Below are 57671 nucleotides of genomic sequence, written 5' to 3' on the forward strand. Positions count from 1 at the left end.
TTTTAATAACATGGTTTTACCAGTTTTAGGTTGTGCTACAATCATACCACGTTGCCCTTTACCGATAGGAGAAAATAAATCGATAATTCTTGTAGATAAAGAACTGCCCTTTTCTGCTAAATTGAATTTTTCTTGCGGAAATAATGGTGTTAAATGCTCAAAAGAAACTCTATCTCTAACAATATTAGGGTTTAATCCGTTAATTTTAGAAACTCTAATTAAAGGAAAATATTTTTCACCTTCTTTAGGTGGACGAACATTACCTCTAACTGTATCTCCGGTTTTTAAACCAAATAATTTAATTTGAGATTGAGATACATAAATATCATCTGGAGATGATAAATAATTGTAATCAGATGAACGTAAGAAACCATAACCATCTGGCATCATTTCTAATACTCCTTCACTTTCAATAATTCCATCAAATTCAAAATCAGGATCTCTATATCTATTGTTAGATTTATTACCCCTACTTACTTGAGGCTTTTTCTCTCGAGTTTGATTTTGGTTTTTGTTTTTATTTTGATTCTGTTGATTTTTATGCTGTGGTTTGTTTTGTTGAGGCTTATTCTGTTGAGGTTTAGTTTGATTTACCACAGGTTTCTGTTGGTTATTCTCTATAACTTTAGTTTCAGCATCTTTATTTTCTACAACAGGGTCTTCTATTTTTGTTTTTTTAGGGGCCGGTTTTTTTACAGCAGGCTTTTGTGTAACCTTATTTTCTTGTGTTTGCTTTTCTACAGGTGTTTTTGTAGAATTAGTTTCATTTGCTTTTGCAGTTGTAGAAGCCTTGGTAACACGTTTTCTTTTAGGTTTTTCCGTTTTTGGTTTTGTTTCTTTTTCTGAAGAAGCAGATATTTTAGCAGGGTTTGCTGCTTGTGTATCTAAGATTTGGTAAACTAAATCTAATTTTTTAAGTTGACTTGTCTTAGTAAGACCAATTTTTTTTGCAATAACTTGTAAATCAGCAAGTGTTTTTGCTTTTAGTTCTGAGATTTCGAACATTCGTTATGTATTAAGTTAAAATGTAAATCTTAATTTTGTAAGATTAATTATAATTTTTTTAGATTTTATATATTGTATATAGTACTATACAATTTTTATTGTGCGGTTATTATGTTACAAATATATACAATTTTTTTAAGTTTTTGGTTTTCTTTTTAAAAAAGAAAGTTCTACTTTTGTAAACCTATTTTTTAAGATGATTCAAAGAATACAAAGTATATATTTATTAGTTGCAACAGCCATATCTGGTGGCTTAATATTTGTATTCAATTTATGGGAAAATCTTAAAGAAGAAATTTTTGCATTGGATTTATTTTCTAGAGATTCTGTTTTTTTAAAAGTAATTCCTTTGTTATATTTGCTTTCAGCTGTTGTTTCTTTTTTAGATATTTTTTTATTTAAAAATAGAAAACTACAATTTGTAGTTGGACGCTTAGTAATTTTGATCAATCTTTTTTTATTAGGATTGTTGATTTATGTATCTCTAACTTTACCTGGAGAAATTTTAATTTCGAAGAAAGGTATTGGGATGTTCTTACCAATTTTAGTTATTTTGCTTATTGTTTTGGCAAATAAAGCTATTAAAAAGGATGAAGATCTTGTGAAATCTGTAGATAGATTGCGATAAACCTATCATATTAGTATATTTTAGTGCGACCTAAACCGAGAATTTATTTCTCGGTTTTTTATTGTTATGTACTAAAGAAATAAAAACAATTCCAATTTTTATTTTGTATTTTTAAAATGATTTTATTTTAAAAAAATAAAAATATATAAGTAGTTGTAAATTAATTACTTGTATTTTGTGTCTCACGGTTTTCCGTGAACTATCTCACGGAAAACCGTGAGAAGAAAATTTCACTGAAAATGGGGATTGTACATTCTAAAAAGGTACTCTAAATTTGTAAAGTAAAAATGAAAGAAAAGATATACGTTCACGTAGCTGATGATCATAAGATATTAATAGAAGGGATCATAGCTGTATTAAATACTGATAAAGAGATAGAAATAAAAGGATATTCTTTAACAGGTCAAGAAGTAATTGATTGGTTTAGCAAAAAAGAAAATTCTGCAGATGTTTTAGTATTAGACATAACAATGCCGGTTTTAGATGGTTTTCAGGTCTTAAAATATTTTAAGAAAAAAAGAATAGACCAAAAAGTTATAATATTATCTAGTTATGATGATGTTAAAATTGTTCAAGAAACCTTAAATCTTGGCTGTAAAGGTTATATCTCTAAAAACAATGCAGGAGAACACATAGTTAATGCTATAAAAACTGTTGCAAAAGGAGAACAATATTTTAGTAGTGATATTCAAAGTATATTACTAAAATCGATATCTGGACAAATGGTACCTCAAGGAGAAATGCCAGATAAGTTCTTATTAGATAGTTTAACTGAAAGAGAAAAAGATGTTCTAAAATTAATTACCAAAGAATACAGTACCATAGAAATGGCAGACTTAATGAATCTTAGTGTTAATACAATTGAAACTTATAGAAAAAGTTTATTAAAAAAATTAAATGTAAAAAATGCAGTAGGTTTAGCAATGTATGCAGTAAAAAACAAAATAGTATAGTTCCTATCCCCAAAAAGAACTACTTAAAAGCTTAGGTTTTTTAAAATCGTCCCCTAAAAGCTTTATAGTTAATACCCATAAATACTAATTGTTGCATACATTACTAAACAATATTGAAAAATAAATAATTAAATAAATAACCCCGCCCCTAAACAACCCAAACAAAGTATTTAACATTTCCCATTATGAAAAATTACAACTTATTTGCATTAGTAGCGTCGTTAACTTTAGTGTTTACTTCTTGTTCAACCAATGAAACTCTTTTAACAGAAGAACAATCGATAGATTTATTAAAAACATATACCATTAATAGAGATGCTACAGGAGCCTATTCTATTGATTATGATTTAAATAGTAATGCTACTTCAGAAAATGTAGTAGATGATAGTACAAATACTAAAAATATTTATTTATATTCATCAGATAATCAATCAAACAAAAAAGTAACACAAGATTTAGTAATTAACGGAACACAACTTAAAGTTGGTTTTGTAGATACAAATACAGATAAATCTCATAATATTACTATAACTGATGATAACCTTACTGTTGCAAGAAAAACAGATAATAAAAAATTAAAAGATTATAGTATATCTAGTAATTTAGACGGTACATATACTTTAGATTTTACAGTTAATAATAAAATAAGTGTAGATTTTGTTTATAATGATGAATTAAAAATTTATGAAATTCATTTAGAAGAAGGAAAAACAAGTGAAACAAGTTACTCTAGAGTTTTGGAAAAAGAAGTTGGACAACCTTTAAAGTTTGATTTTGTAAATCATATTAAAAATAATACAGCTGCAAAAAGTACTGATATTATTGAAGCAACTATAAGAAGACCGGAAGTAATTATAAACTAAAGAATATTGAAAACATTAAGTAAAATAATTTTAATATTATTTTTAGCTATTTTTTTTGAAACGTTATCCAATAAAAAAGAAGTTGTATTTAATACAACTTCTTTTCATATAAAATTAAATGACAGTACTTTAATTAAGAAGCTTGAAAGTATTGATAGTATATATGTAGAGAAAAAATTTGATTTAGCATTAAAAAATGCGTTTAATCTACTTGATATTTCTAAAAATAAGAATAAAGAAGTATTTTTTAAAACTAACTATATAATAGGTAATATTTTCTATGAAACATCTAGTTTTAAAGATGGTATAAAATATTTCAGAAATAATGTTAATAATATATTAGAAAATTCAATATTTTTAGATAAGAAAGGTATTAATTATGATAATAATTTTTTATTAATACAAAATTACCTTAGGTTAGGAAGTTCATACCATAGACTTAAAGAGAGAGATACTTTAAAATTTTATAGAGATAGCACTTTGTATTATTACAATAAAGTTATAGATTTTAATTCTCTAGATGATAATATTTTAGACACTAAAGCAGTGGCTTATAGTAATTTATCAGCTTTGTATATAAATGACTCTTTGTATGATTATGCAAAGAATTTTGCAAATAAGTCAATAGAAATTCATAAGTCAAGAAATGATAAAATTAATCATGCTGCTGCTTTGGGTAATTTAGCAAGTATATATTTAATTGAAGAAGATTATAATTTAGCAAAAAAAATATATTTAGAGGGACTAGAATTAATAGAGAATAATAAAAGCCCAAAGGCTGTAAGATTTAAAGCTAGTTTATATGGTAATTTATCTTGGGCAATGTATAAGTTAAAAGATTATAAAGCTTATGAATTTCAAGAAGATTCTTATGTTATAAAAGATGAATTAAGAGATAATGAATTTAGAGGAATAGTAAAAACGATTAACGCTAAATATGATGTTAACAATGCAAAAAAGTTAGTTTTAAAGCAAGAAGAAAACAAGCGCCTTAAAGACCAAAGAACTTTTTGGATTTATGGTATAGGTAGTTTAATTATAATTCTTTCATTATTATTTTGGTTAAACTATTATAAATTAAAGCAAAAAAATTTAGGACTTCAACTTTCTCAATCAGAATTAATTCAACACCAAAATATAGAAAAAATAAGATCTGAGTCTCAAGTTAGAATTTTAAATGCAACAATAGATGGTAAAGAGTCTGAAAGAAAACAAATTGCAGAAACTTTACACGATAGTGTAAGTGCTTTATTATCTTCTGCAAATCTTCACTTACAAGCTACAAGAAGTCAATTTAATGGTAATACACCTATTGAAATTGATAAAACACAAGAAATTATTACTGAAGCTTCTCAAAAAATTAGAGACTTATCTCATACTCTTGTTTCTTCTGTTTTATTAAAATTTGGAATGGAATATGCATTAAAAGATATGGCAGATAAATATTCTAATTCTAAAATTAAAATTGATACAAATATTGGTGATACAAGAAGATATCATCAAAATTTTGAAATTAAAGTGTATAACATTATTCAAGAGTTTATAAATAACATTTTAAAACATAGTAAAGCTCAGAATGCAATGATTGAGATGCATGAAATTGAAGGAAAATTGTCTTTTAAAATAGTTGATGACGGTGTTGGATTTGATAAAACATTAATAACCAATAAAGATGGTTTAGGTTTAAATCAAATTGAAGCAAGAATTCAAATGATGCAAGGAGATTTTTTTATAGATTCTGTTAAAAATAATGGGACAGTAATTAATGTTTTACTACCAATTTTAGAAAAAGAAGAAATTAACCTCGTTTAGAAAGTTCTATAATTTCCATATTTTTTATTTCACCTTTATCTAACTCAAAACGCAACATTGTTCTAACTTTATGAAATCCATGATTACCTGCTGCACCCGGATTTAAATGTAACAAATTCAATTTTTTATCATATTGTACTTTTAAAATATGAGAATGTCCAGAAATAAATATTTTTGGAGGGTTTAATTTAATTTCATCTCTTATTCTTGTATAATATTTATTAGGATAACCACCAATATGGGTTATCCAAACAGAAACTTTTTCTACTTCAAATTTAGCATCTAAAGGGAATTCTGCTCTTGCATCTGCTCCATCTATATTTCCAAAAACGGCTCGTAAAGGCTTTAGTTTTTTTATAGAATCTGTAACTTCTAAATTTCCAATATCTCCTGCATGCCAAACTTCATCAGCTTGTTTTACAAACTTTAAAATTTGATTATCAATAAAACTATGAGTGTCAGATAATAACAATATTTTCTTCATGTAAAGAAATAGTAAGAAAAGTTTAACGTCTCTATTAACATCAAATGTAATCATAACAAAATAAATTCCGTAATTTTGAGGGCTACTAAAAACATATTTTCTTGAGATATTTTATAGAACTTTCTTATAACGGAAAAAATTATCATGGTTGGCAAATTCAACCAGATGTTATTTCTGTACAAGAAAAATTAAACAAAGCCATTAGTACAATTTTTCAAGAAAAAATTGAAGTTGTTGGTGCTGGTAGAACAGATACTGGCGTTCATGCATCACAAATGTTTGCTCATTTCGATTTAGAAAAAGAATTGAAAGGAGATATACCTCATAAGTTAAACTCTCTTTTACCTTCAGATATTGTAGTTTATAAAGTTTTTCTTGTAGAAGCAGAACATCATGCACGTTTTAATGCAATAAGTAGAAGTTATGAATATAAAATTTGGATGGGGAGAAACCCTTTTTTATTAGATTTTTCTTGGCAAATTTATTCTCAGAGATTAAATATAAATTTAATGAATGAAGCAGCCAGTTTGTTATTAGAATATACAGATTTTCAAACATTTTCTAAAGTTAAAACAGACGTCTACACATATAATTGTAATGTAACAGAAGCAGTTTGGAAACAAAAAGGAGATGAATTAACTTTTTATATTACAGCAAATCGTTTTTTAAGAAACATGGTAAGAGCCATTGTTGGTACTTTAGTAGATGTTGGCTTAGAAAAAATATCAATAAAAGAATTTAGAAAAATTATTGAGAGTAAGAATAGAGGAAATGCAGGATTGTCAGTTCCTGCAAAAGGATTATTTTTAACAGACATAAAATATTAAATTTTGGCAGATAAAACAGGAAAAGCTTTTGATTTACAGATTTTTATTAGACTAATGTCTTTTGCAAAACGCTATAAATTAAACTTTTTTATAGCAACTGCCTCAACAATTTTATTGGCTTTAGTTTCTCTTTTAAATCCTTATTTAATAAAAGAAACTGTAGATAAATATATTACAGAAAAAGATACAGAAGGTCTTATAACTAATGTAATGATTATGTTTGGTGTGGTGCTTTTAGAAGTATTACTTCGTTTTTCATTTATCTACTTTGCAAACTGGGTAGGTCAACACATTATTAGAGATATAAGAGCCAAAATTTTTAGACATATTTTACAATTTAAAATGTCTTATTTTGATACCAATTCTGTAGGTAAATTAGTAACAAGAGTTGTTTCTGATATAGAAACCATTGCAGCTTTTTTTAGTAGTGGTGTTTTTACAATTGTAAGTGATATTTTACAAATGTTTGCAGTAGCTGCATTAATGTTTTATTTTAATTGGAAATTAGCCTTAATCGCTTTAGCAGTTTTACCAATTTTAATTTACGCAACAAGAATTTTTCAAAAAGCTATAAAAGCAACTTTTCAAGAAGTTAGAAACCAAGTAGCAAATCTAAATGGTTTTGTACAAGAAAGAGTTACCGGAATGAAAATTGTACAACTTTTTAATCGAGAAAACATTGAATATAAGAACTTTAAAGAGATTAATAATAAGCATAAAGAAGCTTATGTTAAAACAATTTGGTATTTCTCAATTTTCTTTCCAATTGCAGAAATTTTATCTTCTATTGGTATTGGTTTAATAGTTTGGTTTGGAAGCAAACAAATTATTAATGGCACAGTACCAGGTCCAGGAACTGTAATGGCTTTTGTACAAATGGCACAAATGTTATTTAGACCTTTACGTCAGATTGCAGATAAATTTAACCAATTACAAATGGGTATTGTTTCTGGAGAAAGAGTATTTAATGTAATAGATACAGAAAGTAGTATTGTTAAAAACGGAACAGTTAAAGCAGAAAAACTTGCAGGAAATATTTCTTTTAAGAATGTTAGGTTCAGTTATATAAAAGATGAAGAGGTTTTAAAAGGAATTTCTTTAGATGTAAAAAGCGGACAAACAATAGCAATTGTAGGTGCAACTGGAGCAGGAAAATCTACAATTATCAATTTAATAAATCGTTTTTACGAGATTGATAGCGGTACTATTTGTGTAGATAATGTTTCTTTAAATGAATATAATTTAGAAAGTTTACGAAACCAAGTTGCAGTTGTTTTACAAGATGTATTCTTATTTTCAGATTCAATTTTAAATAATATAACCTTAAAAAATGATAAAATTTCTTTGGATGAAGTTCAACAAGCTGCAAAACAAATAGGTATTCATGATTTTATTATGACGCTTCCAAATAATTATAATTATAATGTAAAAGAACGTGGAGCGATGTTGTCTTCTGGACAAAGACAATTAATTGCTTTTTTAAGAGCTTATGTAAGCAAACCAAGTATTCTAATTTTAGATGAAGCAACTTCTTCTGTAGATTCTCATGCAGAAAAAATGATTCAATATGCAACAGAAACAATTACTAAAGGAAGAACATCTATTGTAATTGCTCATAGACTTGCTACAATTAAAAAAGCAGACAAGATTATTGTTATGGATAAAGGTTTAATTGTAGAAAAAGGAACTCATACAGAACTTTTAGAAAAACAGAATGGATATTATAAAAATCTATATGAAAAACAATTTGGTTTAGAAAAGGCCTCTTAGTTTGTCTACTATATTTGTTAGTCTACCTATTTTTCATGTTAATTCGTCTATTATTTGATGATCTTCCTAAAAATTTGGTAATTTTACAGCTCAAAATTAAAACAAACCAAAAAGATGAAAAAAATAGTATTATCAATCTTAGCAGTAGGAGCATTAGTATTTACTTCATGTAAATCAGAAACTAAAGACGCTACAAAATCTCTAGAAAAAGTAGTTGTTGAAACTAAAAAAGAAGCAGTAAAGAAAGTAGATGAAGTAAAAAAAGAAGTTGTAGAAGGTGTTAAAGAAGAAGTAAAAGAAGCTAAAAAAGGATTAACTTCTGCTATAGAAGGTATTACAATTCCTAGTTTTTCTAATGAAGCAGTATCTAAAAACTTATTAGAATATTCACAATATGCTAAGAATTATGTAGATGCTAAAGGAAATCTTGTAAAAATTACAGGTATGGCTTCTAAAGGAGCAGCTATATTAAAAGAAGGGAAAGCTTTAGCTTCTAAATTAGATGCAAGCGAATTAACAAAGTATAAGAGTGTTTTATCTCAAATTCAATCTAAAATGGCTCCTTCTAACTAAGTTAGCAATTTTATTAAAAAAAGGTTCTCTATTTATTTAGAGAACCTTTTTTTTTTAATTTTAAATTAAGTCTTTTTTCATTTTGTCGTTCAAATCTTCATAATCAGAAAAGAGAACAAAACTACCATCTTTAATATAAGATATTTCTCCTGTTTCTTCTGATACTAATATACAAACGGCATCTGTTTTTTCTGATACTCCAATTGCAGCTCTATGTCTTAAACCAAATCTTGCAGGAATTTTTGTGCTATCAGAAATTGGTAAAACGACTCTTGTAGCTACAATATAATTATCTCTAATAATTAAAGCACCATCATGTAATGGACTATTTTTATAAAATATACTTTCTATAATAGCTTCATTTATAAGAGCATTCATGTTATCTCCTGTATTTATTAGAAAATCTAACGCATTTGTACGTTCTATAACTATTAATGCACCTGTTTTTGTTTTTGATAATTTTTTACAAGCATTTAAAATTATTTCAGAGTCTATTTCTGAACTTATTTCTGTTTGTAAAAATTTTAATTGTTTTAAAAAACTACGTTTATTGGTAAAGTTGGTTGTACCAATCATTAATAAGAATTTTCTTATTTCTTGCTGAAAAACTATAATTAATGCAACAACTCCACCGCCTAAAAGCGTACCTAGAATTCCACTAAGCATTTCCATTTTTAGTGCTTCTGTAATTTTCCAAATAACAAAAACTATGGCAATACCAATTACAATATTTATAGCAACTGTACCTTTAAGTAATTTGTAAATGTAATAGAGTAGGGTTGCCACTAATAAAATATCTAAAACATCTAACAAAGAAAATTCAATAAAATCGAACATGAAAATTGACTGATTTTAGGCTAAAGTACTAATAAATTCGCTGATTACAATATCAGTTATTAATTTCTGCATCAGATATTAAAAGCGGATATTTTTCTCTAATCAGTTTTATTTTTTCTTGAATTTTTTTATCCTTGTTGTTAGATTTCTTATACTCTTCAAGTAAACGCTCATAATTCTTGTTGAATAATTTTACAGAAAGTTTATTTCTTAGATGTGTGTAAGAAGTGTTAAGAATATCTAACGTAGCAATGTAAGTTTCATAAGTTGTTAATCTGTCTGTTTTTATTGATATAATTGCTTTTGTAGGATGATCTGAAGATGTTTTTAATTGTAAACCATTACACCAATTACATTTATTTTTATTAATGTCTAAACCACCTCCATTATCTATAAAATCTATTGCAATTTGTTTTAATTCTTTTAATGCTATTGTTTTACCATCTACAAACAATGCATTGTTTTTATTGATGTTGACTTCTAAAATATTTCGTTCATTAATATCAATTATTGGAGGTATTTCTTGTTTTTGAGGAATTTTACTTGCAATTCCTGAGTCTACATTCATGGTTGTGGTTACTAAGAAAAAGATTAATAATAAAAACGCAATGTCTGCCATGGAACCTGCATTAATTTCGGGAGATTCTTTTCTACTCATAATTTCTAGTGTTTAAAAGTTAATAAATTGGGTTTCTTTCGAAAAAAATCTTTCGAAAGTTTATTAAAGTTTAACTAGTTGATTTTTTGGAGTTAACATAACTTTAACAAAAAGAGTGCCAAGAAAAATTAAGTACGTCATTATGAGTAAGAATGACGAAGTAATCTGTATGTTTAGAATTCTCAATTAAGAGATTGCTTCATTCTTTGCAATGACAGAAAGTTAACAAATAAGTTTAGCCCTGATTGAACGGTTTGTTTGAGCTCTTTTGAGGAACGAAAAAAGCGAGTAGTGAAAGCAGGAAATAGCTTCTAAAAAGAAATCTGATTTACAATTTTTACAGCTTCAACAGCTTCTTTTACATCATGTACACGTAATATATTTGCACCATTTAACAATGCAATTGTATTTGCAGAAGTGGTTGCATTTAACGCTTCTTGGGCAGAAATATCTAACGTTTTATACAACATAGATTTTCGTGAAATTCCTGCTAAAATTGGAGCTTCTAAAGATTTGAAAAGCGATAAATTTTTTAAAATTTCGAAATTATGAGCTGTTGTTTTTCCAAAACCAAAGCCAACATCAATAATAATATCATTGAGTTTTAGTTGGTGTAATTTGTTAATTTGAGCTGCAAAAAAAGAAATTATTTCTTGAGTTACATCTTTATAAACAGGATTTTTCTGCATATTTTGTGGTGTGCCCAACATGTGCATTAAAATATAAGGAACTTGTAATTTAGCAACAGTTGTAAACATATTTTTATCCATGTTTCCACCAGAAATATCGTTAATAATTGCTGCTCCATAATTAATAGTTTCTTGTGCAATTTCACTTCTAAAGGTGTCTACAGAAATTATGATTTCTGGAAAATTTTTAACCAATAAATTAACAACAGGTATAATTCTTTGTAACTCTTCTTCTTCAGAAATATGAGTTGCTCCAGGTCTAGAAGAATACGCACCAACATCTATAAAAGTAGCGCCATCTAAAAGCATTTTTTCTGTTTGATTTAGAATGTCTGATTCGTTCTTATATTTACCTCCATCAAAAAAAGAATCTGGGGTAATATTTAAAATTCCCATCACTTTTGGTGATGCTAAATCTACTAAAGTACCTTTGCAGTTTATTGTCATTTAACGTATAACTTTATTAATTACGTGATCTATTTTTGGAGCTTTGTAATTATTCATTTTTTGCATTAAATCTTCTACAGAAGTTCCAACTAAAAGCATTTTTCTATTGGTTGGTTTTAAATAACCTTCTTCTACCATTTTATCTAATTGCAATAAAACTGCATCAAAAAAACCATTTACATTTAAAAGTCCAACAGGTTTTTGTTCTATATGTAATTGATTTAAAGTTAAAGCTTCAAAAAGTTCATCTAAAGTGCCAAAACCTCCAGGAAGTGTTATGTAACCATCAATTAATTTACTCATGATTACTTTTCGTTCGCTCATTTTTTTACAAACAATCATTTCTTCTACACCTGCATGTACAACTTCTTCTTTTTCTAATAATTTAGGAATTACCCCAATTACTTCTCCTTTTTGTTCTAGAACTGTATCTGCAAGAATTCCCATCATTCCAACTTTTCCACCTCCATATACCAAACCAATGTTATTTTTAGCAAAATAATTGGCCAATTCTATAGCAGCTTCTTTGTAGATAGGATTAAACCCTAAACTAGATCCGCAAAAAACAACAACTTTTTTCAATTGAATAGATTTAAAATTCTTTTTGTAAAAATAAATGAAAAGCATATAGTATTTAGTATTTTTGAACAAATACTTTTTAACAAGAGAAAATGCAAGATACCTCAAAACAATACGATGCTGTAATAGATGAATGCAGAAGTTTATTTATAAAAAAAATGAGTGACTATAGTTCTGCTTGGAGAATTTTACGTTTGCCATCATTAACAGATCAAATTTTTATAAAAGCACAAAGAATTCGTCAGTTACAAGAAAATGAGGTGAGAAAAGTAGATGAAGGAGAAAAATCTGAGTTTATTGGTATCATCAATTATTCTATAATGGCGTTAATTCAGTTGGAATTAGGTGTTGTGGAAAACCCTGATTTAAATACAGAAGAAGCTACAATATTGTATGATAAGCATTCTAAAATTACCAAAGATTTAATGATGAATAAAAATCATGATTATGGTGAAGCTTGGAGAGATATGCGTGTTTCTAGTTTAACAGATTTAATTTTACAGAAATTATTACGTGTTAAACAAATTGAAGACAACAAAGGAAAAACTATTGTTTCTGAAGGGATTGATGCAAATTATCAAGACATGATTAATTATGCTGTTTTTGCAATGATTCATCTTGATAGTTAGAAAGTTTTTAAAGTTTAAAAAGTAGTTGAATCTATCACTTCGAATGAATTTAAGAAGAATGAATAAATTTGTATTTAGAAATTAAAAATTATATTTTATGAAAATACTAGTCCAAATTTCAAGAGTTATTGTAGGAGCCTTATTTATTTTTTCCGGCTTTGTAAAATTAGTAGATCCAATAGGTTCTCAATATAAATTTGAAGAATATTTTGCAGAAGATGTATTAAATATGGGGTTTTTAATTCCTTATGCATTGTTGTTTTCTATTGTTTTAATAGTTGCAGAAATATTATTGGGAGTTATGATTTTAATCGGTTATAAACCAAAAATAACAGTATGGAGTTTGTTTCTATTAACACTTGTTTTCTTGTTTTTAACTTGGTATTCTGCTTATTATAATAAAGTTACAGATTGTGGTTGTTTTGGAGACGCAGTAAAATTATCTACTTGGGGTACATTTTATAAAAATATTTATTTAATTGCCTTTATCATTATTTTAATGATAGGATTGAAACATATTAAACCAATTTTTAGTGGAAAAATCCCGAAATTAATTACATTCATTTCTTTAGGAATTTTCATGTTTATTATTCAACATGTATTAACACATCTGCCAATTATAGATTTTAGAGCGTATGCAATTGGTAAGAATTTAGAGCAAGGAATGATTTTCCCAGAAGATGGAAGTATACCTCCAGTACATGATTTTATGTTAGAAGATGAGCAATCAGATTTAGCACCAGAATTACTTAAAAAAGAAAAAGTAATGTTGGTTATTGTTTATAATTTAGATAAAATTGATGAAAATGGATATCCTGCAATTAAAGAAGTTGCAACAAAAGCAAAAGAAAAAGGATATCTAGTTTATGGTGTTTCTGCTTCTTTTACAGACGATTTAATTCTTGCTAAAGAAAAGCATCAATTACCATTCGATTTTTTATTTTGTGATGAAACTACTTTAAAAACCATGATTAGAGCAAATCCTGGAGTAATGATTTTAGACAAAGGAACAGTTACTCAAAAGAAAAACTGGATAGATGTTGATGAGTTAGAATTATAAAGATTTCTTCTTTCTTTTATTTTCGATTTCAGTTAGTTGTAACCCTTTTTCGTCATTAAAAAATAGATGTTTTGGGCTTCCAATAAATTGCGAAGAATAAATACCTGAATGTCCAGAAAATAAATAAGCAGTAGTACAAGCCAAGGCAATAAAAACGCCAGATTCTATTCCAAACAATTCAATTCCCATAATTGTGCAAGCAATTGGTGTGTTTGTTGCACCAGCAAAAACAGCAACAAACCCCATACCTGCTAATAATGGCATTGGCATAGGTATAAACCATACAAGAGCGTTACCTAAAGTTGCACCAATAAAGAATAAAGGAGTTACTTCTCCACCTTTAAAACCTGCACCTAAAGTGAAAGAAGTGAATAATAATTTTAGAAAAAAATCATAAGAATTTAAATCGATACTAAAAGCATCTACAATTGTTGGTACGCCTAAACCTATGTATTTTGTAGTTCCTATTAAATACCAAGTTAGCGCTAAAACAATTCCGCCAATTACAGGCCTAAGTGGTGGATAAGAAATGTATTTCTTAAATAAATTTCCCCAAAAATGAGTTGATTTAGAAAACAACATACTTACTAAACCAAAAATAATTCCTGCCAATAAAGACCACAAAACTGCAGCAGGAGTTAAATCTGTAATAGTCGAAATTGTATAATGTGTATGATGAGAAATATGCCAAACATCACAAAAATAATTTGCAAAAACAGCAGCTAAAAAACTAGGAAAAATGGCATCAAATTTTACTCTACCTATAACCATAACTTCTAAAGCAAAAATTGCACCCGCCAAAGGTGTTCCAAATACAGAAGCAAAACCAGCACTAATACCTGCAACCAAAACAATTTTTCTATCTAAGTTAGTAAGTTTAAAAAGTTTAGAAAATTGATCTGCAATTGCGCCACCAATTTGTACTGCTGTTCCCTCTCTACCTGCAGAACCACCAAATAAATGTGTAAGAATTGTTCCTATAAAAACTAATGGAGCCATTTTAAAAGGAATTATATTTTTTGGTTCATGATATTCATCCAAAATTAAATTATTACCTTTTACAACACTTTTTCCAAAATAATGATAAGACAAACCTATTACTAAACCAGCTACTGGTAATAATGCAATAATCCACATATTTGCTTCTCTATAATTTGTAGCCCATTCTAAAGTCCATAAAAAAACAGCAGAAGTACTTCCTGTAAAACTACCAATAAGCAAACAGATAAAAGTCCATTTTAAAAGAAAAAGCAAAGAAAAACTTTGCTCAACAGAAAGAAATAGGCCTTTAATTTTATCCATAATTTATCTTGATTGGCAAAAATAAACAATTAAAAGCAAAGAGATTATGTATGATATAAAATCATTTAGAATCAATTGTAGTTCTGTTTAAGAATAATGTAATATAAAAATTTAAAATATGAATCAATTTGTTACGTATCAATCAGAAGAAAATTACCTATAACACATAGCAATTAAAGTTTCTAGTATGTTTACAAAACTAAATAAAAAGCCAAATGCTGCTACCAAATTTTTAGTTTGGTAGCAGCATTTGCAAGATTTACAAAAAGTGATCACTTTAAGATTTAAAAAGTAATATTTCTATCAATTCTTAATCTAACTGAATTAAATCTATAGCGCTTTCTTTCACTTTTTTGTTTAGCTCTTTTATTCTTATAGAAAAGATTGCATTTAGTTTTCCTAATTCTACATCAATAACTTTAGTTATTTCATTCCTAAAATCGATTGCTTGTTGTGTTGGTGCGTAAGTACCTATTCTAGTTAATGAGTTTAAATGAGCTAATTTATTATTTAATCGAATAGGAAAGTTTAAAGGATCTTGACCGCTTTTAGATTTTGTTTGATATAAATTTTCTTCAATTTTGGTCATATCTTTTACCAAAGCATCAGCAAAATCTAACAACGCTTTGTGTTTCTTTTTATCTTTTATAGCTTTTTTTAACAGATCAACTTGAGTTCTAATTTTCTTTACATTATTTAGAGATTTGTGAATTTCTGTCATCTTTTTATTAATGTCATTAATAAAACTAAATTGAGCTTTCATGTCTGCTTCAGTAGTTTCTGAAACAGGATTTTTTATAATATTAAAATTCTGACTCAATTTCTTGTCATTAACAGCCAATTCTACTTTATAGGTTCCAGGTAAAGCCATTGGGCCGTTTAAAGAAGCCCACCAAAGAATCATTCCTTTTACCTTTTTAGCTCCAGGATACATCATGTTCCAATAGAAAATATTGTTACCATCTTCCATTTTTAAGGCTTCTTCTTTTTGCTCTTTATTTGGTTTTGTTGAATATTTTTTGATGAGATTATTATTTATGTCAAAAAACGATAAAGACACAATATCTTTTTCTTCTTTCTTTTTTATAAAATAATTGATAGCAACTCCCCCAGGGTGATTTGTGCCTTGTGTTCTAGATGTTCTACCATTTCCACCACTCATATTGTAAGCATCTTTAGGTTTGTATAAAACCATTTCTTCTTTTAAAATTGAAGAATTCAATTGATGAAGTGGTGTTAAATCATCAATAATCCAAAGAGCTCTACCTTGTGTTGCAGCAATTAAATTATCATTTTTAATTGTTAAATCTGTAATTGGAACTATAGGTAAGTTTTGTTTAAAAGTTTGCCAGTTTTTACCATCATCAAAAGAAATATACATGCCTCTTTCTGTACCAGCATACAATAAACCTTTGCGTTTTGGATCTGCTCTTAATGCTCTTGTAAAATCTTCATTAGCAATTCCTTTTGTAATTTGTTTCCAAGATTTACCATAATTTTCTGTTTTGTAGATGTATGGTTTGTAATCTCCAGATTTATATTTTGTACCTACTACATAAGCCCCACCTTTGTTAAATGGATCAACTTCAATACAATTTATCATCATCCATTCTGGCATTTTTTTAGGAGTAACATTTATCCAATTTGTGCCATTATCTTTAGACACATGAACCAAACCATCGTCTGAACCTGTCCAAATTAATCCAGGTTCTAAAGCAGATTCTGTTGCTGCGAAAATAGTTCCATAATATTCTACACCAGTATTATCTTGGGTAATTGGCCCTCCAGAAGATTTTAAGGTTTTAGGATCATTTCTTGTTAAATCTGGACTAATTACTTTCCAGCTTTGACCTTCATTTTCTGTTATATGTAAATGATTAGAAGCTGCATATAATTTCTTTTTATTGTTTAGTGAAAAGAAGATAGGAAAATTCCATTGAAAACGATACTTAAAATCTTCAGCTCCATGTCCCATTGGGTCATCTGGCCACACATTAATTGCACGAGTTTCGTTTGTTTTATGATTTTTTCTAGTTAACAAACCACCATAACTTCCTCCATAAACAATATCATCATTTAAAGGATCTACAGCAATATGAGCACTTTCTCCACCAGCAGTAGATTCCCAATCAGATTCTCCAATAAATCTACCAGAAGTTCTATGAGCAATTCTAATGGTAGAATTATCTTGTTGTGCAGCTAAAATTCTATAAGGAAAATGATTATCGGTTGTAACTCTATAAAATTGAGATGTTGGTTGATTGTACATTGTACTCCAATTTTCTCCTGCATCAAAAGAAATTTGAGCTCCACCATCATCTCCAATAATCATTCTTTGGTTATCTTTTGGAGCTATCCATAAATCATGATGATCTCCATGAGGAGCATTGTACGTTTTGTATGTTTTTCCTCCATCTGTAGATTTATGATAGCGAACATTTAACACGTATAAAATATCTTGATCTTGCGTATCTGCATATAAACGCGAATAATACCAAGCTCTTTGTCGCAATTTTCTTTCAGAATTGATCAATTTCCAAGTTTTACCTGCGTCCATAGATTTATAAATGCCTCCTTTTTTGTTTTCTATTAAAGCCCAAACAATATCAGAATTTACAGGTGAAACAGTAACGCCACTAATACCCCAAATACCTTTAGGTAAACCTTTATTGGTAGAAATGTTTGTCCAACTTTCTCCACCATTTGTACTTTTAAACATAGCAGAACCTTTTCCTCCAGAAGATAAACTATAAGGAGTTCTTCTAACATCCCAAGTTGTAGCGTATAAAATTCTTGGGTTATTTGGATCGATTATTAAATCGATTGCTCCAGAATTTTCATCAGAAAAAAGAACACGTTTCCATGTTTCTCCTCCATCAGAAGATTTATAAACACCTCTTTCTTGTGTTGGTTTATATAAATCTCCCATTACTGCAGCAAAAACTATGTCTGAGTTTTTAGGATGAATTCTCATTCTAGAAATGTGGCGTGAGTTTTTTAAACCAATATGTTTCCATGTTTTTCCTGCATTTTCAGATTTCCAAATTCCATCACCAGAAGAAACATTTCCACGAACGGTTTTTTCTCCCATACCAACATAAATTACATTGTTATCAGATTCTGCAACAGCAACAGCCCCTACAGATCCACCAAAGAAACCATCAGAAATATTCTGCCAAGTATTACCAGCATCATTGGTTTTCCAGACACCACCACCTGTAGAACCCATATAAAAAAGATTGGGTTTTTCAGAAACTCCAGTAACTGCGGCACTTCTTCCGCCTCTAAACGGACCAATATTTCTCCATTTAATTGCGCTAAAATATTCCTCAGAAACTTTGTTAACATTTTTTTGTGCGTTAACTTTGGCGTTTGTTATAAAAAATAGACAAATTGCAAGAAAGATATATTTTTTCATTTGTAGTTGGTTTGAATTTTAAAACATTAAAAATAATGATTTTAAGTTAGTTTATAGATTTTAGGAAATGGATATATTGTTAAATGTTGTTAAGAATAAAAAGATTAAAGAGAAAATTACAATCTCTGGTTCTAAAAGTGAGTCAAATAGATTGTTAATACTTCAAAATTTGTTTCCAAAACTTTCTATAGAAAATTTATCAGATTCTGACGATTCTGTACACATGCAACATGCACTTTCTACTAATGATGAAGTTGTAAATATTGGTCATGCAGGTACTGCAATGCGGTTTTTAACCTCATATTTTGCTGTAAAAGAAGGTAGAGAAGTGGTTTTAACAGGTTCTGATAGAATGCAAAACAGACCTATTGAAATTTTGGTTGATGCTTTAAAAGATTTAGGAACTGATATTACATATGAAGATAAAGTTGGTTATCCACCAATTAGAATAAAAGGAACAAAAATTATAAAAAACAAAGTGCAAATTAATGGTAATGTAAGTAGCCAATACATATCTTCTTTATTATTAATAGCTTCAAAATTAGAAAACGGTTTAGAAATAGAGTTAATTGGTAAAATTACTTCTGTTCCTTATATAAACATGACTTTAAGTTTATTAACTCAATTAGGTATTGCATCTAGTTTTGAAAAAAACATTATAAAAGTTCTTCCAAAGAAATCAATAGAAAGTAAAATTGTAGTTGTAGAATCAGATTGGTCTTCTGCAAGTTATTTTTATTCTATTGCTACTTTGGCATCAATTGGTTCAGAAATTACTTTATCAGCATATAAAGAAGAAAGTTTACAAGGAGATTCTTGTTTGGCAGAAATTTATCAACATTTTGGAGTAGAAACTACTTTTGGTGAGAATACCATCATTTTAAAAAAGGTGAAAGAAACTAAAAAAGAAACATTAGAAATTGACTTAAAAAATGCCCCTGATATTGCACAAACTATTGCAGTAACTTGTTTTGCAGAAGGAGTTGCTTGTAACTTAACAGGTTTACATACTTTAAAAATAAAAGAAACAGATAGATTAGTTGCTTTGCATGATGAATTATCAAAATTAGGTGCTAATATTTCTGTAACAGATGTAAGTTTGCATTTAAAAGTTACATCAATAATTAATAAGAATATTGCAATAAAAACATATAATGATCATAGAATGGCAATGGCTTTTGCCCCTTTAGCCTTCATAGTTCCTATCAATATTTTAAATGCAGAAGTGGTTACAAAATCATATCAAAAATTTTGGGAAGACATGCAACAAATAGGTATTAAAATAGACGAACTTTAAAGATAAATAGTCAAACACTTGACAACGCCTATTGCGATATCGTATATTTGCCGCTTTTACAAGCAAATAAACATATGAAATTATCGCACTTTGAATTTGAATTACCAGAAGAACTACTAGCGCAATATCCAGCAGAACACAGAGATGAATCTCGTTTAATGGTATTGAATAGAAAAGAAGGTACAATAGAGCACAAACTTTTTAAAGATGTTATAAATTACTTTGATGAAGGTGATGTTATGATGTTAAATAATACCAAAGTTTTTCCTGCAAGAATGTATGGTAATAAAGAAAAAACGGGCGCAAGAATTGAAGTTTTTTTATTAAGAGAATTAAATGCAGAAAATAGATTATGGGATGTTTTAGTAGATCCTGCAAGAAAAATTAGAATAGGAAATAAATTATTTTTTGGTGAGGACGATAGTTTAGTAGCAGAAGTTATTGATAATACTACCTCTAGAGGAAGAACTTTACGTTTCTTATTTGATGGTTCTTACGAAGAGTTTAGAGCTAAATTATTAGAATTAGGAGAAACACCTTTACCAAAAGCTATAAATAGAGAAGTAGAAGAATTAGATGAAGAACGCTACCAAACTATTTATGCAAAACATGAAGGAGCAGTAGCTGCCCCAACTGCAGGTTTACACTTTTCTAAACATTTATTAAAAAGATTAGAAATTAAAGGAGTAGATTTTGCAGAAACAACTTTACATGTTGGTTTAGGAACATTTAGTCCTGTAGAAGTAGAAGACTTATCTAAACATAAAATGGACTCTGAGCAAATTATTATTTCTGAAGTAGCAGCAGATAAAATAAATAAAGCTAAAAAAGAAAAAAGAAGAGTATGTGCTGTAGGTACAACTGTAATGAGAACTATAGAATCTGCAGTATCTTCTAAACAAGAATTAAATGCTTATGAAGGTTGGACAAATAAATTTATTTTTCCTCCTTATGATTTTAGTATCGCAAATGCAATGATTACTAATTTTCATTCGCCAAAATCTACATTAATGATGCAGGCAGCAGCATTTGCTGGTTACGATTTTTTAATGGAAGCTTATAAAGAAGCAATAAAAGAAGGATATAAATTCTCTACTTACGGAGACGCAATGTTAATTATATAATTCAATTAGATATTACATGATATAATAAAACTGACAATAATTCATTGTCAGTTTTATTTTTTTTTGGCGTTCCCTAAAAAGGTCGCGCTTTCCATTATATCTTTTTTGAAAGAACAAAAAAGGATGCCATTGCAATCGCTAACGCATCCTATTTGCAAACAATAGTAATAACCTAAAATTATATACGTATTTTTGCAATTCCATTTTTAAAACAATAAAACTTGATTAAAAAGAAAGATATTAGAGCTTTAACTAAAGAACAATTACGCGATTTTTTTGTAGAAAATGGCGATAAAGCTTTTAGAGGAAATCAAGTTTATGAATGGCTTTGGAGCAAGTCTTTACATACTTTTGATGCAATGACAAACATCTCTAAACAAACCAGAGAAATGTTAGAGGCAAACTTTGTTATTAATCATATCAAAGTAGATTCTATGCAAAAAAGTAAAGATGGTACCATAAAAAACGGAATTAAATTACACGATGGTTTAATTGTAGAATCTGTTTTAATACCTACAGAAAAAAGAACAACAGCTTGCGTTTCTAGTCAAGTTGGTTGTAGTTTAGATTGCAAATTTTGTGCAACAGCACGTTTAAAAAGAATGCGTAATTTAAACCCAGATGAAATTTACGATCAAGTTGTAGTTATAGACAAACAAAGTAGATTGTACCATAATCGTAAATTAACAAATATTGTTTTTATGGGAATGGGTGAGCCTTTGATGAATTATAAAAATGTAATGAAATCTATAGAGAAAATTACATCTCCAGAAGGTTTAGGTATGTCATCAAAAAGAATTACAGTTTCTACATCTGGAGTTCCAAAAATGATAAAAATGATGGCAGATGAAGATGCTAAATTTAATTTAGCAGTTTCTTTACATTCTGCAATCGATGAAGTTAGAACCTCTATTATGCCATTTAATACAAATTTTCCATTAAAAGATTTAAAAGAATCTTTAGAATATTGGTACGAAAAAACCAACAGAGCAATTACCTATGAATATGTTGTTTGGAATGGAATTAATGATCGTAAAGAAGACATAAAAGCATTAGTAGATTTTTGTAAATATGTACCTTGTAAAATTAATTTAATTGAATACAACCCAATTGATGATGGGCAGTTTCAACAAGCAAGTTCGTCAGCAATAAATAATTATATTTCTAACTTAGAAATGCATGATATTACTGTTAATGTTAGACGTTCTAGAGGTAAAGATATAGATGCCGCTTGTGGGCAATTAGCTAATAAATCGTAATAAATTATTTATTATTTTTAATACTCTAATATAAGTTTAACATTAATGAAACCAGTAGAACTTATTAAACTACCCATTAATAACGAAATGGAACTCTTTGAAAAAAAATTCAAAGATTCTATGCTTTCTAAAGTTCCGTTGTTAAATAGAATAACGTATTACATTGTTCGTAGAAAAGGAAAACAAATGCGACCAATGTTTGTTTTTTTAGTTGCAAAAATGGTTTCTAATGGTGGTTTTGATGAACGTACATATAGAGGCGCATCTGTTGTAGAATTGATTCATACAGCAACCTTGGTACATGATGATGTTGTAGATGATAGTAACAGAAGACGTGGTTTTTTCTCTGTAAATGCACTTTGGAAAAATAAAATAGCAGTTCTTGTTGGCGATTTTTTATTGTCTAAAGGATTATTACTTTCTATTGATAATGAAGATTTCGATTTGTTAAAACTAATATCTATTGCAGTTCGTGAAATGAGTGAAGGTGAGTTACTTCAAATTGAAAAAGCACGTAAATTAGATATTACAGAAGAAGTATATTTTGATATTATTAGACAAAAAACAGCCACTTTAATTGCTGCCTGTTGTGGTATTGGAGCAGCTTCTGTTGGTGCAAATAATGACACTGTTCAGCAAATGAGAAAATTTGGTGAATACATTGGTATTGCTTTTCAAATTAAAGATGATTTGTTTGATTATTCTGATGAAAAAATAGGAAAACCAACAGGAATAGATATAAAAGAGCAAAAAATGACGTTGCCTTTGATTCATACTTTAAATAACTGTTCTAAAAAAGAGAAATCTTGGTTAATCAATTCTATTAAAAAGCATAATAAGAATAAAAAACGCGTTAAAGAAATAATTACATTCGTTAAAGAAAATGGCGGAATAGAATATACTACAACCAAAATGCACGATTACAAAAATAAGGCATTAGCCATTTTAGAAAATTACCCAAAATCAGATTATAAAGATTCTCTTTTAACGATGATTGATTATGTTGTAGAACGTAAAGTCTAAAAATTACTCTTGTTACATTTCTTTATTTGGTTCGTTTACAGTATAAGTAAACTAATAAAACCAAATTATGAATCAATTAATTGTAGAAACACAAAACCTCAATTTTTCTTATACCAAGACAAGAAAAGACATTGAGAGTTTGGAACTTAAAGTTCCAAAAGGAAGTATTTATGGATTTCTAGGGCCAAATGGTTCTGGAAAAAGTACTACTATTCGTTTAATTTTAGGATTGCTAAAAAAGCAATCGGGTAAAGTAGCTTTATTTGGCGAAACTTTTGATGGAAAATCTCGCTTAAGAAGCTTAGGAGAAATAGGTGCTTTAATAGAAAACCCTTCTTTGTATAGCCATTTAAATGCTCTTGAAAATTTAAGAATTGCAGCTAATTATCGCCAAAATATTTCATCAGAAAGAATTGACGAGGTTTTAAAAACTGTAAAATTATCGTATGCAAAAAATAAAAAAGTAAAAGCATTTTCTTTAGGAATGAAGCAACGTTTAGGGTTGGCAATTTCCTTATTAAGTAACCCTGAATTAATCATTTTAGATGAGCCTACAAATGGACTGGATCCAAAAGGGATAATTGAAATGAGAGAATTAATTAAAGACTTAAATAAAAAATTTGGAACTACCATTTTTATATCGAGTCATTTATTAAGTGAAATTGAAAAAACGTGCACACATGTAGGGATTATAAGAAATGGAAAAATGTTATTTCAAGATACCGTTAAAGCTTTAAAAGAGTCTAAAGGCAAAAAAATAATGGTTGATTTTGAAATTGATAAGTTTATTGATGCAATGACTGTTTTTGAAAATTTAGGCAAAGAAAATACTTCTTTAACTAATGATTTTATACAGATAGAGGTTAAAGATAAAAATGAAATTACTCTTATTATTGATGCCTTAAGAGCACAAAAAGTAGCAGTATATCAAGTGTCTATTAAAAACAATCTAGAAGAACTTTTCTTATCACTAACCGAAAATTAAAATTATGTCAGCAATATTATATTATACATCTAGTTTAAAAAACGAACTTATTAAGTTAAAAAGAACATTTGCATTTTGGCTTACAATTATTAGTGCAATAATTTTTCCTGCATTATTTTTTATAGCTTACATTTTTGAGCGTAAAACTTTAGTTCCAGTAGCAGGAATAAATCCCTGGGAAAAATTTATGGTTACTCAAATTGAAAATTCTACTCCTTTTTTTATTCCTATGTTTATTGTGCTAATTACGAGTTTAATTATGCAAATTGAACACAAATCCTTGGGAATAAAACATTTATTTTCGTTGCCTATTCCAAAATGGAGTGTCTATTTTGGTAAACTAACGATTGTTGTTTTTGCAATAATTACTACATACATATATTACTATATTACGCTTTTGTTAAGTGGATTGTTATTAGGATTAATTTATTCAGATTTAGCATTTTTAGACTTTCAACCTAACCATCTTAAATATATAAATGAATTATCAACTTCATTTATAGCCTCTTTAGGAATTATTGGAATTCAATTTTGGTTAAGTTTTAGATTTAAAAACTTTATTGTTCCTTTAGGATTTGGAATGTTTTTAGCTATTATTGGTATTATTGTTTCACAAGCTCCAGAACAATCCATTTATTTTCCATATTCGTTTAGTGTTTTATCAGTTTCTTTAGGAGATAAAATGCCATTAATTATTGGTTTCTCTTCTGTGACATTTTATAGTGTTTTTTGTTTTTTATTAACTGCTATTTTGGGGTATTTAGATATCAAAAAGTTAAATGTAAATTAGATTCTAAATTATAGAAAGGTATTATTTTTATTAATTACGTTATGTTTTAACAAGTGAAATTTATTTTAGAATCCACAGTTTTTAGTATTTTTGATGTATTACTAATCGTGATACATCAAATGCTATGAAAAAAATCACTTTACTTATTATTATCTCCATTTTTTGTTTTTCTTCAGTAAAAGCTCAAAGTGCTTATGATATAATTTTTACTCAAAATCAAAATCAAAATTGTAGTTATTTTACCAACTATTTTAATTCCACTCCTAAAGAAATTAGTTACTCAATTCGTAGAGAAGGAAATAAATTATATTTTCAGGTAACAGATAAAGCTTGGGCAATTAAATTATTTAAAAAATCTGGAGATGGAATTGCAATAGATGTTGTTTCTAAATCTAGATATACCTGTGATGAAGAATTAGAAAAGGTTCAAATAAAAGGAACAATTTTAAAACCTGTATACGCTCAGAAATTAATAAGAGGATTTAGACCTCATTTAAAAGATAGATACAGAACTTATGTTGGATCTGTACCAGAAGAACTAAAAGACGAAGAATTGGAGTTTAATATTCTATTCTTAAATAATAAAGTACTGTGTAGATATCAACAAATTTATAATTTAGAATCTTACCCTTGGGATTTGTTAGATATGGGAGCTTATTTAGATTCACTTACTTATAAGTCTAAAAAAATTAAAAGTGTAAATGATAAGTTTGTAACAAAGTACAAGCAATTAAAGTTTGTAATTCCGTTTCAAAAAAACAAATCAGAATATTTACCAGAAGATATTAAACCTCTATATGATTCTTTAAAACTGACCGATTTTAATATTAAAAAAATAAATATTAATGCTTATTCTTCTATCGAAGGAAGTGCAGAGCGTAATTTAGAACTTCAAAAATTACGTGCAAATAGTATTGCAAAATCGATGCAATCTTTTCAGCAACCAGATATTACTACAGAGATTTCTTCTTCAGAAAATTGGGTAGAGTTTTTAAATGATATTTCTAAAAGTAAATACAAAAATTTGGTGGGTCTTTCTAAAAAGGAAGTAAAGCAAAAAGTTGTAGGTAACGTTTCTAAAGAATTAGAAATCTATTTAAAAAATCATAGAAAAGCAGTTATTACTTTAGATCTTGAAAGAAAAGATAAGTATAAAGAAATGACAACTACTACTTTAATTTCTACTTTTAATAAATTGATAAAAGAAGAAAATATAGAAGAAGCATTAATTGTGCAAAACTCACTTTTCGAGAAAATTAAAGAAGAAAAATCACCAGAAAAACTTAGACAATTAAATGTGCCAAAACAACTAAAATTTGTTCCTGTTTTAAATAAGAATAGTATGTTTCAATACTTATATAGTTTAGGATATTCTAAAATTGTGTTTGACGAACTTAAAAAATTAGAAAAATTAGACCCAAAGAATAAAAGAATTAAGTATAATTTAATTGTTGTAAAGTTTATTATTTGGAAAAATAATTGGTCTCCAATTAAAAATTCAGATTTTAAAAATGAAATTCTCAATCTTAAAAAGTATAAAATAGAACAAGAATTAATAGATAGAATGTTGGTGAATTTTCATATTGTAAAAGCACAGAAAAATATGAGAGCAAGACAATATGATGCAAAAGATGAATCTTTAGAATTTATAATTGATACCTATGAAAATTTCGATTTATCTGATTACGACTATTTAAGTTTAGCACAATTTTTAACTTATTATTCAGATAAAGATGATGCAATAGATTTATTAGATGATAAAGTAAGAACGATTACTATTAATGAAGATTTATTGTTTTACTATTTAAACCTGACTATTACAGATAAATATAATGTTGCTTCTAAAGATTACAGAACAATGATGTTAAATGCTATTAATATTAATAAAGATAGGTTTTGTAAATTGTTTAATTCTTCTTTAGAAAAAGGAGTTACTTTTCAGTTATTAGAAAATGAATATCTAAGAAAAACTTATTGTGAAAGTTGTACAAAAGAATAGTTTTATAATTCTAGCAATTCCTCTACAAATTCTCTAGAGTTAGATAATCTTGGTACTTTATGTTGTCCACCAAGTTTTCCTTTTTTCTTTAACCAGCTATAAAATAAGCCTTCTTTAGCTTCATGTATTTTTGGCATTGCTAAAGTTAAAGAGTTGTAACGTTTTGCCTCATAATCAGAATTGATAGCTTTTAAAGAGTTGTCTAAAATTTCAGTAAAATAATTCATGTTATTTGGTTTTTTACTGAATTCTATAATCCATTCATGACCACCACTTTTTTTATCTTTCATAAAAATTGGTCCTACAGTATAATCAGTAATACATGAGTTTGTTTTATCACAAGTTAACTTTAAAGCATCTTCAACATTTTCAATATTTAATTCTTCGCCAAAAACATTTATATAATGTTTGGTTCTTCCTGTAATTTTAATACGATAAGGATTTAAACACGTAAAACGAATGGTATCACCAATAGAATAACGCCACAAACCACTATTTGTGGTAATTATCAAAGCATAATCAACACCTTTTTTAACATCAGCTAAAGTTATGGTTTTAGAATTTTCGCCTTTATAATCTGTCATCGGAATAAATTCATAGAAAATTCCGTAATCTAACATTAACAACAATTCTTTAGAGTTGTTTCTATCTTGAATAGCAAAAAAACCTTCAGAAGCATTATAGGTTTCATAATACTTAAAATCTGCTTTCGGTATCAGTTTTTTGTACTGTTCTCTATATGGATTAAAGTTTACACCTCCATGAAAATACACTTCTAAATTTGGCCAAACTTCTAAAATATTGTCTTTTCCAGTTCTTTCTAAAACACGATTTAACAAAACCAACATCCAACTTGGTACACCAACTAAACTGGTTATATCTTCATAAATGGTTTCATCAATAATTGCCTCCATTTTAGTTTCCCATTCGCTCATTAAAGCAACTTCTTGACTAGGAGCAGAACTAAAATCTGCCCAAAAAGGTAAGTTCTCTGTAATAATTGCAGACAAATCTCCAAAATGAGAATTATTATCTTTATAAATTTCAGAACTACCACCTAATTTTAAACCTTTACCTGTAAATAGCTGAGTTTCTTCATTATTATTAATGTACAAACACAACATATCTTTACCAGCTTTCATGTGGCAATATTCTAAAGATTCATCAGAAACCGGAATAAATTTACTTTTTGCATTTGTGGTTCCACTACTTTTTGCAAACCATTTTATATCTGTTGGCCAGAATAAATTTTGTTCTCCTTTTCTACAACGTTCAATTAAAGGCTCAAAAGTTTCGTATTTCTGAATAGGAACTTTCTTTGTAAAATCTTCATGATTTTTAATTGATGAAAATTCATTTTCAATTCCAAATTTAGTATTTTTAGCTGTGTTTAATAGCTTTAAAAGAAGTTCTTCTTGAACATCTACAGGATATTTTAAAAACAATTCTATTTGATGTTTTCGTTTCTTTAAGAACCAAGAAATTATAGAATTGATAATTTGAAACGCCATAGAAATTCGTAAGTTTGTTTTAGTGTCATTGCGAAAAATTTTTATTTTGAAGCAATCTCATTTTTAAATTTACAGATTACTTCGTTGTACTCGTAATGACGAAAAATAATTAGATAAAAATAGTAAAATATTTTATATGAAGTACCAAGGAGTTTTAAAAAAAATGCTAACAGAGAATGCTGAACAAATTCAGTATTATTTAGATATGAAGACCGATTTTATTAACATGAATCAGTTGATAAACAAAGAAATATCTATAAGTTTTGTTACTTACGAATGTTTAAATTGTGGTTTAGAAAAGAAAATTTACAGACAAGGTTTTTGTAAATCTTGTTTTTTTGATACTCCAAATGCTGGAGATTGGATTATGAGACCAGAATTAAGTAAAGCACATTTAGGTATTGAAGATAGAGATTTAGCTTACGAACAATCTGTACAATTAAAGCCACATATTGTGTATTTGGCAAACTCGAGTAATGTAAAAGTTGGAGTTACTAGAAAACAGCAAGTTCCAACACGTTGGATAGATCAAGGAGCGCATGAAGCTATAGAAATTGTTGAGGTTCCTAACCGTTATTTAGCAGGTATTACAGAAGTTGCATTAAAAAATCATGTAGCAGATAAAACGAATTGGCGTAAAATGTTAAAGAATGATATTGAAGATGCTAATTTGATTGAATGGCGAGATAAATTAAAAGAGTTTATACCAGAAGAAGCGAAAGAATACTTTATTGAAAACAATGCTGAAACTCATTTAAATTTTCCTGTGGTTCAATATCCAGAAAAACCCAAAAGTCTAAACTTGATAAAAACACCAAATTATACAGGTAAATTAGTGGGTATAAAAGGACAATATTTAATTTTTGAAGATCAAACCGTTTTTAATGTGAGAGCTAATGAAGGTTTGGTGGTTTCTATTGAAATATAAATTATGAAAAACAATTTACTAAAAGTAGCACTAGCACAAATTTCACCAGTTTGGTTAAACAAAGAAAAAACAATCGAAAAGATTGAGAAATCAATTATAGATGCAGCAAAAGAAAATTGTGAATTGATTGTTTTTGGAGAAGCTTTATTACCAGGTTATCCTTTTTGGTTAGCATTAACAGAAGGTGCAAAATGGGATTTAAAAGTGAATAAAGAAATTCATGCACATTATGTTCGAAATTCTATTACTATAGAAAAAGGCGAGTTAGATTCCATTTGTAAATTGGCAAAAGAAAACAAAATTGCTATTTATTTAGGAATTATGGAACGCGCTCAAAATAGAGGAGGACATAGTATTTATTGTTCTTTAGTGTATATAGATGAAACAGGAGCAATAAAATCTGTTCATAGAAAATTACAACCAACTTATGATGAACGTTTAACTTGGTCTCCTGGAGATGGAAATGGTTTGCAAGTGCATCCGCTTAAAGAATTTACAGTTGGAGGTTTAAATTGTTGGGAAAATTGGATGCCTTTACCAAGAACTGCATTATATGGTTTAGGAGAAAATTTGCACATTGCTGTTTGGCCTGGGAGCGATCATAACACAAAAGATATTACACGTTTTATAGCAAGAGAATCTCGTTCTTTTGTGATTTCCGTTTCTAGTTTAATGCAAAAATCAGATTTTAATGCAGAAGTTCCACATGTAGAAAAAATACTAGAAGAATCACCAGAAATTTTAGCAAATGGAGGTTCTTGTATTGCATCACCAAATGGAGAATGGTTAGTAGAACCTGTTTTGTATAAAGAAGGTTTAATTATTGAAACTTTAGATTTTAATAGCGTTTTAGAAGAAAGGCAAAATTTTGATGTGGTTGGTCATTATTCTAGACCAGATGTAACTAAGTTGCAAGTAAACAGAGAAAGGCAAAGTACAGTTTTTTATGATGATTAAGATTTAATGTCACCTTGAGCGCAGTCGAAAGGTCTTAGTTTAAGGTTTCTCGACTACGCTCGAAATGACAGTTGGTAAATTATTATTAAATATTATGATTTTTGAGCAAAAAGAAATACAATTACAACCTTATCAAAGAGGATTTCATTTAATAACAAATCTAATTGTAAATGATTTTTCGGAAATAAAAACGATTAAAAAAGGGATTTTAAAAGTCTTTATAAAACATACTTCTGCAAGTTTAACAATTAATGAAAATGCAGACTCTACTGTAAGACAGGATTTTGAAAGTCATTTTAATGTTATGGTTCCAGAAAATCAATCCTATTATATTCATACTTATGAAGGTAGTGATGATATGCCTGCACATATAAAATCATCTTTATTAGGGAGCTCTATAGAAGTTCCTATAACCAATGGAAGATTAAATCTAGGGACTTGGCAAGGTGTTTATTTATGCGAACATAGAAATTATGGAGGAAGTAGAAAATTAGTGTTAACTGCTTTTGGAGTGTAAGAATAAATAAAAAAAATCCCATAAAATTTAGTTTTATGGGATTTTAAAAATCAACTAACAGAATATTACCAAGAGTAGTTTTTTAATTTAGCTTGTCTTTTTATGGCTTTAATCATAACATTGTCTAGCTCATTTTTCTTGGTACTTTCTTTTTGTTTTTTTGCAATATAACTTCTCCTTTTTGTATCTAATTCTTTAATTTTTTTCTGAATATCTAAACGTTCCTTAGCTTTTGTTTTTACATAGGCTTTAATTTCGGTTTCTGTTTTATTTTGAAGTTCTTTAGGTAATTGCTTCTTTTTAATTTTTTTATAATCTATTTTTTGTTTTTTATCTGCATCAACCAAATCCCAAGTAGAGTTTTCGTACAAACGAGAACTTTTACTAATGGCTCTTTTTACTATAACAACTTCATCCAACGTTTCTGCATTTTGATCTTGTAATTTCTGATTTGAAAATTTAGAATGCCCTTTATCACCATAATAAATATATGTTTTGTTTAAACGTTTGTTTAAAATGATAATCTCATCATCAAAAGGCGTTACAATATGTACTATTTTTTTATCTTGATTGATGGTTAAATAATCTCCATTTCCTAAATCTGCACCATCTTTCCACATACCAGAAATTCCGTTGTTATATTCTCCACAAAAAATAGTATTTATAATTACGTTTTTTTCATTAGCATCTGTAATTGCATCTTTATAATTAATTTTTCCTTGCGTAAAAGGTTCGTTACCAGCAATAAAAATAATTTTTAAATCGTTTTTATTTTTGCCCCAAGAAAGTTCTTTTAAAGATGTTTTTATTACTTGTCCGCAAAATTCATTTCCACCATTTGTAGTTAAAGAAAATAGTTTTTCAGAGATTTCATCTAAATCATTACTAAACTGTAAAACTTGTTTAATGTATCCTTCTCTAGCAGATAAATTAGAGTTTCCATATTCATACAATGCAATTTCTAAATTAGGTTTTTGCATACCATATTTAGCATAAGAAAGTTCGTTTACAATTTGCCATAATTGTGCTTTTGCCTGATTTATTAAACCATCCATACTATTACTTGTATCTAAAAGTAAAGCAACTTTTATAGTTTGTTTTTTATTTTTTTCTGATAATGGATTTTCTATTGCAAAATGAGTTGTTGTTGTTGTTGTAATTAAGAGTAAAAAGGTTACTACTTTTAAAACTGAATTTTTCATAATAGGTTGTTTTTTAGTGTTACAGATTCTTAAAAGCTTGGTTGATAATTATTAGTCAATATTAAAGACAACTTATTTTATAAAAAAATGAGAATTAGTGAAATGCCCTTTTAAATGAGTGAATAAGAATACAATTTGAGTAAGCAGTGATATTTTACATTTTTTATAGGGTACTATTGAGTTTTGGTATTTTTTAGCATGATTTATTGTGTGTATGTTTACAAAGAATTTAATACTATTTACTATGAAATATCTAATTACGGTACCAAAACCTTGTCATGAAGATTGGAGTAAAATGGCATCAACAGAAAAAGGAAAATTCTGCAAAAGTTGTAGTAAAGTAGTAGTTGATTTCACAAAAACATCACTTTCAGAGATATCAAATAAAGTATTAAAAGAAAATAATTTATGTGGTCGTTTTAAAGAGACACAATTAAATAAAGAAATAGAAACAACCAATAAAAGTAGTTTATCAAAAGTTGCATTTGGTTTTGCACTAATTTCTACAATTGCAACATCAGAACCTCTTTTTTCTCAAAAAAATAAAGAACAAAAAGAGGTATTAAGGATAAGACAAGAAAAAGGATTTATAAAAAATGATTCAATTCAGAAAAACATTGTTCTCAAAGGAATGGTTAGAGAATCAGAAGAAGGTTTACCAGGAGTTAGTATTCTTATAAAAGGAACAACAGTAGGAGTGCAAACCGACTTTGATGGAAATTTTTCAATCAAAATACCTAATAAAAAGAGAAAGTCAACTATATTAGTTATCTCATATTTAGGGTTTAAAACACAAGAAATTGATGTTTTGTCAATTAAAAAACCATTAATTATTGAAATGGAAGAAGATTATGCTGTTTTAGGAGAAGTTGTTACAACTGGTATGATTGTAGTAAAAAGACCAAATATTTTTAAAAAAATAGGGAACATTTTCAGAAAAAAAGAAAACAGAAAATATTAATGAACTTAAAAAAACACATATTTCTTTTCATATTACTTTTTAACATCTGTGTTTTTTCGCAAGAAAAAATGATTTACGAAGAAGATGTTGAGTTTAATGTAAACATAACTGTAGTTGATGAAAACGATAGAGATATTTTAAACAATGTAGAAATTACAGTTGGTGTAAAAACCTATACTAGCCCCAATATAAGTGGTGTTTATGTTATTAGAGCTATGGTAAATGATCAGATTGCTGTTTCTCATCCAGATTTTGATACTGTGTATTATACCTTAAAATCGAATGAAGATGTAAAGATTTTGGTTGAAGATTATTTTTTGAAAAAAAAGAAATTGAATTCTAAATTTAAAAGTATTTCTAAACGAAATGATTTGTATTTGACGCATTTAGATTCGGCAAGATTTTATAAGAAGAAAGATATTGATAAAAGTTTGTCTTTTGTAGAAAAAGCCTTAAAAAATAAAGAATCTCGCCAGCGAAATGCAACTTCTTATAAAACCTTAGCAGATATTTATTTGTATTGGAAACAATATGATTTGGCCGTAAATAATTACAAACTATCTATTCAGATAAAAGAAAATACAACTACTAAAATTGCTCTTGCTAAAGCTCAGTTTTTATTAAAAGATATAGCAGAAAGTGAAAAGACTTTTGAAGAACTTATAAAACTTAAACTAAGTAATTACGAAAGAATAACTGTTTTAGAAAGTTTAGGAGATATCGATTTCTTATTAAAAAAATACAAAACGGCAAAAGTATATTACAATCAATCTTTACAAATTGCAAAAGACAATTTAGTAACACCAAAAATTACAGATTTAAACTCTAAGTTGGCAGATGTTTTTGCAGCAGAAGGAAACATTTCTCAGGCAGATATTCAATTTAAAAACTCATTAAAATTAGCCAATAAAGAAAATGTAAACCGTGCTTTAAAAGAAGAAGAAAAAGTAGCAGATTTTTACAATTCTAATAGTCGTTTTGATGATGAAATTAAACTAAGAAAAGAAAGTCTTTTAAAAGCAAAGAAAAATGCTACAGTTAAAAAGAAGATTAATTTGCAACCAGATTCTATTACTTCACAAAAAATAAATTATAAAATTGGAAATGCATATATTTTAAAAGAAGATTATAAAGAAGCAATTCCTTTTTTAATTCAAAGTAAAAAAGATGCTGATGAAAAGAAAGATATCGTTATCAAAAAAGATGCAACCAGAAAATTGTCTGAAGCATATGCGTCTGTAGGTAATTATGATAAAGCCTTAAAGAGTTACCAAGATTATGTTACTTTGGTAGATCAATCTTACATACAAAAAGAGCAAGAAATACAGCAAGTAAAGCGTTTTTCTAAGAAAATTTCAGACAATCAGAATAGAATTGCAAGTTTAGAAAAAGACAAAGAATTAGCGCAAAGTAAAATTAGTTTAGCGTATATAGATCAAAAATTATCTGAAGAAAGTAATCAAAAACAGAGATTGATTATTTACTCTTTAATTAGTGGTTTTTTATTGATGTGTTTGTTAGCTTATTTTATGTTTAGAAACATACAACAACAAAAATTAGCAAATAATTTATTGGCTTTAAAATCTATGCGATCTCAAATGAATCCGCATTTTATATTCAACGCATTAAATTCTGTAAACAGTTTTATAGCCGTAAATGATGAGCGAAATGCAAATAGATATTTGTCTGAGTTCTCAGTTTTAATGCGTGCTGTTTTAGAAAATTCTGATGAAGATTTTATTCCGTTAACAAAAGAAATTGAATTGCTAGAATTGTATGTAAAGTTAGAACACAATCGTTTTAAAGAAAAATTCGATTATAATATTTCTGTGGATGAAAACATCAATTTAGAGCAATTTTCTATTCCGCCAATGTTGTTGCAACCTTATATAGAAAATGCAATTTGGCATGGTTTAAGGTATAGAAAAGAGAAAGGAAATTTAGAAATTTCTATTAGCAAGAAAGATAATGAAACTGTTTTAATTAGTATAAAAGACAATGGAATTGGACGAAAAAAATCGCAAGAATTAAAAACTAAAAATCAGTTAAAACAGAAATCTAAAGGAATGAGTACCATAAAAAATAGAGTTGCTATTTTAAACGATATGTATAAAGATAGAGTTGCTGTAAATGTAACTGATGATTTAGAAAACGGAGCAGGTACAAAAGTAGAATTGTTACTAAAGAAAAAATAATTATGAAAAAGTTAAAAATAATTTTGATATTTTTTTTTTGATGTCGAATATAGTTGCTCAAGAAAATAAAACGAACAATTGGATTCAATCAATTAATGATGATACAGAAAAGTATGATAAGAAAGCTAAAAAAGAGATGTCTTCCGTTGATACAACTTCATTTAAAGAAACTAAGCTCGAAACTTTCTGGTTTAAAAAGAAAAAAAGTATTTATAAAATAAAACAAGTTTATGATTTTGGTAACAATCTAAAAATAGAATATGTTTATTACTATAAAAATGATTTATTAATTAAAAATACAATCTTCGGTCTTGTACCAAAACTTCATAAAAAAGAAAAGAAAAAAGAAGGTTCATGTTGTTTTATAAATAAAGAAGTTTATTACTTTAAATCTAAAAATCAAGGAATAAAAAAATCTAAAAAATTCGATTTGAATTTTATAAGTGAGTACGAACTTAAATTAAAAGAGTTTCAAAACATACATTTTAAAATGAAAGTTTTTAATGCAGAAAAATCAGAACAAGAATATAATCGAATAAGTAATTTAATTAATGGTTTAAGAATTTATTGATTTATGAAACTAAAAGCAATTATTGTAGAAGACGAACAGATTAGTAGAGAAATTCTGAGAAATTATTTAGGTAAATATTGCCCTAATGTTAATTTGTTAGGAGAAGCAAGTAATATAGAAGATGGTTACAAGCTTATAGAAAAATATAATTTAGATTTGGTTTTTTTAGATGTAGAAATGCCTTTTGGTAATGCGTTTGATTTGTTAGAAAAAGTAGCAAACAGAACCTTTGAAACTGTTTTTGTAACTGCGTACGATCATTATGCAATAGAAGCTTTAAATAGTCATGCAAGTTATTACTTACTAAAACCAATTTCTATAGATGAGTTAATAAAAGCTGTAAATATTGTTACAGAAATAAAAGAAAAAGAAAACCAACTACAGCATCAAATATTGGTGCCAAAAACAAATTCTGCAATAGGTAAAATTACAATTCCACAACAAGATGGTTTTGAAGTTTTAGACATCAATGATATTGTTTTTTGTAAAGCAGATGATAATTATACAGAAATTCATTTAGCAAATTCTAAGAAATTAGTGAGTAAGACTTTAAAATATTTCGAAGAAGTATTAAAGCAATATACGTTTGCACGAATTCATAAATCGTATTTGGTAAACGTAAATGCAATCACCAAATACAAAAAAGGAAAAGGTGGAAGTGTAATTGTTTCTAACGGAAAAGAAATTTTAGTATCTGCATCTCAAAAAAGTAATTTATTGTCTTATTTTAAGTAATTTTAAAGCTCAAAATACAATACTAAAAATATGCCTATAATTAAACCTGTACAAGGTAAATACCCACAAATTCCGAAAGATTGTTACGTAGCAGAAAATGCCACAATTGTTGGCGAAGTTACTCTTGGTAAAGAATGTAGTATTTGGTTTAATGCAGTAATTCGTGGAGATGTGCATTATATACAAATTGGAGATAAAGTAAACATACAAGATGGAGCTGTAATACATGCAACGTATCAAAAATCGCCAACAACAATTGGTAATAACGTTTCTATTGGGCACAATGCAATTGTACATGGCTGCACAATTAAAGACAATGTTTTGGTGGGTATGGGTTCTATTATTATGGACGATTGTGTGGTAGAATCTAACTCAATAATTGCTGCAGGCGCAGTAGTTACCAAAAATACAAGAGTAGAAGGTGGAAGTATTTACGCAGGTGTGCCTGCTAAAAAAGTGAAAGATATTTCGCAAGAATTAATTTCAGGAGAAATAGACAGAATAGCAAATAACTATTTAAAATATTCTAGTTGGTTTAAAGAATAATATTTGGGCGTTTTAACGGGCTTTCCATTATATCTTTTTTTCGTACCTCAAAAAAGGATGCCATTACAATCCCTAACGCAAATTCTAACATAAGATAAAAACCCGAATTCAATTAAGAAATCGGGTTTTACAATTAACTAATCAACCAAACTAATTATTTCCCACGTTGAGTGTTATTACCTCTTTTTTTACCTTTTGCTCTTTTTTCTCCTTTTATTTTATTCATTGCTAATCTTTTTCTACCCTTTTGCATTTGTTCAAACTTCTCAAATTGTTCTTTATTTAAGATGTTTTTCATGCTTTTTTTCATTGCAATTTGATTATCTAAACGTTTTGTTTGCATTGCATACATTTCATCTGCAGTAGGTCTTTTTTTATTTTTTCTAGCTTCTTTTCTTTTTTCCATAGCAGCTTTTCTATCTGCCATTTTTGCCATTAATAATGGTTTAATTTGTTTTTGTTGCTTATTAGATAAATCTAAAGCTAATGTCATTTTTTTAACAGCCAATTCTGTGTGTTGTTCTGGTGTTAAATTAGATTGTCTATTTCCTCTTTTTTTCTGTGCTTGTGTAGTAAATGTAAATGCAAATACTAAAACTAAAATGCTTACTAAATTTTTCATATCTAAAATGTTTAATTGTTTTTTATTTATACTTCTTTGACTAATAAAAATTAAAAAGGTTTAATTTACTTTTTTGTTTAACAGGTATTTAATACTTTAAAATCTTATTTAAAAACAAAACTCGGTTTCAATAAAGAAACCGAGTTTTTCAATCAACTAATCAACCAAAACTAGTTAAATAATACTTTTATAATTTTCTTTTTTTTGCTTTCTCTTTTCTTTCTTTAGCAATTAATTTATACTTTGAAAATTGATCTGCATCTAAAATGGTTTCTAATTTTTTGTTCATTTCATTTTCTTTTGCAAATCTTTCTCCTCTTTGTTTTTTACGAAATTCTTTAGAAGGTCTTTCTCCTGCTTCCTTTAAAGCCTTTCTGTTTTCATTCATAGCTTTTCTTTCTGCAATTTGAGCAACTAATAAAGGTTTAATTTTACTTTGTTGTGCCGCAGTTAAATTTAAATCTGAAGTCATTTTTTTAAGCATCTTTTCTGCAGACGCTTTTCCTCCTTTTGTTTGAGCTGGTGCACTAAATGTAAAAGCAATAACTAAAACTAATATTGATATTATTTTTTTCATTATTTATTGTTGTGTTATTATTAATTTCAGTTCTTAGACAATAAAAAAGTGAAAAGGTTTAAATTTGCTTATTTTTAACATGATTTTAAAAAAAATACAGATGAAAAATTTTTTGTGGTTCCTTTTATTGTTGCCTTTATTTTCTATGGCTCAAGATAGTATTCGTGTAGATATTAGTAATCCTCATGCAACAATTTATACACACCTATATTTTTTACAATCTGATTCTTATGAGCCTAAAAAAGCAGCAAAAACTATTTTAGGTTTATCTGAAGAAAAAGCAATTGAAAAAGCCATAAAAATAAAACAAGTATTAGATGGTAAAGGTTTATATGTAGATGTAAATAAAATACCTACAAACCCTAATTATAAAGATACTGTAGGGTATTCTTCTTATTTTAAATATGTATTGTTTCCTCAGAGAATGCCACAAATTTATGTAGAAAAAGTTGGAGAAAATTGGTATTATTCTTCAGAAACTGTAGCAAAAATAGAAGGTTTATATAAAGAAGTTTTTCCTTGGTATGTTCAAAAATTACAAAATATAATTCCGGTTTCTGGGCATAAAAAAATATTAGGAGTTGAAGTATGGCAGTTTGTAGCCCTTTTAGTAATGATTGTTTTAGGGTATCTAATTTTTTTAATTGTTAAAAGAATTGCTTTTTTTATCCTAAAAAAAATCCAACATCAAATAACAAAAAACACCAATTTTGAAGTTAATAAAGTACTTAAAAAATTAGCACATCCTATAAGTTTATTGGTTGCTGTTGCATTTGTTGATAAAATTTTTCCATCCTTACAATTTGGTTTGTCTACAAATACTTGGGTCTTTTTAGGATTAAATATAGTAGAAACTGTTTTTTGGATTTACGTTTTTTTAAAACTAGTACAAGTTGTTATGAAAATTTATGCTGAGTTTACAGAAAGAACTCATGGTAGATTAGATGATCAATTAGTGCCTATTTTACATAGTTTTTTTACAGGTGTAGTTATTGTTGTTGGTCTTTTTAGATTGTTAGTTCTTTTTGGAGTAGATACAACAACTATGTTGGCGGGTGCTACGATTGGAGGATTAGCATTTGCATTAGCTTCTCAAGATACGGTTAAGAATTTGATTGGTACAATTATGATTTTTCTAGACAAACCTTTCCATATAGAAGATTGGATTGAAGCAGGAGAAGTTGTTGGTACTGTAGAAAAAGTTGGTTTTAGATCTACACAAGTACGTGCAGCAGATACTTCTGTGTATCAAATACCAAACAGTAAATTGTCTGAGTTGGTAATTAACAATAAAGGATTAAGATTGTTTAGACGTTACAACACCAATTTAGGATTACGTTATGACACACCACCAGAATTAATAGAAGCGTTTGTAAAAGGTTTAAGAGAAATTATTATTGTACATCCAGAAACAAGATCAGATTCTTATAATGTAGAGTTTACAGGTTTTGGAGACTCTGCTTTGTTAATTATGGTAAATGTATATTTTAAAAGCTTGGCTTGGGGTGTAGAGCAATCTTCTAAACATAGGTTACATATTACAATTGTAAAATTAGCAAAAGAATTAGGAGTAGATTTTGCTTTTCCATCTACAACTGTTACAATTGAACAGTTTCCTGAAAAGCAAGGAATAAGTTTAAAATACAATACTAATAAAGAAAGAACAGATGCAGTAATTGCAAATGTTATCAGTGATTTTAATAAAGGAAATTAGTTTGTCTAAAGGTATTTTTTATTGAAGCTATTTCCTGCTTTCACTACTCGCTTTTTTTATTCTGAAAAAGAATAAAAAAGAGCTCAAACAGACCGTTCAATCAGGGCTAAACCTGTTTATAGGTTTTTTGAAGTCTATTAACTGTTTTTAGCTTCTTTTAATATTTCACTTACAGCAGCAGTATACTTTTTAGCGTTACTTGCTTTTTTAATTTTTTTATAGGTTTTCTGTGGATTAGGAAAACTTTGAGAAAAGTATTCCCAAAAACCAAGCATTTTCATTTTTATTGGAGTTGGTCCAGAAAGTGCAGCATCATATTCTGTATAAATACGATCGTGAAATTCACTAAAAATATCGATTCTATTTTTAGGATATTCTATTGTATCAGCTTTTATCATACTTGGTAAAAAAGGATCTGCAATTAAACCTCTACCAATCATCCAATGATCTATAGAAGGAAAACGTTCTTGTAACTTTTTAAATGCTGCAACAGACGTTATATCACCATTGTAATACATTTTGTGTTTGGTGTTGTCTAAACATTTTTGAAAAGCATTTAAATCTGTTCCTCCTTTGTACAATTGCTTTCCAATTCTTGCGTGAATTGCAATATTTTTTAATGGATATTTATCTAAAATAGGCAAAGTATCTAAAATTTCTTCAGGATTTTCATAACCCATTCTCATTTTCATAGAAACAAGAATATCAGATTCATTATGAACTTTATGAAGAATACTATCTATCTTTTCAGTATCATGTATCAATCCAGAACCCATTCCTCGTTTTGTAACCATTGGGTAGGGGCAACCTAAATTCCAATTCAATTCTTTGTAACCTAATTCTCTTACGTATTTTGAAACAAATAAGAATTCATCAGCATCATTTGTAATAACCTGTGGAATTACTTCTAATTCTGTATTGTTTTTTAAATCTATATCTCTTTTGTATGAATTTTTAATTACCATTTTTCCATTCAAATGAATGTATGGAGCATAGAAAGTATCTATTCCTCCAAAAAAATGATTGAATGCATTTCTAAATTTATGATCTGTAAACCCTTGTAAAGGAGAAGAAAGTAAAGTATGACTCATTTATAATATTGAGTTGCAAATATAGGATACTTCTATTTTATATTATAAGGAATCATTTAATTTGAAAGTTTAATTGTCTAACCAATATTTACCTCTTTTTTCAGCTTCTTTGATAACTTTATTTATGTCTTCAAAAATATAATTGGGAATTGTATTACTTGTTGCAGGAGTTAAAAGAGAAATAATACCGTTTTTAGATCTTTCAGAAACCAACACTAATATTGGAAAAGCAGGTTCTTCTGGTAAATTTTCTCCATCTTTAAAAGCTTTAATTTCTTGAAAAACACTTAAAATTGAATTCCCCCAATTATAGGTTAATTCTCTAAAATCTAATATAATTACCTCTGGATCAAAATCTATAAGTCCGGAAATGACCTTTTTAGAAATATATGTGGCATGATTTTTACCTAAAGAACCTTCAGGATATATCCCTTTAAACGAAGCTATTAAAACATCAATATTATCTAATAATTTTTCTTTTGGAGAAAAATAAGTGCAACTAATGTTTTCTGGTGTTTTTGATATGTTCTGAATAAGTGTATACTTCATCGATTTTGTTAACTCAGGTTAATGTTTTTTTTGATGATTGGGTCTTCAATTTCTATCACTTTTTCTTCGATAACAGAAAAGGTATCTAACATTTTAGCATTTAATAATTTCTTTTGCTCATGAGCAAAAGGAGTAATGTCTTCAATACCTACAATCCAATCTTGTGCAAAATTTTTAAGAATTTTTCCTTTTAAACCTAGTTGAATTGCTTTTCTAGTATGCTTATTTCCATAAGGATCATGATCTGGATCCCATTGTAAACGAACTTCCGAATTACTTAATTGAAATCTCCAATTTTCTTGAGTTTCATATAAATCTTCCTCAAATTTAGAGTGAACAGCTTGCTTTAAAATTTCTTCAAACTTCACTTTAGGAATTGTAATTGCTAAAATTTTTTGTTGATGTTCTTTCATTGCCCAACCTGCTCTATACATCATCCATAGAAAATTAGGTTTAATCCAAGTCATTCTAGAAAACTTATAATAATCACCTCCAAATACTTGATTTTTTACAGCATAATCTGCAATTTTTGGATTAAAAGCTTGATAAATTATAATGTTTTCTCCTTCTTCTTGTCCAACTATATGCTTACCAGTTTGAGGTAAATTAGATTCATAATCGTTATACTTTATAGTTTTTAATTTCATGGAGTCTAAAATAAAAAAAAAACCTCATCAATTAAGATGAGGTTTTAAACTTTTATTTCACTTTTTTTAGATTATTTTGGGTCTAAAATAGTGTCTATTCTATCTACAACATCTTGTAAATGGTAACGAGTTAAAGTATTTCCTCTGTTTTTAGCTGCTTTTGCATCACGTTGTAAACGTTTTAATTCACCTCTTGCTACAGATTTAACATCAGACTGATTGATATTAATTCCACTTTGTTTCAAGTACCCTCTGTTAGCTCCTTTTTGGTCTTTAGCTTTGTTTAATAAATAATCTAAACGATCTAAATATGCTCTTTGTAAGTTTCTTCTGTAAGTATCAATAGATCTTCCAGCATAAATTTCACTCCAAACACCTTTACGTAAATCACTCATCATGCTAACTAAAGTATATGCTTTAGAACCATTAGAAGTTTCATTTTCAATCATACGTGCCATTCTACCTGGGTCTAACATATTGTTTAAAGTTCTTGCTTGTAAACCACGAACTCTTTCTACAGAACCAGAAAATTCAGTTTTACTAAAAATGTTTTTATCTAATAACCAAGTTGGTGTTTTAAATAAGTTGTCAACCACAAATTTTAAAGCTTCTTTTTGAGTTGCTTTGTCTACATGAGTATAAACTGCTCCTTCTTGGTCTGAAGTTTTATAAAATTCATAAACACCACCAACATTAGCAGTAACATGTCCCATATATCTGTTAAACTGACTTAAAACTTGCCCATACATTGTAGATAAGTTATCATAATTTTTACCTTTTTCAGAAGTCCATTTTTCTAAGTTAGGTAAAATTCTTTTTAAGTTTTTAATACCATACATAGAAGCTCTCATTGCATTATCTCCTAAATCTTCAGTTTGAGAACTTGGATCTACAACATCACCTGCTTGTTGGTGTCCAAACCTATACATTAAATCACCTTCATGTTTTAAAATCCAAGAATCTAAAGTAGCCTTTTCTTCTTTTGCAGTTTTGTCTAAAATTGGTCTATAACCCCAAGAAATTGCATATTTATCATACACGCCAATATTTGGCATTAAAGCAACACCTTTATCTTCTGGTTGTGCTACATAATTAAAACGAGCATAATCCATAATTGAAGGAGCTGTTCCGTATTTTTTAGTGAATGATGCAGAACGTAAAGAATCTACAGGGTATGCAGTAGAACTTCCCATATTATGAGGTAATCCTAAAGTATGACCTAATTCGTGAGAAGAAACAAACTTAATTAGTTCTCCCATTGTTTCAGTTTTAAAATTGTTACTTCTTGCATCTGGATTAATAGCTGCAGTTTGAATGAAGAACCAATCGTGTAAAAGAGTCATAACATTATGATACCAGTTAATATCAGATTCTAAAATTTCTCCAGATCTTGGATCACTAACGTGAGGTCCATTTGCATTAGGAATTGGTGATGCTAAATAACGAATTACAGAATAACGTACATCTTCTGGACTATAATCTGGATCTTCTTCTTTAGTAGGAGCTCTTTTTGCTATAATTGCATTTTTAAAACCAGCAGCTTTAAAAGCAACCTGCCAATCATTTACACCTTGTATAATATAAGGAACCCACTCTTCTGGAGTTGCTCTATCTATATAATAAACAATTTGTTTTTTAGGTTCTACTAATTCACCTCTTTTAAATTTTTCTATATCTTCATCTTTAACTTCTAATCTGTATCTATCTAAATAAGTGACTGTTTTACTTTTTTGAGCATCTAGACCGTAATCTGTTTGTTTACTTGTAAACCAACCAACTCGTTCATCAAAATAACGACGTTTCATTGGTACTTTAGGTAATAAAACCATTGAATTACTCATTTCTAAAGTAATAGAACCTAAAGCACTGTTTGAAGGTGCTTTGTTTGCAAAATAAGTTTTTACGTGTCTAATTTCAATATTTTGAGGATAACTACTAACTCTATCTATGTAAGAACGTGTTTTATCCATTCTTGTAGCTTGATAAAATTTTCTATATCTACCAGGAAGACCTAAAGGCTTAACATCTGTAGAAAATAAAGAAGTTGCATCTATAACAGTTGCAGTAGAATCTTTACTGATGGCTTTTATTGGAAAAGAAAATAAAATTGGTTCTAAATTAGAATTTACAACTGCTTCATGTACAGGTAAAATTGTATCTGCAACAACATTATGAGAAACAATTCTTAATAGAATTTGTTTGTTTTTTCTTTCCCATCTTAAAACTTGTGTGTTAGTTTTACCTCCACCAAAACCAATGCCAGAAGCGGTTTTAGCAATTCTAGTAACCATTAGCATTTCTCTATTTAAAAGAGAGTCTGGAATTTCAAAAAGATAAGCATCGTCTTTTGTATGTACTTTAAAAAGACCTTTGTCTGTTTTATGATCTTTGGTAACCACCTTACCATAAGGTTGCATTGCACCTTTTTTAGGTTTCGGTTTCGGTTTTTGGGTTGTTTTTGGGGCTTCTTTCTTTTTTTTCTTCCAAAACTGAGCATCAGTTTCAGTAGAAAAGCCAAAAACAAAAGCAACTAGAAGTAATCTAGTAAGTATTTTTTTTGTCATAATTAAAGTTTATTTGAATTAGCATCGAAATTAAGCAAACCATATACGTTGAGTTCTTAAAGAAATGTTAAACAGAGTTTACTGTTTTAACAAAAAAAAGCATCACTATTATTAGGATGCTTTTTTAATATAACTTTTTCTCTTTCTCTCTAATTCATTCTGTCTTTCCATATTCTGTAATAAGCAGGATTTTCTTTTTCTCCTCTCTTAAGTTCATCCATAGCTAATTTAAAAGCTTGCATAAGTTCATTTCCTTTAATGATTTTGTAAACTGCTTCTTCTGGACCATTAGCAGCAGTATAAGTTCCTGCTTCTTTTAAAGATTTTGCTTTGGTAGAAAAATCCATTTCAAAATATTTCCCCCCCATTCTATAAGATACATTTGGTGAAAATGCAGTTATTTTTACAACCGGATTTAAACCTGCAGATTCCAAGTCGAAATCTAAATCTATGGTTACGGCTATTAAACCATCTAAATTTAATTGTTGTATAATTTTTTGATTAGTTTGATCTGCTGCAAATGTAGTTTTGATGTCTTTAATATAGTCTATGGCTCCTGTTTTTATTAACCTTTTGGTACCATAAGCTCCTTTTTCTATAAAGGTTTTTGTAACAGTATCTTCAATTGGTTTCATTTCTGAATATGCTTTTGTATTAATAATTTTATCAATAGCAATAACATTTACTCTATAATTGTTTTGAAGCGAATTTTTGAACTGATCATAAAGGTTGTCTACAAAATTTTGCCAATTTTTTTCTTCTAGTTTAGGAAACCATTTCTGTATTCTTGTAGTGGTTGTAGTAGTTGTTTTTACATTAAAACTTGTCTTTGTCGAAGTAGTAACAGTAGTTTTTTTCTTAAATAAATTTCCTCTAACTACAAATGAAGAAATACCAATTTTTTTCATTTTATCTAAAGGTGGATGAGTGTAAGGGTTTCCTTTGTTCACTTTTACATTATATTCACCTTCTATTGTTTTAAATTTATTTGAAGCAGTTGTGTTTTTGTCTTTGTTAAATGCATTTTTTAATAAACTACCACCAGCAATATTTCCTTCAATTAAAATTGGAGTAAAATCTGAAAAAGTTGCTGTTTTTTGAATTACACCTACATCTGTGTTTTGAATAAGTTCATTTTTTACTCTTGTAACCGATAAAGTATTTTTTTTTATAATTGGTAAAGGAGAGTTTTCAAAATTCTTAAATGCCTCTTTCGGAATTGTAATTGTATTTGTTGCTTTTGAAGGATATAAGTGTGTTTGTACTTTTAAACTCATAGCACTAATTATCATCTCTACATATAATTCAGAATTTGGGTCTGCATCTCCACCTTTTAATTCTATAACTACATCTTTTGTTCCATCAATTTTAATATCTCCTCCTTTTGCAATACCATTTACAGATAATATTTCTAAAGGAGTAGCTGGTTCTATATTAACAGTTACTTTATCTCCACTAGAACTGGTTACTTCTACAGATTGTGTGCCTCTTTTGTCTGGGCTAAAACCCTGAAAGTAGGTACCCATTCCTGCTTTTTCAAGCTTATTTCCATTAAGTTTTACATCACCATCTGTGTCTGTTAAACCAATACCTTCATAGTTTAAAAAATAAACAGAAACTCCATCTCCACAAGTAGACCAACCTGGAACTTTTGTAGCAAAATCAACCTGACTTTGAGGTATTAAACCTGAAGCATAACTAACAGCCAAAGCTACATTTTTTAAGTCTGATTTGGGTTTAGCTTTAATTAAAACACCTGTAGCTTTAGAAATTAGTTTCATTGGCTTTAATTTACCAAAAACACTTTCTTTATGTTCATAGCCACATTTGTAAGCTTTAACTTCTTTTTTCTTTAAAAAAGACTGCGCTTTTATTGAGCAAAAAGCAAAAAGCATACACGCTAATAGAATTTTGTTTTTATTGATTTTCATTTGAGTTGTTTTTTAGGATTGAGTTGTTACAAAACTAAAAAGGAGTATCTTTTTTTGAAATAAGGCATATGCCTTATTTTTATGATTTTAAATAACTTGTAAAAAAACAACATCCAAAAATTTGGATGTTGTTTGATAAAAATGCTTTTTATTTTACTGTTTTATTATTTTCTTAATAAAAAAGCTTTTAGGCGTTTTTAATTGAAGCATGTAGATACCTTTGGGTAGTTGAGAAATGTTTATATTATTTAATGATTTATTCTTTTTAGAGAAACTCATTACTTCTTTACCAATCGAAGAAAATATTTTTATTGATTTAATTTGTTGATTTTCTATTTGAATGTTTAAAAAGTCTGAAGTTGGATTAGGGTAAGTTTTAACTTTTGTATTAGTTATGTTTTTATTAGTTGAGAGACTTTTATTTTGATTTGCCATATAAATAGAACCAACTGTAGCTAAAAATAATTTATTATTAGAAGCTAAAATTTCATTATAAGGTACCCCTTTATTTCCACCATTAAAGCCATATCCTTTAACAGTATCTAAGCCATCTGTATAAGAACTCCATGTTAAACCATTGTCTGTAGACTCTAAAACTGTACCACCTTGATAAGCATTGTCTTTATGTGCTCTGTATAAAACCCCTAAATTACCTTGTACAGGTTCATCCCATCTTTCATCAAAAGATATGTTTGGTTTTTTTGGACCAGTCCATTGTGTTAAATCAGTAGAAAAATAAAAACCGGTTTCTGCAAATGTTCCATTATTTGCAAATGTCCACATTCCTCCATTTCCTTTAAAAAAAACGTTTTGAAATACAGCAGGAGCAGTTCCTTGGGTCCATGTAATAGCATAATCATCAGAATAATAAACTTCACTAGAAATAATGGCATAAATTCTTTTAAGTCCTTCATCAAACCACATAGACATATCATTAATATTATCAAAAGGCGCATTTGCCATTTGTGTAAAATTTATTCCATCTGTAGATTTATAAAGTCCATGTAAATTACTTAAACAGTAAATGTTATTATTATCATCTTCAAACATACTTCTCATATTCCATACACTGTTTACATCAGCAATAACTTTAATCATAGAATCATCTGTTTCATTTTGAACATAAACTCCATTCCAAGTTCCACTTTTACTACTTGCTGTATATACTTTTCCGTTTTCTGCTACGTATGTGTTTCCTGCAAAAGCTCCTTCTCCAGATAATTGTTTCCAAGATGCGCCATAATCATCTGTATAATGAGCATAACCATCTAAACAAGCAGAAATTCTTGTTCCGTTAAAAGAAATCCCTTTTGCATTGGTATAGTCTAAACCATTTGTTTTTAGCGATTGTGTATTGTTTGTTAAATCTAATTCTACTATTGCATTTTCTTTAATATTTGTAGCAAATACTTTTCCAGTAGAAGTAATTACTACTTTTTCTGGAAAATAACCAGATTCGAATAAACTGCTCTTATTTGTAAAAGTAGTACCACCATCAGAAGAATAGGAAAAATACAATGAACCATGTACAATAACAACATCATTATAGGCAACAATTTTATCTGCACCATATAATTTACTGGAATTTATTTTTGTCCAAGTTGCCCCATCATCTGAAGATTTATACAAATCTTTTCCATTATTAGATCCCCATAATGCATAAAAAGTATTTTTTTCTTTGTCTAAAGTTATTCCATTATTTTTATTTGTGTAGTTTATTGCAGCTCCCATTGCTGTAAAAGTTACACCTTTATCAGAAGATTTATATAGGTTTTTATCAGAACCTAAGTAAAAAATGTCATCGTTTTTCTTAACAAAAAGTTCTGCATTTACATTAGTTTTTACTAAAATGTTAGATACAGTAGAGTTATTAGTAAATGTTGTACCATTATCTGTAGAAGATTTTAAATAAACTTTTGTATTCCATATAGTTGTACCTTCTTTAACAATGCTAAATAATTTACCATCACTTGTTTCTGCCATTATTGTTGGGTTACCAACATTAGCATCATCTTGTTGATCTGAAGTTGAACCATTATATTTAATAATTCCATTGCCAGTAACCCAAATGTTTCCATTATTGGTTGTTAGTAGAATTCGATTTCCTTCCATACTTCTGTCTAATAATGTCCAATTACTAGCATTATCAGTACTTTTAAAAACACCTTGAGATGTAAGAGCAATTAGGTTTCCATTAATATCTTCATATAAGTCATTAATTTTTTTACCTGTATCAGGTAAATTTAATTTTGTCCATGTTTGTGCTTGGGTAGATAAAGAAATAAAGAATACAAATAATAAATATGTAATTTTTTTCATAATAGTAGTTTTAGTTGGTTGTTATTTCAAACTTTTCATAGAAAGTGTTTTTTTATCAGATTTGTAGAAAAATTTGCCTTTGTTGTGGTTAATTGCATATAGTGGATCTCTGTCTCCAATAACAATTTTTTCTACAATTTTACCTGTTGTTTTATTTACTTTAGCAATGCCAAAACCTTTAGCATCTGCATCTTTAAATTTTGTACTTATGTACATAATATTTCCACTACTTTTTGTTGCAGATCCACCAGATTTCATAACAGCAGGAGTGTAAGAATGATATCTATATGTTGAACCAGAGGTGTTATTAGAATTGATGTTTTGACTATTTGCTGTTGCTGCAACAGCAACTGCTGCTAAAGTGATGTTTTGAGCGATTTTTAGTATACTAGATCCAGGAGCTTTTAAATAGGTGTGGTGTATTTTGTCTCCTGTTTGTTTGTTAAAAGCGGCTATATTTTGTGAAGATGATAAGACAATTAGGTCATCAATTATCTCTAAACTATTAAAACTCTCTTTTCCAGAAAATTTAATTTTTTCGGTAAGTACTTTTGTTTTTTTATTTGCAACATCAATTTTTATAATACTTCCTTTAGAAATGGCAAAAAAATCTTGTTCATCTTTTAATAGAATACTTTCTATGGCATTTTTAATTTTTATTGGTTTTTTCCAAACTAAATTTCCTGTAGACTTATCTACTAATTGTAAACCTTTTGGTGTTAGAGCTAAAACGCCTTCTTGAGTTACAAACATGCTTAATACTTTACCTGTTTTTCCACCTTTTTTTGCATCCCATTTTGGTTGTCCTGTATTTATATCAATAGCAATTAATTGAGTTTTAAAAGGAAAATATAATGTGTTGGAATCTTCATCTATTTTCATAGAACTATAACCATTAGAAAGTGTGCTTGCTTTAGCATCTTTTGTTTTAAATGGTTTCCAGTTAAATCGCCAAATATCTTTACCTGTTGATAAATCTACATTGGCAAGATGTAATGCACTTAAGTGTATAATTGCACTGTTTGCACTTGTATAGGTAATAGGTTGAGCACCTGTAAAAGTGTATGTTAAACTAGCCATTTTATCAAAAGCGATATCGCTTTTAATTTGATCTCTCCCCCAACCATATTGTATAGTGTTATTGTTTAAATTCCATGTGTTTATATGTCTGTTTCCTTTTAATGCCCATAATTGATTTGTTCCATGAATTAACCTAACACCAATTATATTGTCTCCTTTTTTTCCGGAATTGGCAAGCTCTTTACCAGAATTTACATCTAAAACTCTGTTTCTAGAAAGTAAGCCTTTATCACTCACAAAAATTAGTTCTGAACCCGAAATAATTTGTACTCTTTCTGCTTCAACCTTTCTTAATTTTTCATTTTTCCAAAGTACTTTGCCCGTTTCATTTATGCCATATAAAGCATCATCAGTTCCTACAATGGCAACTCCTACATCCGACATTTTAACAAGATTTATTTTTTTTGGAAAATCTTTAGTCCATTCTTGTGCTAAAAGAATGTTTGTCATACAAACACAAATAGTGATTAATAAATTTTTTTTCATAATGATTTATTTAAATTTAAAAACAGCATCCAAATCTCAATTGTTAATTCATTCTATAAAAGAATGAGAGATGAATACTGTTTTGGTAATTTTTTTAAATTTCTAGGATACAATGAATTAACACTTCAAAAGTAAATTGAAGTATTTTTACAGAAAATAGAGTGATTTACGTAAAAGACTACGTTGTTTAACGTATTTTTAAGAAGTGAGCCCGTTTTTAAAAGCAAACCTTATTAAAGCAGCAATATTATTTACTTTAATCTTTCTCATAATATTTGTTCTATGAGTATCTACAGTTCTTGGACTTATAAATAATTGCTTACCAATTTGAGTGTTTGTTAAACCTTGCGAAATATTTTTTATTATTTCTAATTCTCTTGTGGTAAGTTGTTTTAAATACGGAGATTTTTTAGAAAATGTATTTAAAGAATTCGAATGATTATCTCCATTTATTATGGCTTTTGTGATATCCGAATTATAATACTCTTTACCATTATATATTTTTTTTACTGCCATTAAAAGCTCATCACTAGGTATCGTTTTTAGCATATAACCTTTTACACCAAGTTCTATAAGGTTTTTTATAATTGATGCTTCTTGATACATAGAAAGCATTGCAATTTTTATATATTTAAAATCTTTTATAATTTTTTTTGCACACTCTATACCATCCATTATAGGCATATTGATATCTAATAAGGCAATGTCTACTAAATTTTTTTCTATAAATAGAATTGCTTCTTTACCATTATTTACCACGCCTACAACTTTAAAATCTTGTTGATTTTCAAAAGTGTTTTTAATTCCTTCAGCAATTAAAGGATGATCATCTGCAATAAGAATTTTAATTGGCATTATTATAATGGAATTTTAATAGTGACTAAAGTACCACTTTTAGGACTTGGTTCAAAATGAACTTCTCCATTTACTATATCTAACCTACTAGAAATATTTAATAAACCAATACCTTTTTCTTTTTTTTCTGAAGAAAAACCAATACCATTATCTTCTATAATTAAAACAACTGTATTGTTTGTATTAAATAATTGTACACTTACATCTGTTGCTTTACTATGTTTTATAATATTATTAATAAGTTCTTGGGTAATTCTATAAAGTGTAACTTCAATTTTCTGAGGCAATCTTTTAGCAATATTAAAATGTTCTAAAGTGTATTTTACTTTAGAATATGGTAAACTACCTTCTAGTAAGTCATTTAATGCTGGTATTATACCCAATTCTTTTAATGCTCTAGGCATCATTTGATGAGAAATTGTTCTTAAATCTTGACTAGAATTTTCTAAACTTTCTAATAACTCTTGAGATTCTTTAGTTTGCAGTAAATTCATTTTAGAAAGTATATTTCTAGATTTTAAAATAACACTCCCTATTTGTTGTACAACTCCATCATGCAATTCTCTTGCCATTTTACTACGCTCTTCTTCTTGTGCATCTATTATTGCTTTAAACCCTTGTTCCTTTTGAGCTACAATTTCTTCTTGAGTTTTTCTTTTATTTCTTTGTGAAATAGCAAAAAATAGCAAAATTGCTAAAGTTAATCCTCCTATTAAAATGTAAATCCAGTTTATAGTTTTTGATAGTTTAAGTTCAGTTTCTGCTTTTTCAGTACGAGTTTCTAATAATTCTTTTTCTTTTTTTTCTGTTCGGTATTTAGTTTCTAATTCTAAAATAGCTTTCATTTTTTCTTGTTCAAAAACAGAATCTTTTTTTATGTCATAAGTTATAAGGTTATTATAAGCTTCTTTAAAACTATTTAAATTGCTTTGGTTTTTAGACAATAACTTTAAAACTGTTAATTCTTTTTCTTTAAATTTATTTTTTTTGATAATAATTAATACTTCTTTTAATTCTTTTATAGCCAAGTGTAAATTATTAGTTTTTGTATAATTTTTAGCTAAATTTATTTTTGCATCCGAAAGTTCAAAAAGTGCATTTTGTTTTTCAAATTCAATAATTATTGAGTTATAGATTTTTCTAGCGTCTAAGTACTCTTCTAAACCATCTTTAGCAATTGCAATATTATGATCCATATAAGGCAAATAAACCTCATAGGATAAATCTTTATAACCTCTTTTTGCTTCTAAAGAATTTTTAATTGCTTTCTCATAATCTTTTAATTCTAAATAAACACTTGCAATGTTACCAGTTGTTATTACGGTACCAATTTTATGATTATTATCTTTATATATTTTAATTGCTTTTTTATAAAATTCTAAAACTTTTTTATAGTTTTTCTGTTTTTTATAAACAATTCCAATATTTACAAATACCATCGGTATTCTATCAAAGTCAGCATTAGAAGTTTCATAAACTTCTAATGCCTTAAAATAATTTTGTAAAGATTTTAAGTATTCACCTCTTAAATCATAAATAATTCCAAAATTATTATACGAATTAGCAATACCAATAGTATCTTTTATTTTAGTTTTTATTTCAAAACTTCTTTTATGACAAAACAAAGCACTATCTAATAATGATTTAGATTCATAAATTGTTCCTAAATTATTATAAGCTAATGCAGTTAATTTATCGTTATTCAATTTCTTTGATATTAATAGAGCTTTTTTTGAAAAAATTAAGGAACTATCAATATCTATTCTTTTATATAACCACGAAATTTCGTTTAAAGTTTGGATTAGTGAGGTGTCTTTAAGAATTTTTACTTCTTGTTTTAGACTATCAATTTTTTTTCTAATACTTTGCGATTCTAAAGAGCAAATTGTAAAAAAAAGAAAGAAAATTACAATTTTTACTTTCATAGCTTTTAATTTTAACAAATATGAAAAAAATTAACAGCATATCAAAAAAACATAATATTTTATATATCAACGAGTAACCCATAAAAAAAATACCTCTAAAATTTAGAGGTATTTATAAATTATTATTTTATTTATAACTTAATAAGCTCTTTTATCATTGCCTTCATAGAAATTAATAAAAGCTTGGTTTACAACTCTCATTCCTCCTGGAGTAGGGTAGTTTCCTGTAAAGTACCAATCTCCAAGATTATCAGGGCAAGCTTTATGCAAACCATCTACAGTTTGATAAATTACCTCAACATCTGCTTTAATATCTTCTGTTTTTAACATTTCTGCAATTTTAGCAGAAATTTCTTCAGTTGTAAAAGAGCTGTAAATATCTTTTACATGATTTACAATTTCTTCATCAATATTAGATTGTTGTTCTTTACATTTCTTATAAACATCATCTACAATATGATATTTATTATGATCTTTTAATAATTCTAAAGCAGCTTTAAATGCAATAAAAGCATCAATTCTTGCCATGTCAATTCCGTAACAATCTGGGTAACGAATTTGAGGAGCAGAAGAAACTACAACAATTTTTTTAGGATTTAATCTATCTAAAATCCTGATTATACTCTTTTTAAGCGTTGTTCCACGTACAATACTATCATCAATAATTACTAAATTATCTGTTGGTTTTACAACACCATAAGTAATGTCATAAACATGCTCTACTAAATCATCTCTAGAACTATCATCTGCAATAAAGGTTCTTAATTTAGCATCTTTAATGGCAATTTTTTCAAAACGAGGCCTTTCTGATAAAATTTCTGTTACTTTTTCTGCAGATAAATTTTTACCTCCTTCTAAAATTTTTGCTGTTTTTTGTTGATTTAACAAATCTTCAGCAGCTTCTGTCATTCCATAAAAAGAGGTTTCTGCTGTATTTGGTATAAATGAAAAAACAGTGTTAGAAATATCAGAATCTATTGATTTTAAAATCTTTGGAAACACATATTTCCCTAAATTTTTACGTTCTTCATAAATAGAAGCATCACTTCCTCTAGAAAAATAAATACGTTCGAAAGAACAAGCTAAATTTTCTTTAGGATCATTTACTTTTTTTATTGAAGTTTTACCACTTTTCTTAATAATTAAAGCATGTCCTCTTTCTAATTCTTTAATTTTATCAATCTTTACATTAAAAACTGTTTGAATTACAGGTCTTTCTGATGCAACAACAACAACTTCATCATCTTCATAAAAATAAGTGGGTCTAATTCCATTAGGATCTCTTAATACAAAAGCATCTCCATGACCAACTAAACCTGCCATTGCATAACCTCCATCCCAGTTTTTAGAAGATCTTTTTAAAACTTTTTTAAGATTTATATTTTCTTCTATATAAGGTGAAGCATTTCTTTTGTTAAATCCTTCTTTTTTTGCTTCTTGATATAATTTACTTACTTCATCTTCTAAAAAGTGACCAATTTTTTCCATTACAGTCACTGTGTCTGTAGCTTCTTTTGGGTGCTGCCCTAATTCGATTAATTCTTCTAACATTTTGTTAGAATTAGTCATGTTAAAGTTACCTGCTACAATTAAGTTTTTGTGTCTCCAGTTACTCTGGCGTAAAAAAGGGTGTACACTTTCTATGCTGTTTTTTCCAAAAGTTCCGTAACGAACGTGCCCTAAAAATAAATTTCCTATGTATGGCATATTTTCTTCTTGCCATGCAACATCATCTTTTTTATCTGGGTTTTGTTCTAAAACACCATTTAAACGGTCGTTAATTTGAGCAAATATATCTTGTATAGGTTGTGGTTTGTTAGAGCGAACTCTACTAATATATCTTGTGCCAGGTTCTATATTAAACTTTATGCTTGCAAAACCAGCACCATCTTGTCCACGATTGTGCTGTTTTTCCATTAATAAATACATTTTATTAATTCCATAGAAAGCAGAACCGTATTTGTCTTTATAGAACTGTAGAGGTTTCTTTAATCTAACAAGTGCAATTCCACATTCATGTTTAATAGCATCACTCATTGTTGTTTTGGTTTTTTTGAGTTGTTGTAATAAAAAATCCGCAGTTTTAACCGCGGATGAAAATTAAGATATTTTTATATCAAATTGTGTTAATTCTTTAAAAGCTTGCAAACGCATTTTAACTTCATCTGCTGTAAGCTCTTGCATACGTTCTGTACCAAACTTTTCTACACAGAAAGAAGCTAAGTTAGAACCGTAAATAATTGCATTTTTCATATTGTCAAAAGAAATGTCTTTGGTTTTTGTTAAATATCCACAAAATCCTCCTGCAAATGTATCTCCTGCTCCTGTAGGATCAAACACTTCTGCTAAAGGTAATGCAGGTGCATAAAACATATTTCCTTCGTTAAATAATAAGGCACCATGTTCTCCTTTCTTAATAACAACATATTTTGGTCCCATTTCATGGATTTTTTTAGCTGCATTAACTAAAGAGTATTCTCCAGATAATTGGCGAGCTTCTTCATCATTAATTGTAATTACATCTACTCTTTTTAAAACAGTGTGTAAATCATCTAAAGCGATGTCCATCCAGAAATTCATAGTATCTAAAACTACCAATTTAGGTCTTTCATTCATTTGGTCTAAAACAGATGCTTGTGTTAAAGGGTGTAAATTACCTAACATTACAATACCTGCGTCTTTAAAGTTTTCAGGAACTACAGGTGCAAATGTTTCTAAGACATTTAATTCTGTAATTAAAGTATCTCTAGAATTCATGTCATTATGATATTTACCACTCCAGAAAAATGTTTTCCCTTCTTTTATAACTTCAATTCCATCTGTATTTATTCCTTTAGAATTCATCATTTCTAGATAAGATGAAGGGAAATCTCCTCCAACAACAGAAACAACGCCTGTTTTTACTCCAAATTGACTTGCGGCTAAACCTACATAAGTACCAGAACCACCTAAAATTTTATCAGTTTTACCAAAAGGTGTTTCAATTGCATCAAAAGCTACAGTACCTACTGCTAATAATTTGCTCATTTCTTAAATTTAATCATTAATTTTGCTAATTAAAGCAAAATAAAGTTTTTTATAAAACGCAAAAATAAGTTTAAAAAATGACTATCAAAGAAATACAAGAAGAAATTATTGACGAGTTTTCTATGTTTGATGATTGGATGGAACGCTATGAATATATTATAGAGTTGGGTAAATCTTTGCCAATAATAGATGAAAAATATAAATTAGATGAAAATTTAATAAAAGGTTGCCAGTCTAAAGTTTGGTTGTATTCTGAGTTAGAAAACGATACCGTTAAATTTTCTGCAGATAGTGATGCTATTTTAACAAAAGGAATTGTGGCATTGTTATTGCGTGTTTATTCTAATCAAAAACCAGGAGATATTCTAACAGCTAATACAGATTTTATAGATGAAATTGGTTTAAAAGAGCATTTATCACCAACAAGAGCAAATGGTTTGGTTTCTATGATTAAGTATATAAAAATGTATGCGATTGCACAACAAACTAAACTAACAAATTAAGAAATTTAATAATGACAGATAAAGAATTAGAAGTAATAGGAGATAAAATTGTAAATGTTTTAAAAACAATTTACGATCCAGAAATTCCAGTAGATATTTATGAATTGGGTTTAATTTATGATGTTTTTGTTTCTGAAGAAAACAATGCAAAAATATTAATGACCTTAACTTCACCTAATTGCCCTGTTGCAGAAACATTACCTGTAGAAGTAGAAGACAAAGTAAAAACGTTAAAAGAAATAAATGAATGTGAAGTTGAAATTACTTTTGATCCTACTTGGACACAAGATATGATGAGTGAAGAAGCAAAATTAGAACTTGGTATGTTGTAAATAGTTATGAATGTTAAGTTTTAAATGATGAGTTAAAAGTGAAAACTTTGAAACTTTGAAACTTAAAAACTTAAAAACTTAAAAACTTTGAAACTTTGAAAAATGGCAGAAGAAATTATAAATAGAGTTGCAAATAGCAAACTTAAAACTTTCGATTTAGAAGAAATTTATCCTGAAGGAAAAAGAGTGCAATTTGATGTGAAAAATTGGTTGTATCAAGAATTAATTTTAAAAGAAACAGATTTTAGAGAACATGTTAAAAATCATGATTGGTCTCAATATAAAAACTCTTTTGTTGCCATTACTTGTTCTGTA

General features: G+C 28.0%; 51 protein-coding genes (2 of these 51 cut by a window edge). 28 read left to right on the forward strand and 23 right to left on the reverse strand.

Annotation, left to right across the window (positions count from 1 at the left end; all coding sequences use genetic code 11):
- On the reverse strand, positions 1–1005 hold the 5' portion of the coding sequence (gene rho, locus ABJG40_RS13325) for a transcription termination factor Rho (RefSeq protein WP_348025080.1). The gene continues 690 nt to the left of window position 1, outside the view; the window shows 1005 of its 1695 coding nt (coding positions 1–1005); the start codon lies at positions 1003–1005; the stop codon falls past the left edge of the window.
- Between the two features lie 196 nt (positions 1006–1201).
- Here rho and ABJG40_RS13330 point away from each other — a divergent pair, with 196 nt between their 5' ends.
- The 4 genes from ABJG40_RS13330 (at position 1202) to ABJG40_RS13345 (ending at position 5261) form a co-directional block, all read left to right on the forward strand.
- Complete coding sequence (locus tag ABJG40_RS13330) at positions 1202–1633, forward strand: DUF4293 domain-containing protein (protein ID WP_348025081.1); 432 nt, start codon at positions 1202–1204, stop codon at positions 1631–1633.
- A gap of 287 nt (positions 1634–1920) precedes the next feature.
- A complete protein-coding gene (locus ABJG40_RS13335) occupies positions 1921–2586 on the forward strand; it encodes a response regulator transcription factor (RefSeq protein WP_348025082.1) in 666 nt (221 codons plus the stop codon).
- A gap of 185 nt (positions 2587–2771) precedes the next feature.
- Complete coding sequence (locus tag ABJG40_RS13340; RefSeq protein ID WP_348025083.1) at positions 2772–3449, forward strand: hypothetical protein; 678 nt, start codon at positions 2772–2774, stop codon at positions 3447–3449.
- Between the two features lie 6 nt (positions 3450–3455).
- Entirely contained in the window at positions 3456–5261 is a 1806-nt protein-coding gene (locus ABJG40_RS13345) for an ATP-binding protein (protein WP_348025084.1), read from the forward strand.
- On the opposite strand, the gene ABJG40_RS13350 is transcribed toward ABJG40_RS13345, so the two are convergent.
- Positions 5248–5745: a metallophosphoesterase family protein gene (locus ABJG40_RS13350; protein WP_348025085.1), complete on the reverse strand. Its 498-nt coding sequence runs from the start codon at positions 5743–5745 to the stop codon at positions 5248–5250. The two genes, ABJG40_RS13345 and ABJG40_RS13350, sit on opposite strands and share 14 nt — an antisense overlap.
- Positions 5746–5846: 101 nt before the next feature.
- Between ABJG40_RS13350 and truA the strand changes: the two genes are divergently transcribed.
- From truA to ABJG40_RS13365, 3 genes are all read left to right on the forward strand, one after another.
- Positions 5847–6572, forward strand: coding sequence for a tRNA pseudouridine(38-40) synthase TruA (truA, locus tag ABJG40_RS13355; protein WP_348025086.1), 726 nt, complete (start codon positions 5847–5849; stop codon positions 6570–6572).
- Between the two features lie 3 nt (positions 6573–6575).
- The gene (locus ABJG40_RS13360; RefSeq protein WP_348025087.1) at positions 6576–8342 is read left to right on the forward strand and encodes an ABC transporter ATP-binding protein; all 1767 of its coding nucleotides are present in this window, start codon (positions 6576–6578) and stop codon (positions 8340–8342) included.
- Between the two features lie 114 nt (positions 8343–8456).
- A complete protein-coding gene (locus ABJG40_RS13365) occupies positions 8457–8915 on the forward strand; it encodes a hypothetical protein (protein WP_348025088.1) in 459 nt (152 codons plus the stop codon).
- 60 nt (positions 8916–8975) lie between these two features.
- On the opposite strand, the gene cdaA is transcribed toward ABJG40_RS13365, so the two are convergent.
- The 4 genes from cdaA to ABJG40_RS13385 form a co-directional block, all read right to left on the reverse strand.
- Positions 8976–9752 carry a diadenylate cyclase CdaA gene (gene cdaA, locus ABJG40_RS13370; protein WP_348025089.1) on the reverse strand — a complete coding sequence of 259 codons (777 nt, stop codon included), beginning with the start codon at positions 9750–9752 and terminating at the stop codon, positions 8976–8978.
- 52 nt (positions 9753–9804) lie between these two features.
- Positions 9805–10410, reverse strand: a complete 606-nt coding sequence (locus ABJG40_RS13375; protein WP_348025090.1) for a biopolymer transporter ExbD — start codon at positions 10408–10410, stop codon at positions 9805–9807.
- A 311-nt stretch (positions 10411–10721) separates the two neighbouring features.
- Positions 10722–11546 (reverse strand): dihydropteroate synthase, encoded by an 825-nt coding sequence (folP, locus tag ABJG40_RS13380; RefSeq protein WP_348025091.1) that lies wholly within the window; start codon positions 11544–11546, stop codon positions 10722–10724.
- On the reverse strand, positions 11547–12128 hold the full coding sequence (locus ABJG40_RS13385) for a TIGR00730 family Rossman fold protein (RefSeq protein ID WP_348025092.1): 582 nt from the start codon (positions 12126–12128) through the stop codon (positions 11547–11549).
- A gap of 89 nt (positions 12129–12217) precedes the next feature.
- Between ABJG40_RS13385 and ABJG40_RS13390 the strand changes: the two genes are divergently transcribed.
- The gene (locus tag ABJG40_RS13390; protein ID WP_348025093.1) at positions 12218–12754 is read left to right on the forward strand and encodes a DUF1599 domain-containing protein; all 537 of its coding nucleotides are present in this window, start codon (positions 12218–12220) and stop codon (positions 12752–12754) included.
- A 97-nt stretch (positions 12755–12851) separates the two neighbouring features.
- Positions 12852–13814, forward strand: a complete 963-nt coding sequence (locus tag ABJG40_RS13395; RefSeq protein ID WP_348025094.1) for a DoxX family protein — start codon at positions 12852–12854, stop codon at positions 13812–13814.
- Here ABJG40_RS13395 and ABJG40_RS13400 read toward each other — a convergent pair.
- Both ABJG40_RS13400 and ABJG40_RS13405 read right to left on the reverse strand, forming a co-directional pair.
- Positions 13809–15116 (reverse strand): voltage-gated chloride channel family protein, encoded by a 1308-nt coding sequence (locus ABJG40_RS13400; RefSeq protein ID WP_348025095.1) that lies wholly within the window; start codon positions 15114–15116, stop codon positions 13809–13811. The two genes, ABJG40_RS13395 and ABJG40_RS13400, sit on opposite strands and share 6 nt — an antisense overlap.
- Before the next feature lie 310 nt (positions 15117–15426).
- Complete coding sequence (locus ABJG40_RS13405) at positions 15427–18534, reverse strand: glycosyl hydrolase (protein ID WP_348025096.1); 3108 nt, start codon at positions 18532–18534, stop codon at positions 15427–15429.
- A gap of 67 nt (positions 18535–18601) precedes the next feature.
- On the opposite strand from ABJG40_RS13405, the gene ABJG40_RS13410 reads away from it, so the two are divergent.
- From ABJG40_RS13410 to ABJG40_RS13440, 7 genes are all read left to right on the forward strand, one after another.
- Positions 18602–19831: a 3-phosphoshikimate 1-carboxyvinyltransferase gene (locus tag ABJG40_RS13410; protein WP_348025097.1), complete on the forward strand. Its 1230-nt coding sequence runs from the start codon at positions 18602–18604 to the stop codon at positions 19829–19831.
- A gap of 74 nt (positions 19832–19905) precedes the next feature.
- Positions 19906–20955 carry a tRNA preQ1(34) S-adenosylmethionine ribosyltransferase-isomerase QueA gene (gene queA, locus ABJG40_RS13415; protein WP_348025098.1) on the forward strand — a complete coding sequence of 350 codons (1050 nt, stop codon included), beginning with the start codon at positions 19906–19908 and terminating at the stop codon, positions 20953–20955.
- A gap of 221 nt (positions 20956–21176) precedes the next feature.
- Entirely contained in the window at positions 21177–22214 is a 1038-nt protein-coding gene (gene rlmN, locus ABJG40_RS13420) for a 23S rRNA (adenine(2503)-C(2))-methyltransferase RlmN (protein WP_348025099.1), read from the forward strand.
- A gap of 45 nt (positions 22215–22259) precedes the next feature.
- Positions 22260–23237 carry a polyprenyl synthetase family protein gene (locus ABJG40_RS13425; protein ID WP_348025100.1) on the forward strand — a complete coding sequence of 326 codons (978 nt, stop codon included), beginning with the start codon at positions 22260–22262 and terminating at the stop codon, positions 23235–23237.
- 67 nt (positions 23238–23304) lie between these two features.
- On the forward strand, positions 23305–24222 hold the full coding sequence (locus ABJG40_RS13430) for an ATP-binding cassette domain-containing protein (protein ID WP_348025101.1): 918 nt from the start codon (positions 23305–23307) through the stop codon (positions 24220–24222).
- Between the two features lie 4 nt (positions 24223–24226).
- Entirely contained in the window at positions 24227–25012 is a 786-nt protein-coding gene (locus ABJG40_RS13435; protein ID WP_348025102.1) for an ABC transporter permease, read from the forward strand.
- Between the two features lie 124 nt (positions 25013–25136).
- Positions 25137–27011, forward strand: a complete 1875-nt coding sequence (locus ABJG40_RS13440) for a hypothetical protein (protein ID WP_348025103.1) — start codon at positions 25137–25139, stop codon at positions 27009–27011.
- A 2-nt stretch (positions 27012–27013) separates the two neighbouring features.
- On the opposite strand, the gene ABJG40_RS13445 is transcribed toward ABJG40_RS13440, so the two are convergent.
- On the reverse strand, positions 27014–28522 hold the full coding sequence (locus ABJG40_RS13445) for a GH3 auxin-responsive promoter family protein (RefSeq protein ID WP_348025104.1): 1509 nt from the start codon (positions 28520–28522) through the stop codon (positions 27014–27016).
- 136 nt (positions 28523–28658) lie between these two features.
- Here ABJG40_RS13445 and ABJG40_RS13450 point away from each other — a divergent pair, with 136 nt between their 5' ends.
- The 3 genes from ABJG40_RS13450 to ABJG40_RS13460 all read left to right on the forward strand — a co-directional run bounded on the left by ABJG40_RS13450 (position 28659) and on the right by ABJG40_RS13460 (position 30924).
- A complete protein-coding gene (locus ABJG40_RS13450) occupies positions 28659–29450 on the forward strand; it encodes a DUF2797 domain-containing protein (RefSeq protein WP_348025105.1) in 792 nt (263 codons plus the stop codon).
- A 3-nt stretch (positions 29451–29453) separates the two neighbouring features.
- Complete coding sequence (locus tag ABJG40_RS13455; protein WP_348025106.1) at positions 29454–30407, forward strand: carbon-nitrogen hydrolase family protein; 954 nt, start codon at positions 29454–29456, stop codon at positions 30405–30407.
- Between the two features lie 94 nt (positions 30408–30501).
- On the forward strand, positions 30502–30924 hold the full coding sequence (locus ABJG40_RS13460) for a secondary thiamine-phosphate synthase enzyme YjbQ (protein WP_348025162.1): 423 nt from the start codon (positions 30502–30504) through the stop codon (positions 30922–30924).
- A gap of 65 nt (positions 30925–30989) precedes the next feature.
- Here ABJG40_RS13460 and ABJG40_RS13465 read toward each other — a convergent pair whose 3' ends face one another.
- Positions 30990–32126, reverse strand: a complete 1137-nt coding sequence (locus ABJG40_RS13465) for a vWA domain-containing protein (RefSeq protein WP_348025107.1) — start codon at positions 32124–32126, stop codon at positions 30990–30992.
- Positions 32127–32370: 244 nt separating this feature from the next.
- Here ABJG40_RS13465 and ABJG40_RS13470 point away from each other — a divergent pair, with 244 nt between their 5' ends.
- The 5 genes from ABJG40_RS13470 (at position 32371) to ABJG40_RS13490 (ending at position 37134) form a co-directional block, all read left to right on the forward strand.
- Complete coding sequence (locus ABJG40_RS13470; protein ID WP_348025108.1) at positions 32371–33087, forward strand: carboxypeptidase-like regulatory domain-containing protein; 717 nt, start codon at positions 32371–32373, stop codon at positions 33085–33087.
- A 68-nt stretch (positions 33088–33155) separates the two neighbouring features.
- Complete coding sequence (locus tag ABJG40_RS13475; protein ID WP_348025109.1) at positions 33156–35282, forward strand: histidine kinase; 2127 nt, start codon at positions 33156–33158, stop codon at positions 35280–35282.
- 40 nt (positions 35283–35322) lie between these two features.
- Positions 35323–35853, forward strand: coding sequence for a hypothetical protein (locus tag ABJG40_RS13480; protein ID WP_348025110.1), 531 nt, complete (start codon positions 35323–35325; stop codon positions 35851–35853).
- Between the two features lie 3 nt (positions 35854–35856).
- The gene (locus tag ABJG40_RS13485) at positions 35857–36588 is read left to right on the forward strand and encodes a LytTR family DNA-binding domain-containing protein (protein ID WP_348025111.1); all 732 of its coding nucleotides are present in this window, start codon (positions 35857–35859) and stop codon (positions 36586–36588) included.
- Between the two features lie 30 nt (positions 36589–36618).
- Positions 36619–37134: a gamma carbonic anhydrase family protein gene (locus ABJG40_RS13490; protein ID WP_348025112.1), complete on the forward strand. Its 516-nt coding sequence runs from the start codon at positions 36619–36621 to the stop codon at positions 37132–37134.
- A gap of 154 nt (positions 37135–37288) precedes the next feature.
- Here the strand turns inward: ABJG40_RS13490 and ABJG40_RS13495 are convergent, their stop codons facing one another.
- Positions 37289–37756 (reverse strand): hypothetical protein, encoded by a 468-nt coding sequence (locus ABJG40_RS13495; protein WP_348025113.1) that lies wholly within the window; start codon positions 37754–37756, stop codon positions 37289–37291.
- 187 nt (positions 37757–37943) lie between these two features.
- Positions 37944–38333: a hypothetical protein gene (locus ABJG40_RS13500; protein WP_348025114.1), complete on the reverse strand. Its 390-nt coding sequence runs from the start codon at positions 38331–38333 to the stop codon at positions 37944–37946.
- Between the two features lie 100 nt (positions 38334–38433).
- Here ABJG40_RS13500 and ABJG40_RS13505 point away from each other — a divergent pair, with 100 nt between their 5' ends.
- Complete coding sequence (locus tag ABJG40_RS13505; protein ID WP_348025115.1) at positions 38434–40047, forward strand: mechanosensitive ion channel family protein; 1614 nt, start codon at positions 38434–38436, stop codon at positions 40045–40047.
- A gap of 137 nt (positions 40048–40184) precedes the next feature.
- On the opposite strand, the gene ABJG40_RS13510 is transcribed toward ABJG40_RS13505, so the two are convergent.
- From ABJG40_RS13510 to ABJG40_RS13560, 11 genes are all read right to left on the reverse strand, one after another.
- Positions 40185–41138 (reverse strand): tRNA-dihydrouridine synthase family protein, encoded by a 954-nt coding sequence (locus ABJG40_RS13510; RefSeq protein ID WP_348025116.1) that lies wholly within the window; start codon positions 41136–41138, stop codon positions 40185–40187.
- A 69-nt stretch (positions 41139–41207) separates the two neighbouring features.
- Complete coding sequence (locus tag ABJG40_RS13515; RefSeq protein WP_348025117.1) at positions 41208–41687, reverse strand: hypothetical protein; 480 nt, start codon at positions 41685–41687, stop codon at positions 41208–41210.
- An 8-nt stretch (positions 41688–41695) separates the two neighbouring features.
- Positions 41696–42334, reverse strand: a complete 639-nt coding sequence (locus ABJG40_RS13520) for a DUF4291 domain-containing protein (RefSeq protein ID WP_348025118.1) — start codon at positions 42332–42334, stop codon at positions 41696–41698.
- Between the two features lie 71 nt (positions 42335–42405).
- Positions 42406–44898, reverse strand: a complete 2493-nt coding sequence (locus tag ABJG40_RS13525; protein ID WP_348025119.1) for a zinc-dependent metalloprotease — start codon at positions 44896–44898, stop codon at positions 42406–42408.
- 149 nt (positions 44899–45047) lie between these two features.
- Positions 45048–46829: a hypothetical protein gene (locus ABJG40_RS13530; RefSeq protein WP_348025120.1), complete on the reverse strand. Its 1782-nt coding sequence runs from the start codon at positions 46827–46829 to the stop codon at positions 45048–45050.
- Positions 46830–46982: 153 nt separating this feature from the next.
- Complete coding sequence (locus ABJG40_RS13535) at positions 46983–49148, reverse strand: T9SS type A sorting domain-containing protein (protein ID WP_348025121.1); 2166 nt, start codon at positions 49146–49148, stop codon at positions 46983–46985.
- Positions 49149–49169: 21 nt separating this feature from the next.
- Positions 49170–50714, reverse strand: coding sequence for a PQQ-binding-like beta-propeller repeat protein (locus tag ABJG40_RS13540; protein WP_348025122.1), 1545 nt, complete (start codon positions 50712–50714; stop codon positions 49170–49172).
- A gap of 198 nt (positions 50715–50912) precedes the next feature.
- Positions 50913–51569: a response regulator transcription factor gene (locus tag ABJG40_RS13545; protein ID WP_348025123.1), complete on the reverse strand. Its 657-nt coding sequence runs from the start codon at positions 51567–51569 to the stop codon at positions 50913–50915.
- Positions 51570–51571: 2 nt separating this feature from the next.
- Positions 51572–53494 carry a sensor histidine kinase gene (locus ABJG40_RS13550; protein WP_348025124.1) on the reverse strand — a complete coding sequence of 641 codons (1923 nt, stop codon included), beginning with the start codon at positions 53492–53494 and terminating at the stop codon, positions 51572–51574.
- Positions 53495–53632: 138 nt separating this feature from the next.
- The gene (locus ABJG40_RS13555) at positions 53633–55531 is read right to left on the reverse strand and encodes an amidophosphoribosyltransferase (protein WP_348025125.1); all 1899 of its coding nucleotides are present in this window, start codon (positions 55529–55531) and stop codon (positions 53633–53635) included.
- A gap of 63 nt (positions 55532–55594) precedes the next feature.
- Entirely contained in the window at positions 55595–56521 is a 927-nt protein-coding gene (locus ABJG40_RS13560) for a PfkB family carbohydrate kinase (RefSeq protein ID WP_348025126.1), read from the reverse strand.
- A 77-nt stretch (positions 56522–56598) separates the two neighbouring features.
- Here ABJG40_RS13560 and ABJG40_RS13565 point away from each other — a divergent pair, with 77 nt between their 5' ends.
- The 3 genes from ABJG40_RS13565 to ABJG40_RS13575 all read left to right on the forward strand — a co-directional run.
- Positions 56599–57024 carry a SufE family protein gene (locus ABJG40_RS13565; protein WP_348025127.1) on the forward strand — a complete coding sequence of 142 codons (426 nt, stop codon included), beginning with the start codon at positions 56599–56601 and terminating at the stop codon, positions 57022–57024.
- Between the two features lie 11 nt (positions 57025–57035).
- A complete protein-coding gene (locus tag ABJG40_RS13570) occupies positions 57036–57356 on the forward strand; it encodes a DUF59 domain-containing protein (protein ID WP_348025128.1) in 321 nt (106 codons plus the stop codon).
- 102 nt (positions 57357–57458) lie between these two features.
- Positions 57459–57671, forward strand: partial view of a DUF2480 family protein gene (locus ABJG40_RS13575; RefSeq protein WP_348025129.1) — the beginning only. It continues 297 nt past the right edge of the window; the window shows 213 of its 510 coding nt (coding positions 1–213); its start codon is at positions 57459–57461; the stop codon falls past the right edge of the window.

The sequence above is a fragment of the Polaribacter sp. genome, assembly GCF_039939415.1.
GTDB lineage: Bacteria > Bacteroidota > Bacteroidia > Flavobacteriales > Flavobacteriaceae > Polaribacter.

Bases quoted from the DNA above. Each gene is read 5' to 3' on its own strand.
- ABJG40_RS13495 (WP_348025113.1), bottom strand. From the start codon at position 37,756: ATGAAAAATTTAGTAAGCATTTTAGTTTTAGTATTTGCATTTACATTT.
- queA (WP_348025098.1), top strand. From the start codon at position 19,906: ATGAAATTATCGCACTTTGAATTTGAATTACCAGAAGAACTACTAGCG.
- ABJG40_RS13460 (WP_348025162.1), top strand. From the start codon at position 30,502: ATGATTTTTGAGCAAAAAGAAATACAATTACAACCTTATCAAAGAGGA.
- ABJG40_RS13540 (WP_348025122.1), bottom strand. From the start codon at position 50,714: ATGAAAAAAAATTTATTAATCACTATTTGTGTTTGTATGACAAACATT.
- ABJG40_RS13565 (WP_348025127.1), top strand. From the start codon at position 56,599: ATGACTATCAAAGAAATACAAGAAGAAATTATTGACGAGTTTTCTATG.
- ABJG40_RS13530 (WP_348025120.1), bottom strand. From the start codon at position 46,829: ATGAAAATCAATAAAAACAAAATTCTATTAGCGTGTATGCTTTTTGCT.
- ABJG40_RS13520 (WP_348025118.1), bottom strand. From the start codon at position 42,334: ATGAAATTAAAAACTATAAAGTATAACGATTATGAATCTAATTTACCT.
- ABJG40_RS13435 (WP_348025102.1), top strand. From the start codon at position 24,227: ATGTCAGCAATATTATATTATACATCTAGTTTAAAAAACGAACTTATT.
- ABJG40_RS13405 (WP_348025096.1), bottom strand. From the start codon at position 18,534: ATGAAAAAATATATCTTTCTTGCAATTTGTCTATTTTTTATAACAAAC.
- ABJG40_RS13340 (WP_348025083.1), top strand. From the start codon at position 2,772: ATGAAAAATTACAACTTATTTGCATTAGTAGCGTCGTTAACTTTAGTG.
- ABJG40_RS13570 (WP_348025128.1), top strand. From the start codon at position 57,036: ATGACAGATAAAGAATTAGAAGTAATAGGAGATAAAATTGTAAATGTT.
- ABJG40_RS13430 (WP_348025101.1), top strand. From the start codon at position 23,305: ATGAATCAATTAATTGTAGAAACACAAAACCTCAATTTTTCTTATACC.
- ABJG40_RS13560 (WP_348025126.1), bottom strand. From the start codon at position 56,521: ATGAGCAAATTATTAGCAGTAGGTACTGTAGCTTTTGATGCAATTGAA.
- ABJG40_RS13555 (WP_348025125.1), bottom strand. From the start codon at position 55,531: ATGAGTGATGCTATTAAACATGAATGTGGAATTGCACTTGTTAGATTA.
- ABJG40_RS13330 (WP_348025081.1), top strand. From the start codon at position 1,202: ATGATTCAAAGAATACAAAGTATATATTTATTAGTTGCAACAGCCATA.
- ABJG40_RS13490 (WP_348025112.1), top strand. From the start codon at position 36,619: ATGCCTATAATTAAACCTGTACAAGGTAAATACCCACAAATTCCGAAA.
- folP (WP_348025091.1), bottom strand. From the start codon at position 11,546: ATGACAATAAACTGCAAAGGTACTTTAGTAGATTTAGCATCACCAAAA.
- ABJG40_RS13335 (WP_348025082.1), top strand. From the start codon at position 1,921: ATGAAAGAAAAGATATACGTTCACGTAGCTGATGATCATAAGATATTA.
- ABJG40_RS13475 (WP_348025109.1), top strand. From the start codon at position 33,156: ATGATTTACGAAGAAGATGTTGAGTTTAATGTAAACATAACTGTAGTT.
- ABJG40_RS13410 (WP_348025097.1), top strand. From the start codon at position 18,602: ATGGATATATTGTTAAATGTTGTTAAGAATAAAAAGATTAAAGAGAAA.
- ABJG40_RS13485 (WP_348025111.1), top strand. From the start codon at position 35,857: ATGAAACTAAAAGCAATTATTGTAGAAGACGAACAGATTAGTAGAGAA.
- ABJG40_RS13535 (WP_348025121.1), bottom strand. From the start codon at position 49,148: ATGAAAAAAATTACATATTTATTATTTGTATTCTTTATTTCTTTATCT.
- ABJG40_RS13390 (WP_348025093.1), top strand. From the start codon at position 12,218: ATGCAAGATACCTCAAAACAATACGATGCTGTAATAGATGAATGCAGA.
- cdaA (WP_348025089.1), bottom strand. From the start codon at position 9,752: ATGTTCGATTTTATTGAATTTTCTTTGTTAGATGTTTTAGATATTTTA.
- ABJG40_RS13395 (WP_348025094.1), top strand. From the start codon at position 12,852: ATGAAAATACTAGTCCAAATTTCAAGAGTTATTGTAGGAGCCTTATTT.
- ABJG40_RS13450 (WP_348025105.1), top strand. From the start codon at position 28,659: ATGAAGTACCAAGGAGTTTTAAAAAAAATGCTAACAGAGAATGCTGAA.
- ABJG40_RS13400 (WP_348025095.1), bottom strand. From the start codon at position 15,116: ATGGATAAAATTAAAGGCCTATTTCTTTCTGTTGAGCAAAGTTTTTCT.
- ABJG40_RS13515 (WP_348025117.1), bottom strand. From the start codon at position 41,687: ATGAAGTATACACTTATTCAGAACATATCAAAAACACCAGAAAACATT.
- ABJG40_RS13350 (WP_348025085.1), bottom strand. From the start codon at position 5,745: ATGAAGAAAATATTGTTATTATCTGACACTCATAGTTTTATTGATAAT.
- ABJG40_RS13365 (WP_348025088.1), top strand. From the start codon at position 8,457: ATGAAAAAAATAGTATTATCAATCTTAGCAGTAGGAGCATTAGTATTT.
- ABJG40_RS13525 (WP_348025119.1), bottom strand. From the start codon at position 44,898: ATGACAAAAAAAATACTTACTAGATTACTTCTAGTTGCTTTTGTTTTT.
- ABJG40_RS13440 (WP_348025103.1), top strand. From the start codon at position 25,137: ATGAAAAAAATCACTTTACTTATTATTATCTCCATTTTTTGTTTTTCT.
- ABJG40_RS13470 (WP_348025108.1), top strand. From the start codon at position 32,371: ATGAAATATCTAATTACGGTACCAAAACCTTGTCATGAAGATTGGAGT.
- ABJG40_RS13480 (WP_348025110.1), top strand. From the start codon at position 35,323: ATGTCGAATATAGTTGCTCAAGAAAATAAAACGAACAATTGGATTCAA.
- ABJG40_RS13375 (WP_348025090.1), bottom strand. From the start codon at position 10,410: ATGAGTAGAAAAGAATCTCCCGAAATTAATGCAGGTTCCATGGCAGAC.
- ABJG40_RS13550 (WP_348025124.1), bottom strand. From the start codon at position 53,494: ATGAAAGTAAAAATTGTAATTTTCTTTCTTTTTTTTACAATTTGCTCT.
- ABJG40_RS13510 (WP_348025116.1), bottom strand. From the start codon at position 41,138: ATGAGTCATACTTTACTTTCTTCTCCTTTACAAGGGTTTACAGATCAT.
- ABJG40_RS13505 (WP_348025115.1), top strand. From the start codon at position 38,434: ATGAAAAATTTTTTGTGGTTCCTTTTATTGTTGCCTTTATTTTCTATG.
- ABJG40_RS13465 (WP_348025107.1), bottom strand. From the start codon at position 32,126: ATGAAAAATTCAGTTTTAAAAGTAGTAACCTTTTTACTCTTAATTACA.
- ABJG40_RS13545 (WP_348025123.1), bottom strand. From the start codon at position 51,569: ATGCCAATTAAAATTCTTATTGCAGATGATCATCCTTTAATTGCTGAA.
- ABJG40_RS13500 (WP_348025114.1), bottom strand. From the start codon at position 38,333: ATGAAAAAAATAATATCAATATTAGTTTTAGTTATTGCTTTTACATTT.
- ABJG40_RS13455 (WP_348025106.1), top strand. From the start codon at position 29,454: ATGAAAAACAATTTACTAAAAGTAGCACTAGCACAAATTTCACCAGTT.
- ABJG40_RS13445 (WP_348025104.1), bottom strand. From the start codon at position 28,522: ATGGCGTTTCAAATTATCAATTCTATAATTTCTTGGTTCTTAAAGAAA.
- ABJG40_RS13425 (WP_348025100.1), top strand. From the start codon at position 22,260: ATGAAACCAGTAGAACTTATTAAACTACCCATTAATAACGAAATGGAA.